This window comes from Psychroflexus maritimus, from assembly GCF_011089875.1.
Lineage (GTDB): Bacteria > Bacteroidota > Bacteroidia > Flavobacteriales > Flavobacteriaceae > Psychroflexus > Psychroflexus maritimus.
Map to the genome: position 1 here is coordinate 1 of NZ_JAANAS010000094.1, position 57,671 is coordinate 57,671.

Consider the following 57,671-nt stretch of genomic DNA (forward strand, 5'->3'; position numbering starts at 1 on the left):
GGAGATATTCCAGCCGCACCTTCCGGTACGGCTACCTTGTTACGACTTAGCCCCAGTTACTAGTTTTACCCTAGGCCGCTCCTTGCGGCTACGGACTTCAGGTACCCCCAGCTTCCATGGCTTGACGGGCGGTGTGTACAAGGCCCGGGAACGTATTCACCGCATCATGGCTGATATGCGATTACTAGCGATTCCAGCTTCATAGAGTCGAGTTGCAGACTCCAATCCGAACTGAGATGCACTTTGTAGATTAGCTCCTCCTCGCGAAGTGGCTGCTCTCTGTATGCACCATTGTAGCACGTGTGTAGCCCAGGACGTAAGGGCCGTGATGATTTGACGTCATCCCCACCTTCCTCTCGGTTTGCACCGGCAGTCTGGCTAGAGTTCCCGACATTACTCGCTGGCAACTAACCACAGGGGTTGCGCTCGTTATAGGACTTAACCTGACACCTCACGGCACGAGCTGACGACAACCATGCAGCACCTTGCAATTTGTCCGAAGAAAAAACTATCTCTAGTCCTGTCAAACTGCATTTAAGCCCTGGTAAGGTTCCTCGCGTATCATCGAATTAAACCACATGCTCCACCGCTTGTGCGGGCCCCCGTCAATTCCTTTGAGTTTCATTCTTGCGAACGTACTCCCCAGGTGGGTTACTTATCACTTTCGCTTAGCCACTCAGACATCAATTTGCCCGAACAGCTAGTAACCATCGTTTACGGCGTAGACTACCAGGGTATCTAATCCTGTTCGCTACCTACGCTTTCGTCCATCAGCGTCAGTTCATTGTTAGTGATCTGCCTTCGCAATCGGTATTCTGAGTAATATCTATGCATTTCACCGCTACACTACTCATTCTAACCACTTCACAATAACTCAAGAAAACCAGTATCAATGGCAATTTTATGGTTGAGCCACAAACTTTCACCACTGACTTAATCTCCCGCCTACGGACCCTTTAAACCCAATGATTCCGGATAACGCTTGGATCCTCCGTATTACCGCGGCTGCTGGCACGGAGTTAGCCGATCCTTATTCGTACAGTACCGTCAATAGTGTACACGTACACTTTTTTCTTCCTGTATAAAAGCAGTTTACAACCCATAGGGCAGTCTTCCTGCACGCGGCATGGCTGGATCAGAATTCCTTCCATTGTCCAATATTCCTCACTGCTGCCTCCCGTAGGAGTCTGGTCCGTGTCTCAGTACCAGTGTGGGGGACCTCCCTCTCAGGACCCCTACCTATCATCGTCTAGGTGAGCCGTTACCTCACCTACTAACTAATAGGACGCATACTCATCTTATACCGTAATCTTTAATTCTTAAATCAGGTGATCTAAAAATACCATAAGGTATTAATCCAAATTTCTTCGGGCTATCCCTTAGTATAAGGTAAATTGTATACGCGTTACGCACCCGTGCGCCGGTCGTCAGCAAGAGCAAGCTCTCCTGTTACCCCTCGACTTGCATGTGTTAGGCCTGCCGCTAGCGTTCATCCTGAGCCAGGATCAAACTCTTCATTGTTATAATCTTTAATATTCTAACAAATAAGAAAGTTGACTTCTCAGGGAACATGCGCTAAATAATCTTAACGCTTTAATTCATAACTTGTTTTACCAAGTTGTGCTGTCAATTCAATATGTCAATGAACTTCGTTTGAAATTCTAAGAAAGATTTCTATTTAAAAAAAACTTCCTGCTTTTCGCTGATTTAAAAACCTCTCAATTCCTAAACCTCGTGTCGCCCTCAAAGCGGGTGCAAAAGTAATACTAATTTTTAATCTAACAAGTCTTTTTTTGAAAAAAATTAAACTAATCTTAAAAGAACTTTTACTCAATTTATTTGCGGGTGCAAAACTACAACCTTTTTAAACCCTAAACAAATTTTGTGAAGATTATTTTTAAGTTAATTTTACGCTATTTCTCAATGAACTTTTACCACTTTCGGGACAGCAAAAATACTACCTTTTTTACACATCTTCCAACTGTTTCTACAAAAAAATATAAACTTATTTTTTAAGCATTGAAAATTAATGGGTTGGGAAGGAAAATTAAATCAAACATAAGTCCATAAAATTTGGTTAACGCCAATATCATACAACTAATTTTACCCCCCCCCATTTGAAAATGGGGGCTATTGAATTTTATTTTTTATAAACTCTAGGATGTATCCGACTCCAGAGGAGTCAAATGTTTATAGATATCCAACACCCATTGAAAAGCGCCCCTGTAGGGGTCGCACATATTATTGGATTCAAATTTCACCCCATTTTGATTATGGAGGCTGTTGAATTATTTTTATTGTCGGCGTAAAATTTCTATGAATTCAATAGAAACAGGATTATCCCGTTTGTAAAATGCAAATTCAAAAACGGGGCTTTAGCCCAAATTATCACAGGGCTGTTTTTAAATTATTTGGGTTAGGCTTATTAGACTCCTACAGAGTTGTTGGAAAAGGTTACATTTTATTTCTATACACATTTGACCCCGATGGGGTCGATTTGAACTCAATGAGGTGATTTTTAGTACACGACAAAAATCACTTAACAAACTAAATATCAGTAAGATAAGTTGAATTTTTATCGGTTTTTATCTGGTTAACTAGCTGTATTTCAGCTTATTAAAGCATTATTGCTTAAGTAATGGCTTTAAAAATTAAAAAACACAGAAGAAGAGCAATATAAGTGTTTAGATATGGTCTTTGATTATTTATCAAGATGCTTGTTATCAGGAACTAACAAATACAATATTAATCTAAATCAATTTTTTGTCGTGTACTTAGCAATAACTGATATTAGGTCTTCTAAATCAACAAATTTAGAACTAAAAAAAGGAGCTATTAGCTCCTTTTTTTATCAACAAGTACTTCTAACTAAAATAGTTACTTATTACTATTCTGTGAGTTTTTTCAACTGTACTCTAAGTTTTTCAGCTTCACTATCATTACCTAATTGATAGTGAATATTCATCATAGTTCTTATAGCATCAACATTTTCAGGTTGTATTTCTATAACTTTTTCTAGATGAGGTCTTGCTTCAATATAATACTGTTTGCGCTTCTCCTTTAATTCTTCATATTTTTTATTATCAGCAGCCGACATTCCTAATTGATTCATTTGATTAACAATTGGCTCTTCTTTTTTTAATATTGAAGCGGCAATATTTAAGTGAGGTTCAATCATATCTTCATCTAATTCAATTGCTTTTTTATAGTATTCAATTGCGCCCTCAACGTCTCCAGCTTGATCAGCTGTTATTCCTAGATTTAAAAAGAGTATAGGATCTTCAGGTCTTAATTTAGTGATTTCTTTCATTATTTCCTGATACTTAGCTAAATTATCTAATTGGTAATACAAATCTGCCTCAGCTTGCATAAGTTGCACATCATCAGGATTAGATTCTTTTGCTCTTTCTATAGCTTTAATCGCTTTTTCTTTCTCCCCTTTTTGAATATAAATTAAGGAAATGTTTTTAGCTATTTCTCCTTTTTTACTTTGTGTTTCTTCATCGGTGGGATTTATATAATCTCCAGATTGTACAGATAAGTCTCTGTAAGTTTTCGTTTCAAAACGCTGTTTTTCCTTAGTTTCTTTATTTACTGCAAAATAAGTTGTAGCCTTACCTGTAAAACCTAAGTCTTGTAGTTCTTTATAATAATCTAAAGAGATATCATATTCTTTAGCTGTAACGGCATTACCTGCGGCATAATAAAGATATAGCGTATCATTTTTATTCAGCTCATAAGATGCTAGCATTTTCTCAGAAGCAAGCATGTGTTTCCCTTCATTTTGGTTTTGAATAGCTTGCTCAACCATTGCACCTTGCGTCTTCTGTAGTCCCTCTATAGCATCATTGTCTTCTTTATCTAATTTTTTTGCACTTTCAAAAGCTTTACCTGAGTTAATCAAATCTTCTAAGCTTGTATTTAAGCCATCATTCTTTCCTCGTAAAGCTTCTCCTTTTGCAATATAAAAGCGAATCTTCCATCTAGTATTTAATTCGTCTAATTGTTGTTCTGCTAATTGAATTTCACTTTTAGCTTCATCAAAATTTTCTTTCTCTATAGCTTTCTCTGCATTTTTAACTTCTTTCTTTTGTGCAAAAATTCCAAAAGAAATAAACATTACAGCTAACAAAAACATTTTCTTATTAATCATTTTGTTTGTTTTAATATTTAGGGTAATAATATAAATTTACTTGTTTTATTATTTATCGTTAACAGAATTTTGTGGTTGATCTGGAGATTCATCATCTTGGGGCTCACTACCATCATTTAATTGGTCTTCATCAATAGCTATTTTAGCTACGGCTGCAATAGAATCACCATCTTTTAGATTAACTAATCTTACACCTTGAGTGTTTCTACCCATGGTTCTAATTTGGTCTAGAGATAAACGAATAGCTACTCCAGATTTCTTAATTATCATTAATTCATCAGTATCATTTACCGCTTTAACAGCTACAAGATTTCCTGTTTTTTCTGTAATTGAAATAGTTTTTACGCCTTTTCCACCACGATTAGTTATTCTGTAAACAGCCTCTTCGGTTTCGGGGTCATCTACATAAGTTCTTTTCCCATATCCATTTTCAGAGACCACTAAAACCGTTTCTTCTTTAGGTTCATTAATAATTACTAAATCTACTACTTCGTCTAAAGGTCCTCCCAAAGTAATTCCTCTAACACCTGAAGCCCCTCTTCCCATTGGTCGAGTTTTGCTTTCTTCAAATCGAATGGCTTTACCAGACTTTAAGGCTAACATGACTTCAGATTCTCCGGTGGTTAATTTAGCGGTAAGCAGCTCGTCTCCTTCTTTAATAGTAATTGCATTAATTCCATTAGACCTAGGTCTTGAATATTGCTCTAGTGAAGTTTTTTTAACTTGGCCTTTTTTAGTTGCCATTAAAACATAATTACTATTAACGTAGTCTTCGTCTTTTAAATCTTGGGTACAAATAACCGCATTAATTTTATCGTCTGGGGCAATACTAATCAAATTCTGAATAGCTCTTCCTTTAGAGGCTTTACTTCCTTCAGGAATTTCATACACCCGCATCCAAAAACATTTTCCATTTTGTGTAAAGAACAACATATATTGGTGGTTAGTTCCTACAAAAAGGTATTCAGAAAAATCTTCATCTCTAGTTGTTGTAGCTTTTTGTCCTACCCCTCCTCTACTTTGGGTTTTGTATTCAGAAAGCGGTGTTCGTTTAATGTAACCTGCATGCGAGATTGTAATTACAACAGCTTCATCTGGAATCATATCTTCCATACTAAGTGTACCGCCAGAATAATCAATTTCACACCTGCGGTCGTCGCCGTATTTTTCTTTAATTTCTAATAATTCATCAGAAATAATTTGCATTCTGCGGTCTTCATTAGATAAGATATCTTTTAAATCGGCAATGGTTTCCATCAATTCTTCATACTCAGATCGAAGCTTATCTTGCTCAAGACCTGTTAATTGACGAAGGCGCATTTCTACAATAGCTTTCGCTTGAATTTCAGTTAACTCAAAACGCTCTATTAATTTAGTTCTTGCTTCATCTGCATTTGAAGAAGCTCTAATAATCTTGATGACTTCATCTATATTATCTGAAGCAATAATTAAACCTTCTAATATATGAGCGCGTTCTTCAGCTTTGCGAAGTAAGTATTTAGTTCTCCTAACTACTACATCATGGCGATGTTCAACAAAGTGAACAATTAAATCTTTAAGGTTCAGCATCTCTGGACGCCCATTCACCAAGGCAATATTATTGATACTGAATGAAGATTGTAATGCGGTGTGCTTATAAAGGGTATTTAAAACCACATTTGGAACAGCATCTTTTTTGAGGAAGTAAACAATTCGCATTCCGTTTCTATCAGATTCATCACGGATAAGTGAAATACCTTCAATTTTCTTATCGTTAATCATGTCGGCCGTTTTCTTAATCATATCGGCTTTATTAACTTGATAAGGAATTTCAGTAACTATGATGCATTCTTTTCCATTCACTTCTTCAAAATTAGCTTTGGCACGCATTACTACACGACCTCTACCTGTTTTGTAAGCTTCACGAACTCCGTCATAACCGTAAATAGTTCCTCCTGTTGGAAAATCTGGCGCCGTAATGTGTTGCATCAACTCCTCTACTTCAATAGCTCGGTTATTGATGTAAGCGGTAATTCCATTCACCACTTCGGTTAAGTTGTGTGGTGCCATATTAGTTGCCATTCCAACGGCAATTCCGCTAGCTCCATTAACTAAAAGATTAGGAACACGAGTAGGAAGAACAGTGGGTTCTTCTAAGGTATCGTCAAAATTAAGCGAGTAATCAACAGTTTCTTTATCTATATCAGAGAGCATTTCCTCGCTTATTTTCTTCATTCTAGCCTCTGTATAACGCATTGCCGCGGGGCTATCACCATCTACCGAACCAAAGTTACCTTGGCCATCTACTAATTGATAACGCATACTCCATTCTTGAGCCATACGCACCATTGTATCATATACAGAAGTATCTCCATGTGGGTGGTATTTACCAAGCACCTCACCTACAATTCTTGCTGATTTTTTATGAGATTTATTTGAAAGAACCCCTAATTCATTCATTCCAAACAAGACCCTCCTATGCACAGGTTTTAAGCCATCACGCACATCAGGAAGTGCTCTTGATACAATTACAGACATTGAATAATCAATGTACGCAGTTTTCATTTCATCCTCAATATTGATAGGAATCAACTGTTCTCCATCTGCCATAAATTAAGTTTTAAATTAATTTTGTTCAAATGGCTAATTTACATTTTTTTTTTAAATTACACTTATAAAAAAACAACTAGTTTTTAACAATAAAAGCCCTTTAGATAACTGCTTTTAACACCAATTATTGAAGGAGTGAAAATCAACCCAATCAATCAAATAAATCAAATTATTTAAGTTTAAAAAATTAAATAGATTTAGCTATATTAGCCCGAAATTTTAAATTTTCTATGGAACAGCCTATCCTCTTTTTAGACAATGCAAAAATCTATCAACGTGATAGTTTAATATTATCCGACGTAAATATCCAAATTAATAAAGGTGAATTCGTTTATTTAATAGGGAAAACGGGGACAGGAAAAAGTAGTTTTATGAAAACTCTTTATGGCGATTTACCGCTTAAAGAAGGCCAAGGAAACATTGTTGAGTTTGATTTAAGAAAATTAAAAAATAAAGAAATTCCTTTTCTAAGAAGAAAGCTTGGGGTGGTTTTTCAAGATTTCAAACTCCTGAATGATAGAAACGTAAAAGAAAACCTCATTTTTGTATTAAAAGCCACCGGCTGGAAGGACAAATCTAAAATGGAAACAAGAGTTGAAGAGGTACTAAACAAGGTTGGAATGAAAACTAAGAATTTTAAATTTCCTTACCAACTCTCGGGTGGGGAACAACAGCGTATAGCTATTGCGCGGGCATTACTAAACGACCCTGAACTTATATTAGCCGATGAACCTACAGGCAACCTTGACCCGCAAACCTCTGTTGAGGTAATGGAAGTGCTGCAACAAATTAACAAAAACGGAAATACCATCTTAATGGCTACTCATGATTATGCGTTATTGCTTAAATACCCTTCCAAAACCTTAAAGTGTGATGGACAAAAAGTTTTTGAAGTAGTTCAAAAGAAATAAGCTTATACTAAGTTTCTGAAAAGAATAAAAGCTACTTTTACCTAAAAAAAAGTTAGGTTTTAACAACTTCAACAAAACAAAAAAACAAATGATTTATCTTTGTGCGTAACACGAAAAAATTAGGTTATATTTTAAATAATAAAAACGATAGCTTGGTTTAAGTGTAATGAAAAACATTGATAAAACAAAATTTATAAATTGGTATTTAATGGACTTACCTAAAGGAAAACAAATTGTATTATTTGATGGAGTATGTAACTTTTGTAACGACTCGGTAAGGTTTATCATAAAAAGAGACCAGAACGATTTATTTAGGTTTGCCTCATTACAATCTAATCTGGGAAAAAAGCTAACGCAAGAAAGAAATATTGATACCAGCAAAATCGATTCTATTGTTCTTATTGATCCAGGGAAAGCTTATTATTTAAAATCGACTGCAGCTTTAGAAATTTCTAAAAAATTATCTGGAATTTGGCCTGTTCTTGGAATCTTTCTTCACCTCCCTGAAGGACTTAGAAACTGGATTTATGACATTATTGCTAAAAATAGGTACCAATGGTTTGGGAAAATGGAAGCTTGCCCAATGCCAACCACTGAAGAGCGTGAAAAGTTTTTAGCCACTTAAAGCTAGAACTTTCTATATAAAGCTTTTAATAAACTGATTCTGAAGCTTTTTACTTGACCCTTGATTTGGTAACAAAGTAGTTGTTGCAGAAAACAAAAAAGGCCATCAATGCAGACGACCTTTTAAGTTTTAGGGTGGATGATGGGATTCGAACCCACGACCCCCGGAACCACAATCCGGTGCTCTAACCAACTGAGCTACAACCACCGTTTAAGCATTACTAAATGCGAGTGCAAATTTAACCTTTATTTTCTTATTGCAAAATAATTTTTCAACTAAATTAAATCAAAAATTGAATCCACTGCAGGGTAGCGTTCAACAGTAAAACCTTCAGCAAAATCTACGTTGATAAGTCGCCCCAAATTCCTTGCTCTATAAGTGACACTATCTAAGAAGTTTGCGCTAGAAATAGGGGTCTTAGGTGCATTGCTTTTAGGTGAATAGAATTGCGATTCATAAGCTTTTACACTAGCTAATTTTTTTTCCATATATCCAGAAACATCTACCACCACATCTGGTTCTATTTCTTTCCATTGTATGTAGTGATAAACCAACTTAGGCCGCCAAGCTTCCTGCGTTTGATTTTCAAAGCTAGTTTCAAGCTTTCTTAAGCCACTTAAAAAGCAGGCATCACTCACCAATTGACTTGCTTTAGCATGATCTATATGCCGATCTTCAATAGCATTACAAAATACAATTTCGGGTTGAAATCGTCTAATCTGTTCAATAATTCTTAGTTGATGTGGTTCATCATTTTGAACAAAAGCATCTCTAAACTGAAGGTTTACGCGAGTTTCTGCACCTAAAATTTCTGCTGCTTTAAGGGCTTCTTGCTTTCTTATTTGTTTACTTCCTCGCGTACCCATTTCTCCTTGCGTTAAATCTACTAAAGCAATTTTTTTTCCTTTACTTACTTCTTTAGCAAGCACGCCAGAACAACTCAATTCAATGTCGTCTGGATGGGCACCAAAAGCCAAAATATCAACTTTCATTTATTTTTTTTTTAGCAATTTTAGAAAGGCTTTAAAGTTATTTACGAGATTTAAAGCTTATTCTTTTTATTGCGAATTCTTACTAGTTTAAAAACCTTACAAATAAAAACTATCTTTAAAAACAAGCAAAACCTGTTTTGAATAGCTTATGATTTAACTTGCTGAGCTAACCTCTTTATTTTTATCCCAAAAGCGGCAAAAATCAAAGTCATAAATGGCGAAACATAATTAAAAATAGCATAGAAAAAGAATTCTCCAACACCTACTCCTAGTACTCCACTATGATAAGCTCCGCAAGTATTCCAAGGAATAAGCACAGAAGTAACGGTTCCCGCATCTTCTAGTGTTCGGCTTAAGTTTTCTGGAGCTAATCCTTTTTCTTCATAGGCTTTAGCAAACATTTTACCAGGAACAACAATAGCTAAATACTGATCTGAAGCCGATATGTTAAGCGCTAAACAACTGGCAACAGTACTCGCAAATAAGCCAAAAACAGAAGAAAAGAGCTTTAAGAGGGCATCGCTAATTTTGGTTAATGCGCCAATAGCATCCATCACACCACCAAAAACCATTGCACAAATAATTAGCCAAATTGTACCCAACATACCTGCCATTCCTGATGAAGAAAATAGCTTTTCTAAACTTGTAAGTTCGGTTGGAATTACTACATCGGTAGTTATAGAATTAATTATTCCTTTATACATGCTATTTATATCCTTTTCTCCGCCACCTGCCAAACTAACTAAATCCGGTTGAAAAATTAAAGCAAAAACAGCAGCAAAAAGAGTTCCTAAGAGTAGAGCTATGAGTGGTGGTGTTTTTTTTACAATTAAAAAAATTACTAAAGCGGGAATCAAAAAAAGAATTGGACTAATGTAAAATTTACTTTCAATGGCCTTAAGTATGGTAGCTGGATTAGTTTGTCCTTCGGTTGTTTGCGTAAAACCAATAATTGTAAAAACAATTAGCGCAACCAAAATACTTGGTATTGTTGTCCAAGTCATATACCTAATATGCGTAAATAAATCGGTACCTGCCATAGCTGGAGCCAAGTTAGTTGTGTCGCTTAATGGCGAAAGTTTATCACCAAAGTAAGCTCCAGAAAGAATAGCTCCAGCTGTCATACCTAAAGAAATATCCAAAGCTTGTGCTATACCAATTAACGCAATTCCTACCGTTGCTGTAGTTGTCCAGCTAGAACCAATAGAAACCGAAAGCAAAGCACAAATAATAACACAAGCTACTAAGAAAATACTTGGATTTAAAATTTGTAAGCCGTAGTAAATCATAGTAGGAATAACCCCACTTATTAACCAAGTACCAGATAAAGCTCCTACCATTAATAAGATAAGTAATGCTGTGGAAGTCGATTTTATATTTTGCGAAACTTCCGCCACCATAGTTTTATAAGGTACTTTGTGAAAAAAACCAACAACTACTGCTACTGCAGCCCCCATTAAAAGGATAAACTGATTGGATCCATCAAGCGCTTCATCACCAAATACAAACACATTGTAAGCCAACATGCCTACCAATAAAATTACAGGAAGAATAGCATAAAAAATACTTAGCTTGGGATTATTTATAATGTCTTGATTTTTTTCATCGGAAGTTTGACTATCCATAGGTATTATTGTTCTGTTCTATTCTCTTACAAATCTACATTATTTTTGCAAATACAAAATTTTGTAAACAGCAAATTCTTTTTATAAATAAAAAAGCCTGAAGTTAGTTCTTCAGGCTTTTTTGTTAGTGACAAAAAAAACTGTTATTTCTTAGCCATAACTTTTTCAACCTTTTGTAAAATTGATTTAGCATTTAAGCCATATTTTTCCATTAACTCAGCTGGGGTACCACTTTCACCAAAAGTATCTTGCGTAGCCACAAACTCTTGAGGAGTTGGGTGGTGTTGAGCTAATGTCCTTGCTACACTTTCGCCTAAACCACCTAAGTAATTATGTTCTTCAGCAGTTACTACACAGCCTGTTTTTTTAGCTGAATTAATAATTGCTTCTTCATCTAAAGGTTTAATGGTATGAATATTAATTACTTCAGCAGAAATTCCTTTTTCATGAAGTGATTTGGCTGCTTCTAAAGCTTCCCAAACCAAATGGCCTGTAGCAATTATTGAAACATCTGTTCCATCCTGTAAATGAACTGCTTTTCCTATTTCAAAAGTTTGATTTTCTGGCGTAAAATTAGCTACTTTTGGTCTTCCAAAACGCAAGTAAACTGGTCCGTTATGTTCGGCTATTGCCAATGTTGCTGCTTTTGTTTGATTAAAATCACAAGTATTAATTACGGTCATACCTGGCAACATTTTCATCAAACCTAAATCTTCTAAAATTTGGTGAGTAGCTCCATCTTCGCCTAGCGTAATTCCTGCATGCGATGCACAAATTTTTACATTTTTCCCTGAATACGCTACACTTTGTCTAATTTGGTCATAAACGCGACCGGTAGAAAAATTAGCAAAAGTTCCTGTAAATGGAATCTTCCCACCAATAGTCATTCCTGCTGCTAATCCAATCATATTGGCTTCTGCAATTCCTACTTGAAAAAATCGTTCTGGATGATTGGCTTTAAATTCATCCATTTTAAGTGACCCTGTTAAATCGGCACATAGGGCAACAACATCAGGATTAGTTTTACCTAACTCTGTTAACCCTGCTCCAAAACCACTTCTTGTATCTTTACTTCCTGTATTTTCGTATGTTTTCATCTTTTTTACTGAGTTTTTAAAACTGATGTAAGACTAATAATCATTCTAATTGTTTAGAGAAATCATTTCTATGTATTGCATCAGTTTAAATTTCTGGGGTGAATAATTAATAGTCGCCTAAAGTTTCAGGATTTTGCGCTAATGCAATTTCTAACTGCTCATCGTTCGGGGCTTTACCATGCCAAGCATGAGTATTCATCATAAAATCAACACCATTTCCCATTTCGGTATGCATCAAAATAACAATAGGTTTATTTTTTCCTGTTTTGGATTTCGCTTCTTTAAAAGCAAGCCTCAAGGCGTCAATATCATTCCCTTTTTCAACTTCTAGAACTTCCCAATCAAAAGCTTCAAACTTCTTGCGTAAATTTCCTAAAGGAAGAACATCATCGGTTGCTCCATCAATTTGCTTTTTGTTGTAATCAACGGTAGCAATCAAGTTATCAACACCGTGTGAACCTGCGTACATAATAGCTTCCCAGTTTTGTCCTTCTTGTAATTCTCCATCTCCGTGAAGAGAATAAATCAAATGCTCATCTCCATTTAACTTTTTAGTTAAAGCGGCACCTAAAGCAACCGACATCCCTTGTCCTAGAGAACCTGAAGCAATTCTAATTCCTGGTAAACCTTCATGAGTTGTGGGGTGACCTTGCAAACGCGTATTAATTTTCCTAAAGGTTTTTAACTCCTCTACTGGAAAATAACCCGATCTAGCTAAAACGCTGTAAAATACTGGTGAAATATGACCATTAGACAAAAAGAATAAATCTTCTTCCTTTCCATCCATTGTAAAATTTGCAGAGGCTTTCATTACCTCTTGATAAAGCACGCTAAAAAATTCAGCACAGCCTAAAGAACCTCCGGGGTGTCCTGAGTTAACTGCATGTACTTGTCTTAAAATGTCACGCCTAACTTGCGAAACAAAATCGTTTAATTGTTGTGTTGAAGACATTTAAATTGTATTTAATTTGCGCAAAAATAACCTTTTTAAATACAAAAGCCATATAGATTTTAAACTTATCTTAGGCTTATTCTACTTAAAAGTTTAATTCCCAAGTAATTCCACTAACATCGGTTAATCGTATTTTGTCTGTCGCTTGAATTATCTTTTTTGGAAGTGGCCATTGAATGACTGCTTTACCTCCTAAAGGAATAACCAAAGCCTGACTTTCAGGTCTGATTTTTGAAATGTAATGATTATCGATTTTTAGTAAATTAGCGCTTTTAAACTCCTCATTTTTAATTGTACTTAACTCTTGATTATTTTGATCTAATGCTTGTATTTTAATTAAAAATGAACCATAAACATCTACCCCTTCTACTCTAAATAATTCAAAGCTTAAGGCGTTTTTTTCTTTGTTAGGCTGACTTAATTCTAATTTAGGTTTTACAGATTTATTATGTAAATCACCCCAAACTCCGCCGTGAAAATATTGATTGGTAAACAAAGATAAACCTAAAACAAAAACTGCTAAACCTACACTAATCTTCCTTATTTTATTGGGATTTAAGGCTAAAACACCCGAAGAAATCCAATTGAAAAACGAGTTTTTATTTAATCGATTGGCAAAGAAATAATGATCTAAGGAAACCTTGCCTCCACCCGACCAAAAAAGGCTTAATCCGCCTGCTAATCCTAAAATTCCTATTTGCCATTCATCCAAACAAGTAGTTCCAATCCAACCGGCCGAAAGTAAAATTCCTAAGGCTAAATTAATAACCACAAAACTACTTAGCCTTGTAAATAGGCCAAGCATTAAAAATAGGCCAAAAACTCCTTCCACAATAGTAAATACAAACATTACCCACCAAAGAATTTCTGGATTAAACAGTAAATATTCTATAAACCATTGAATCCCTAATGCGTTGGGTAAAAAATGATTGAATTTATGTCCTACGTAACCAGCTAACTCAGGGTCTAATTTATCGGCTAGAATCATTCTGCGCCATAAGGCTGAAAAATAAGTCCATCCTATAACTAATCGAAAACTTAGCGTGAATAAAGCCGAAGTATCAATATCTGATTTTTTTATATAAGGTAATTGCATAATTGTAAATTTTAAAAGTTTGATTGATAAATAATAAAACAACTAAGCTTGTTTGTGCTTGTTGTCAGCTGAAAATCAAATCAATTATGCGGGAATTTTAAGTCGTTGGTAACAAATATAAAAAGGAGGTGAATTAATTTTTATTGAACCTTTGTTAAATAGGCGGATAAAATTTTCTTCTAAAAATTGGTGAGCTATAAAATTTAAGGTGTTTTGCTGAAATTTTTCTTCTACATCTTTATCAGACTGAACCTCAACAACTTCCTGAAAAGGAAAAGTTTTAGAAATTTCTGAACATGAAGAGTAAGCTAGGCTAGCTTTTGAAACATTTAGTGTCTTTTGAAAAGGAATCTCCCAAAATGCATCTAATGCCTTTCTTGTTGGGCAAGAAGAAAGTAAAATTATGCCAGCCCAAAATACGGCGAAGAATATTTTTTTGAATGATTTATTGTAATGAATCATAAGTTTAAATGCCATGAATTGCGAACTTAAATTAACCTGAACAAAAGCAAACTGTGTTTAACAAAACAATAAATTCAAAACTCAGATAAATCGTATAAATTTATTTTCTTACGTGCTAAAAACAAAAAATAAAATTGATAAACATTACATCAAGCTATGCACGCATAATAATAAGTCAAACCTGCTATATTTTACTTCTATTTTCATAAATTGCTCGAAACTAAAAAAACACATATCATGAATTATACAGACAAGATGCTAAGAGATGATGCCTTAAGAACAAAAAAAATAATTGTTACTGGAGGTGGAAGTGGTTTAGGAAAATCGATGACAAAATACTTTCTAGAACTAGGTGCCGAAGTTGTCATTACTTCAAGAAATTTAGAAAAACTAGAAAAAACAGCTCAAGAACTTACTGAAGCAACAGGTAGTAAATGCTTTGCTGTACCATGTGATGTTAGAAATTATGAGGAAGTAGAGAAGATGATTAAAGAATCTCATAAACATTTAGGAGAGGTAGATATTCTTTTAAATAATGCCGCTGGTAATTTCATCTCACCCACAGAGCGCTTATCATCAAACGCGTTTGATACCATCATAGATATTGTTTTAAAGGGGAGCAAAAACTGCACCTTAGCTCTTGGTAAATATTGGATCAACGAAAAACAAAAAAACAAAACTGTTTTAAATATTGTAACTACCTATGCTTGGACAGGCTCTGCCTACGTTGTTCCTAGCGCAACAGCTAAGGCTGGTGTATTAGCGATGACTAGGTCCTTAGCCGTAGAGTGGGCTAAATATGGTATCCGCTTCAATGCCATTGCTCCCGGTCCTTTTCCAACTAAAGGGGCTTGGGACAGACTGCTTCCAGGCGATTTAAAAGACAAATTTGATTTAGCTAAAAAAGTACCTTTAAAACGTGTAGGAGATCACCAGGAACTTGCTAATCTAGCCGCTTATTTAATCTCCGATTTTGCCCATTATTTAAATGGGGAGGTGGTTACCATAGACGGTGGCGAATGGCTAAAAGGAGCTGGTCAATTTAATCTTTTAGAAATGGTAACTCCCGAAATGTGGGATATGTTAGAAGCTATGATTAAATCAAAAAAATCCTAAATAACTCAATTTATGAGTTTGAAATTAAATGAAATTTAAGTATTTTGGTTTCCAAATTAAAAATTTCAAAAATGAAAAAATATTTGTGTACACTTAGTTTATTAAGTATCCTCTTTTTAGCTGGCTGTAGTAGCGATGATGATGAGGCTAATCAAAATCCTGATCCCGACCCAAATCCTGTTGCATCAAGTCTTATGATAACAGGTTCTGCCGAAGAAATTGAGGTAGGACAAGACATTACTTTTACCGTTATAGATGACTTAGATGAAGATAGAACAAATGAAGCTACGATAAATGTAAACGATGCTCCTATTGAAACTAATCTTTTTACATCAAACGAAACCGGAAACTATACTGCCACCGCTTCGTTAGAAGATTTAACTAGCAATTCTTTCAACTTTACAGTAACAGAACCTACTGATTTTAGAACACATAATTTTGATCAAACATTAGTCGTTTATCAAGGCTATTTAAATGAAGACGATGAGGAAATAAGCATTGATGGTTATGTGTATATAATTCTAGCTTACGATGGCCAAAGTATTCTTGAAAATCAAAATGCACCAGAACAATCTGAAGACTTGCTTGGTTTCATTATAGTTACCCAAGAAGATGAAAATGGTATTCCCTACTTACCTGGAGAGTCTATTGAAACGGAAGAGCTGGTAAATTCATTTTTATTGAAAGAAAACGGTGGAGAAGAAACTGATTATACAAACCATTTTGAACAAGGTAATTACAACATTAATTACGAAGAAGTCCTAATCACCTCAGAAATGGAAGGAAGTGCAAGTTATGAGTTAGCACTTGTCTTTAATGAAACTGAAAGTTATACAGGCACTTTTGATGGTGATTTTGTGTTTATAGACTTAAGCGACATGGGAGGTGGTGATCCAGAAGAGCGTTTAATAATGAATGAAACTGAATTAAATCAATACACTTTAGACAAGTTAAAAGCTTGCTTTAAAAAATAGTTTCATACAAATGGCAAAAAACCGATGTATCTAGGCAAGTGCTTAAATTAGATACATCGGTTTTATTATTTAATAAAGAAAGCTCTTCAAACAAATTAAGGAAGAAATGCATAGCACTTAATTTATTACTTAGTACTTTTGAGAAATGAATTCAAATATAGCTATGATTAAACAACTATTATTCATCACTTTTATTTTAATCGGTTTAGCCTCTTGTGAAAATTCTGAAAACCTGAATGTTAACTCTATTATAGATGAAGCCATTTTTCAATCAGGCACTCATCATTTTGCCAACGCTAGAGTAAAATTCGATTTTAGAGGTATTACCTATACAAGTCATGGAAAGTGTGGGAAGTTTGTGTTTAAAAGAGAATTTTCAAAAGACAGTGCGTTTATTGAGGATGAATTTAATCAAAAGAGATTACGTAGAAAAGTAAACCATCAGCAAGTTACTTTGGTAGATAGTTTAGCTAATTTATATGCAGAGTCGATCAACTCTGTTTTTTATTTTGTTCAACTTCCCTACCGATTAAATGATAAAGCCACCCAAAAAAAACTAATAGGTACAGAAAACATTAAAGGAAAAGACTACCATAAAATTAAAGTTAGTTTTGAAGAAGAAGGAGGCGGAGAAGATTTTGAAGACACTTACATCTACTGGATTAATAAAACAAGTTTTAAAGTCGATTATCTAGCCTATTCTTTTTTAATAAATGGAGGTGGCGTAAGGTTTAGAGAAGCTGTAAACTTTAAGGAAGTAAATCATATTCAATTTGCTGATTATAGAAATTACAAGCCTAATAAAAATGAAAAAGTTAAGGTAGAAAACCTAGGAAAACTTTATGAAAATGAAAAATTAAAACTAGTTTCTACAATAAAGAAAACCAAGATTGAGGTAGAACTTTTAGAAAATGGTTGTGAATAAAAAAAAATAGAGTAAATGCCTACAAGACTGTTTTTAAATACAACTGAAAAGAGAAGTAAAGTCTTAGGTATTTATAAAAATTTTTAGCCGTCTTTTTAAATTGAAATTATTAGTGCATTCCAATTATTATAAATTCACTACGACGATTTTCTTGATGCTCTTCTTCTGAGCAAGGCACGTCATCTTGACAATGATTTATTAATTGATACTCGCCATAACCTTTAGCGGTGATTCGTTCAGGATTAATGCCCTGATTGACAATCCACTGGCGTGTAGATTGAGCTCTATTTTCAGAAAGTGTTTCATTATACGCTTTAGAAGCCCGTGAATCGGTATGTGAGCCAATTTCAATTTTAATATCTGGGTATTTATTCATTATATCAACTACTTTTTGAAGCTCAATCTCAGCATCTGGACGAATATCCCACTGGTCTAAATCGAAATATATTTCTTTAATTTTTAGAATTTTAGCTAAATCTTCACCCTCCTTAATATTTTTCTTTCGTTGGTCTAATGGCATTCGTAATGTTTCTAAACCAGATTCATTTTTTAGAGCTATTGATTGTTCTTTAACTTCATAATCAGGATGAATAGCACGAACATAAAATTGGTCTCCACAAGAAGCTGTTTCTAAGAAATATTCACCTTTTGAATTGGTTTTACCTACCTCAAGTTGTTTTTTATTCGCATCAAAAACTAAAACTCTTGTGTTAGGTAGAATTTCTTCAGTTTGGCGGTCAACTACTTTTACTCTCAGGTTTTTTCTACACCCAAATTGAATTTTCTCTCTTAGTTTAATTCGGTATATATTATCGCTTTTATATTTTCCTTTAGCACGATTTGATGTAAAAAAACCTGTGCGATTCTCATCTAAAATTAAGGCAAAATCATCTAGTTGACTATTTAGTGGCTTTCCTAAATTCATTAGCTGAAAGATTCCTTGTTCAGATTTTTTAGCGGCAAACAAATCTAATCCACCAAGACCAGGATGACCATCTGAAGAAAAATATAAGATTTCATCAAATGCTATAAAAGGAAAACTTTCTCTTCCTTCGGTATTAATTTCTGGACCTAAATTTTCTGGTTCTCCTAAATTTCCATCTTCTAAAATTTCGACCTTATATAAATCAGATTTTCCAAAACCACCAGGCCGATTCGATGCAAAATACAAGAATTTTTCATTTGGAGAAAGTGCTGGGTGAGCGGTGCTAAATTCGTCTGAATTGATAGTAAGTTCTTCTATATTTGCCCATTGATTATTAATTAATTCAGCTTTAAAAACTTTCAACAAAACAACACCTTCTTTATTTCTTCCCACCAACTTATTGTGGTAATTGTTTCTTGTGAAATACATAGTTTTTCCGTCTTTAGTAAAGGCTGGAGTAGATTCATGATAAGAAGACACTAATTCTTCAGCAAAAAGACGCGGATTTTTAAGACGTTTATTTCGGCCTTCTATATCGGCTACATAAAACTTGGTAAAAGGCCGATTATTCCACTTATGAATTCGTTTTTTATACCAACCCGTATCTCTAGCTGAAGTAAAAACAACCTGGTCTTTATAATAAGCCGGTCCATAATCTGACTCCGTTGAATTTACCCTTACAAAGCCTACCTCAAATAAACCGGAATTAGCTTCTATAATTTGTTGATAATCTTTTTGTTCTATGGCTCGTATGCCTCGTGAATCAGATTGATCTAAAAGGTGAAATTCGTTGAGTAATTTTTCTGCTTCGGTATAGCGTTTTACAGATTTTAAGGTATGCGCGTACCTAAAATAATCTTCTTTGGTTAATTCTATCTTATCTTTACGTCTAAAAACCCTTCGGTAATAAGGAAATGCTTTTTTGTATTCGGCTTGCTTATAATAAGCTTCTGCATTTGTTTTGAGCCAATTTAATGGTACTTTTCCTTTGTGGATTAGCTTTTCAAAAACTTCAGTAGCATCTGCAAATTCAAGTGCTTCATAATGGTCAAAAGCCTTTTTCTCCATTACTTTCTGCGCTTTAACTTGTACAGAAAAAAGAAGTAAAATTAAGACCAATATGTTGAAACTTTTTTTCATTTAAAAAAACCGGGGTGATATAATTTTTCCTTCTTTATTTAATAATTCAAATCTAATAAAAAGTTCATGACTTCCTGAGTTATACTTTTTTAATGGCGTAGTTTCGATGTCGTAAGCATAACCAACAAAAAAACGATCATTAATCTGCCAGCCAGCTAAAGCTGAAAAAGCAGCACTCCAACGGTAGGCGGTTCCTAGAACAAACTCATCAAACAATCTAAAATTAGCTGAAACATCTACTTGTATTGGCGCTCCTTCTTGAATTTTTGTCATTATAGCAGGTTTAAAATCTAGCGCAGGAGACAACTCAAAAACATAACCTCCAATGGCGTAGAAAGTCATTCGTTCTGGCCGCACAGCTAGCGATTCGTCATTGCTTAAAAGTTGACGGTCAAAAAACATAGGAACCGATAGACCAATGTAAGCTTTTTCTGAATGCAAATATAAACCTGCACCAAGATTAGCACTAAACTCACTATTTACAGGCTGCAATAATGGATCGGCAGGGATTTCAGGATTTAACCTACCGGGACTTAAGCTGAATAATTGAGCGGTAGTCTTTACCCCCATAGAAAGCTGATAATCTTGGTTTAACTGAAGTGAATATGACAAATCTACTGAAATTAAATTTTCATCTATAGGGCCAATTCTATCATTTACTACACTCAACCCAAGACCTAATTTTGACTCCTTTAAAGGTGTATGAATTGCAAAATTATTAGTTACCGGAGCATTACTCATTCCCACCCATTGATTTCGATGTAAAGCAAAAGCACTTAACATTCCACGAGAACCAGCATAAGCTGGATTTATACTCATGGTATTGTACATGTATTGCGTATATTGTGGCTGTTGTTGTGCCGATAACTTTAAATTGAAACCAAACAACAGTAAAACTAAACACAAAATTTGTGTTGATTTAAAATTCTTTATATACGGTATAACTTCAATCAATTTCCTGTGTTAATGTACAAGTCGCCTTGTTTTTTTTGTTTTGCACCTTCTCTATCCAAATATTCTAAAATATAAAAATAAACTCCTGAAGGTAACCTAGAGTCCTTTCCAATAGTTGCTCGCCCGGTTGATTTTCCATCAAAAACTACCTGTTGATTATCGTAGTTTTTTTCATCATAAATCTTCACTCCATAACGGTTAAAAATCTGCAATCTATTTTCTGGAAAACACTCAATTCCTTGTATTTTAAAAACATCGTTTATTCCATCATTATTAGGAGTAATGGCGTTAAACACTTCTAAATTACACTCAGAAAACTCAACGCGTGTGGGTCGGTCATCAAAAAAATTATCAAAATCCGAAGCATCGCTTACTTGAATATCTAGGGGTGAAAAAGCAAAAATTTGTGCTTGATTAATTACTTCACCACGGTCTAGGTCAATTTGTTGAATGGGGTAATTAGCAAAAAAAGAAGCGGTATCAGTTTGCCCAACTTGAAGAAAATCAATTTCACCATAAATTTCAATAAAGTCTAATTCATCGTTTAATTCTAAGTCGTATAAATCTACATTTCCAGTGTTTTTCACCTCAAAATCATAAACTAAAACTTCATTTAGTTCAGGAGCATAGGGAATATCAGGATTAACTCGAGCCGATTTTATAAGAGATATGGCTGGATTTTGGGGTAAAATAACAGCCGTACATTCGGGGCAACTTTGCAAATAAAACGGATTATTCTGTGGAATTGGCGTGGGATCAACTGAAAGCACATTTAAGCTTTGAGAAGATTCTGTAATTGCAGTGGCTTCAGCTTGATTATAAACAACTCCAGTATTAATATCTTCTTGAGTGATGGCATAAAAAGCTTCAACCGTAAGCGATTCGCCAGACAACAAGCTAGTATTTTCAAGAGGTGGTATTTGTAATTCTTCAGGAAAGCTAAAATCATCAATTTCAATAGAAGTAAGAAGCTGTTCTCCTAAATTACTCAAAACAAATTCAAATTTAAGTAAATCACCTGGAGTTAGGTATTCTTCATTTTGCATTTCAAAGATTTCACCATCTTTTGAAAAACTTAAATCAGCTTCCCCAAAGTCGGTAATTAAAGGGTCAAAGATAACACCAGAATCATACGCGGCATCAGCTACATCGGCAATGGCTATTTTAATAGTATAAGTTTCTCCAAACTGAAGACCTGAAATTTGCGATTCTATAATTTCAGTAATTCCATTGTATTCTGCATGAACAGGAAATGGTCCAGGTTGCGGATTGGTATTTGAGGAGCCATCATTTACATGGCCATTATTGATGTACAGGTTGGTTTGCGACAAATCTGCTGGAGAGCCATCGCTATTTGAACCTAAAACACCACCGTTCACAAAATTGACTGCCGTAGGATTACCCGAAGTTGGAATGGTAGCTACATTTGTTGCATCCTCAAAACCAGGGCCAGAAACAAAAATTGCAAAGACGTCATTAAATTGACTTCCTACCCAATTGGGATATTCTTCTGAACCAAATTGGTAGCGAAATTTAATCTGATTAACTGTTGGACTTTGAATTTCAACATCAAATTGATAAATTACCACATCAAAAACAGCTAACGAATCAATGTTTCTTAAATCGTCATCTAAGTAAGGTGTATGTATATTGCTTGTAACTGCTTGCGAATTATTATTACTAAGATCAAATTCAATATTCCCTGTAGAAAAAGCAATTCCTTGATCAATTGAAAGGTTGGCACCATTTACTCCATCGCTAATTAGAGCTAACTGTTCATCGCGGTTTCCACTAATTAAAACAGAGTTAGAAATTTGTATTCCTTCAGTTTGAAAAAAATTATCAATTGCTTCATTTGTTGGGCCTAATTCAAAAGTTGATTGAGCCTGCAGCTCTAGAGCAAGACAAAGAAGTGTTATGAAAAAGAAAGTAATTTTATTCATACTATTCAAAATTCAATACAAACATAATTAAATCACAAAAGTATTTCGGTAAAAGCTTGATGTTTTTTTAAGTATAATAATTAAATCTTGAGAAAATACGAAAAAAGCAATAGGTTTTGTTAAGTTTTCTTAAAGGATTTCAATAAAATAAATAATAGCTTGGTTTTCAATATTTAAACTGTAGTTTTGCAAGGAATTTCAGTAATAACTGAATATTTTAAACATTGAAAAATTAATTTATGAGTCAAGTTAAAGAAAAAGACACAGTTAAAGTACATTACACGGGAAAACTTTCAGACGGGCAAGTTTTTGATAGTTCACTTGAGCGTGAGCCATTAGAATTTACCTTAGGTGAAGGAATGTTAATTCCAGGCTTTGAAAAAGCGGTTATCGACATGAAAGTTAGCGAAAAAAAGACGGTAAGCATTCCTAAAGATGAAGCTTATGGAGAAAAATTAGATGATTTATTTCAAAAAGTTGATAAAGCTCAATTACCTGAAGAAATTAAGCCGGAAGTTGGAATGGGCTTAGTTTCTAAAAACCCTGATGGTTCTGAAAGACAATTGAGAGTGGCAGCAGTAAACGATGACCATATTATTGTTGATGCCAATCACCCATTAGCAGGACATGATTTAGTATTTGATTTAGAATTAGTTGAAATCAAGTAATTTTAATTACAAATCAATATAAAAAAATCCCGAGTAATAATTAGTTACTCGGGATTTTTTAATTCAATAAAACAAATTACTAAGGTAATAAGACCGTGTCTATAACATGTATAACACCATTAGTTGCGTTTAAGTTGGCAGCTACTACAGTAGCCACATTTCCTTTTGCATCTGCTATCTTAACTAAATCTCCTTCTAAGGAAAAATTTAAAGATTCTCCACCAACAGTTTCAACAGAAGCAGAACCGCCCCCATCTTTAATGGCTTTAACAACATCTTTAGCATTTAGTTTTCCAGCAATAACATGGAAATTTAAAACCATTTGAAGCTTATATTTGTTATCGGGCTTTAAAAGGTAATCAACTGTACCCGCTGGTAAAGCTTCAAAAGCAGCATTTGTTGGAGCAAATACCGTAAAAGGCCCTTCAGCTTGAAGTGTTTCAACTAAATCACCAGCTTTTACAGCGGTAACTAAAGTAGTATGGTCTTCAGAAGCCATTACTGTTTCAACAATATTTTTGTTTTGGCTGAAACCAAAACTAACTACTAATACAATTAGCAAACTTGATAGTACATTTTTAATCATCATAACTTTTTTATTTTCAAACAAAGATTGGACTATTTCTCAAAGACACTAAGTGAATTGATAAAGAATTAACTATTTTAACCTAGAGTAAATAATTGTTTTACTTAAAATCTACAATTTCACAAAAGTAAGTTTGAATAAAAAGCATTAATTAAAGCTCCTAGGTCCCATAAAATTAGCTGTAGTTGTTTCAATTAATTCATCTCTATTATATATTCCTATTTTAAGCTTTGTTTTATTTCCCTCTAACTCATGAGGGTGAACATTAATAAACAAACTACCTTCGCTCATGCCCTGCTCTGGAACACTTTCATAATCATTTTTAACTAATTTCACTTCTCCAGTATGAGAAATTAATCGAAAATTTAAAGAGTCTATTTGACGTGTTGTTTTATTAACCAATTTATAGGTATATACATTCCTTAACGCGCCGTCATTCATAGTTTCGTATAAATTACCAGGAAGTCTTAAAATTCTAGCTTCAACATCACTTCTAATGAACAACAAGCCCACCAATATCCCTGTTAAGATAGTTAATACAGCAGCATAAGCCTTCATTCTTGCGGTTAGCTGGAACTTTTTACCCTTACTAATGTTATCTTCAGAAGCATACCTAATTAAGCCTTTAGGTTTATTGATACTTTCCATTATGTGGTCACATTCATCAATACAAGCAGTGCAATTTACACATTCTAATTGTGTTCCATTACGAATATCAATACCCGTTGGACAAACATGAACACATTGAAAACAATCAATACAATCTCCATGGCCTAAGGCTTCACGGTCTTCATTTTTTCTAAATTTCTTTCTTCCATTTTCTGCTTCACCCCTAACGTGGTCATAAGCTACAACAACCGATTTTTCGTCAAGTAAAACACTTTGCATTCTTCCGTAAGGACAAGCTATAATACAAACTTGCTCTCTAAACCAAGCAAAAACAAAATAAAAAACACCTGTGAAAATTACCAGCGGAATAAACGTACCTAAATTCTCTGAAGGCTTGGAAGTAATGTTTTCTATAAGTCGATCACTACCAATTAAGTAAGCTAAAAAAACATTTGAAATAATAAATGAAATTAAAGCAAAAATAAACCACTTAATACTTCTTTTAGTGATTTTTTCTTTATTCCATTCCATTTTATCCAACTTGCGTTGTTTATTTCTATCCCCTTCAATAGCATATTCAATTCTTCTAAATACCATTTCCATAAAGATAGTTTGCGGACAAATCCATCCACAAAATATCCTTCCAAAAGCAACTGTAAAAAGAGCTATAAAAACCACTAAGATAATCATGGAAATAACAAACAAGTAAAAGTCTTGTGGCCAAAATGGAAATCCAAATATATTGAACCTACGCTCTAAGACGTTGAACATCAAAAACTGATTTCCATTAATTTTAATAAATGGCGATAAGAGTAAGAAAGTTAATAAAAAATAGCTAACCCATTTCCTATAATCATAGAATTTACCAGAAGGTTTTTTAGGGTAAACCCAAGCGCGTTTACCATCGTCATCCATGGTTCCTATGCGGTCTCTAAAATTATCTTGATCTTGTTGCATGATTGTTATTATTGAAAAGGCTATGACTAAGAGCAAATCTCATTCCGTCACAGCCTTTATTTATTGAATCATTTATTTTTCTTCTTCCCAAACATCACCCTGAGGAGCTTTTCCATCGGTAGGTTCATTTTCTTGCAGAGTAAGTGCGTAAGAAGCTACTTGTTGCATTTCTTTTGCAGATAAATCAGATTTCCAAGCTACCATTCCTTTGCCAGGTCTTCCTCCTTCACTAATGGTTTTAAAAACATTTTTAATGCCACCGCCTAAAATCCAATACTCATCAGTAAGGTTAGGCCCTATTCCTCCACCACCGTCAGCTCTGTGACATGCTACACAGTTAGCGGTATAGATTTTTTCTCCTTTTTTTAAATCGGAAGCCTCTTCTAAAAATGTTACATTATCTACATTAATAATATCTTCAGCGGTTGCTAAGTAAGCTTCAATTTCTTCTTGAGCCGAAGCTACTTCACGTTCGTATTCTTCAGCTTGAGTGTAATCTCCAACAACATGGAATCTTACTAAATAAATTATTCCAAATACAATGGTAGCGTAAAATCCATATAGCCACCAGGGCGGAAGTCTATTATCTAATTCTTTAATTCCATCGTAATCATGGTCTAAAATAATTTCATGTTCTTCTTCAATTTCTTTAGACTTAGTCATACTTTGCATCAGGCTGTTCCAACGTTTCTCTAGGTTTGAAACTCGGTTTGTTTCAGCCTGGTGATAACGCTTTTTGCCATCCTCTGAAAGAGATTGATAAAGAACATTTTTTAAGGAGGCAATAGAAGCTTCAACAGCTATGGCAAAAATTAATACAATACCAACAAACACTCCTGCAAAAGGATATTCTAAAACAGCCCATTGCCCAGGTTCTGTTTCCATTAAGTATTCTGTACCTGCTAGAGCAATTGCCACAAGAACTATAACTCTTAAATATGATGAAAATGTTTTCATTGTTCTTTGTTGTTTAAAGGTTCTTCATCGGTTAAAGGTATCTCACTTACCTGTTCTATGTATTCTTTTTTTGCGGTTAAAACCCACCAAAACAGAATAACAAAAAAGCTAAAGAAGATGAGCAAGGAGAAGATGGGATATATTTCAATCCCTTCTATTCCTTCTAAATATTGTTTTGCAAATTTCATTGTGCTTTGATTTTAGTTAGAAGCTTGACTTGCTTCCGGTTCAACTATTTTAATATCTGTACCTAATCGTTGAAGGTAAGCAATAAGTGCTGTGATTTCGCGATTTTTCATTTCTACAAACTCAAGTCCGTTTTCTTCTGCGTATTTCTTATCTGCTTCATAAGACTTCACAAAATCTGGGTCATTGTACAAGTTTTGTTCAATTTGAGTTCCTTGTTCAAGCATGTTTTTCTGAACGTTTTCAATATCTTCATCAGAATAAGGAACGCCTAACTTAACCATTGTTTTTAATTTATCTTCGGTATTAGACTTATCTAATTCATTAGCAATAAGCCATTGATAAGCAGGCATAATAGAACCAGAACTCGTACTTTGCGGATCATACATATGGTTAAAGTGCCAGTTATCTGAGTACTTTCCGCCTATTCTTAATAAATCTGGACCTGTTCGTTTACTTCCCCACAAGAAAGGACGGTCATATACATATTCACCACCTTTAGCATATTCACCATAACGTTCAACTTCAGAACGAAATGGTCTAATCATTTGTGAATGGCATCCCACACATCCTTCTCTAATGTAAATATCTCTTCCTTCTAACTCTAAGGGAGTATAAGGCTTGACACTTGAAATTGTAGGAACATTAGATTTCACAAGTAAGGTGGGTATAATCTGGACAATTCCACCAATTAAAATAGCGATGGTTGCCAAAATTGTTAGTTGAACAGGTTTTCTTTCTAACCAAGAATGAAAAGCTTCGCCAGCAATTCTTCCGCTTTTAATTCTTTTTAGTGGAGCTGCTTCTGCCAGTTCGTCTTCAACGCTAGATCCTGCTTTAATGGTCATAACTACGTTGTACAGCAACATAAACATTCCGAAGATATACAATGAACCACCAATAGCTCTCATCCAATACATGGGCATAATTTCTGAAACGGTTTCTAAAAAGTTACCGTAAACCAAAGTTCCATCAGGATTAAAATCTTTCCACATTAAAGCCTGAACAAACCCAGCTACATACATAGGAAGTGCATAAAGAACGATACCTAAAGTACCTATCCAGAAGTGAGCGTTAGCCAATGAAACTGAATGAAGTTTGGTTTTAAACAACTTTGGAATTAAGAAGTAAATCATACCAAAGGTTAAGAACCCATTCCAAGCTAAAGCACCAACGTGGACGTGCGCTATAATCCAATCAGTAAAATGCGCAATAGCATTTACATTTTTAAGCGAAAGCATTGGTCCTTCAAAAGTAGCCATACCATAGCCGGTAATAGCAACAACCATAAATTTAAGTACGGGACTAGTTCTTACTTTATCCCAGGCTCCACGAAGTGTTAGGAGTCCGTTAATCATTCCACCCCAAGAAGGCATTATTAGCATAACTGAGAATGTTACCCCTAAATTCTGTGCCCAATCTGGTAAAGCAGAATAGAGTAAATGGTGAGGACCTGCCCAGATGTAAATAAAAATTAAAGACCAAAAGTGAATAATTGATAGTTTATAAGAGTAAACTGGCCGATTGGCTGCTTTTGGAACAAAATAATACATTAAACCTAAAAACGGAGTAGTTAAGAAAAAGGCTACTGCATTATGACCATACCACCATTGTACTAAAGCGTCTTGAACTCCTGCGTATGCAGAATACGATTTTAAAGCGGTAACAGGTAATGCCAACGAATTAAAAATATGTAACACTGCTACCGTAACAAAAGTGGCTAAATAAAACCAAATAGCTACATATAAGTGGCGTTGTCTTCGTTTAAGGATTGTTCCTATTAAGTTCCAACCAAATGCTACCCAAACTACAGCAATAGCAATATCAATAGGCCATTCTAGCTCAGCGTATTCTTTAGAACTTGTAAACCCTAAAGGTAAGGTAATTGCAGCAGCAACAATAATTAACTGCCATCCCCAAAAGTTTAAGTTACTTAGTGCATCGCTAAACATTCTTGCTTTAAGTAAACGCTGCGAGGAGTAGTAAACTCCAGCAAAAATGGCATTTCCTACAAAGGCAAAAATAACCGCGTTAGTATGCAAGGGCCTTAAGCGTCCAAAGCTTAACCAAGAAATCCCATCAGTTACCTGTGGGAAAATAAACATAAAGGCTAAAAGCAGCCCGACAGACATTCCAACAACCCCCCAAAATATAGTGGCGTAGAGGAATTTTTTTACGATTTTATTGTCGTAATGAAATTGTTGTACTTCCATAGAAATTACTTGTTTTGATCGTTTGTTTTTGAATTTTCTGAATCCGATTTCACCAACTCATCATCAAAAAGCATTCTCACTGAAGGTGTATAACTATCATCATACTGCCCATTTCTTACAGATACTATAAATACCACCAAAAAAATTAGCGCTACAATAATACTTATTGCTAAAAGTCCGTAAATCACATTCATGAATTCTATTTTGAACAAATGTAAATGAGAAGGAAAGTTTAAAAAATGACCTAAATCATATTTGTGAATATATGTTAAAATAAAAGTTTAAATTTCATAATTGGTAATTAAACACTTACTTGCATTTGTTTAACTATTGAAACAATAATTATATTTACTTTTTATGAAACCTCTTGTAATCCTAAGTCTTTTACTCAGCTTTTCACTTCAAGCCCAATTACTCAAAGACAATTCAAATTTCAAAGAAAAAGACAGCTTAAGAGGTGGGTTACGGTTTGAAAGAACTTGCTTTGACGTTTTGCATTACAACTTAGACATCAAAATTGATCCAGACCAAAAATATATTTCAGGAAGTAATACCATTACTTTTAAAGTGATTAAACCTACTGCTAAAATTCAATTGGACCTTTACAAAAATATGCGCATAGATTCAATTGTTTACCAATCTAAAAAATTGAAGTACAAAAGACGATTTAATGCGGTTTTTGTTGAATTTCAGAAAGAATTCAACAAAGCCGACACGGCTAAAGTTGAAGTTTTTTACCAAGGACATCCTACAGAAGCCAAGCGCGCCCCTTGGGATGGGGGATTTGACTTCAGTAAAGATGAAGAAGGAAATCATTTTATTGGTGTAGCCGTTCAAGGTGATGGTGCTAGTTTATGGTATCCTAATAAAGACCATTTAAGCGATGAACCTGACTTGGGCGCAGCTATTAAAGTTAGTGTTCCTAACGGATTAATGAATGTTTCTAATGGAAGACTGATTGAAGAAATTCCTTTAGAAAATAACTATACAAAATGGCACTGGGAAGTTACAAAACCTATTAACAACTACAATATTACCATAAACATTGGAAAATATGTTAATTTTAAAGACCAATACAAAAACTTGGATTTAGATTATTATGTATTAGAAAATCATCTTGAAGTTGCCAAAATACATTTTGAACAAGTACACGAAATGATGGATTGCTTTTATGAAAAATTTGGCGATTATCCTTTTATTGAAGACAGCTTCAAACTTGTTGAAACTCCTTATTTAGGCATGGAGCACCAGAGTTGTGTAGCTTATGGAAATCAGTATAATTTTGGCTATATGGGGAATGATTTATCAGGAACAGGTAAAGGATTAGACTGGGATTTTATTATTATTCACGAATCTGCTCATGAATGGTTTGGGAATAGCGTTTCTGTAGCAGATATTGCCGATTTATGGGTGCATGAAGGTTTTACTACTTATGCTGAAGGTGTTTTTATTGAATGTAAAAACGGTTACGATGATGCTATGGAATACCTTTATGGAATCCGAAGAAATATAGAAAACAAACGCCCCTTAATTGGAGCCTACGGGGTAAATCATTCGGGACCTGGAGACGTTTATTATAAAGGAGCTAATATGATTAATACACTTCGTTCAATTGTTAACGATGATAAATTATGGTGGAAAACACTTAAAAATTTCGCTGAAAGTTTTAAACACCAAATCACTAACACTAATGAAGTAATTGACTTTTTTAATCGTGAATTGAAACAGGATTATTCTTCATTTTTTGACCAATACCTAAATTATAATGACATTCCTGTTTTACAAATTAGGAGAAAAGGAAAAAACAAAGTTCAAATGAAATGGAAAGCCCATGCCAAACAATTTGAAATGCCCATATTTGTAAGCTTTATTGAAGACAAAGAAGTTTATCAAATTAACTTAGATAGAAACTGGACAACTACACAATTAAAAATGAAAGATTTACAGAACTTGAGAATTGACAATTACACAAGTTATTTTACTATAGAGTACATCGATGAACAATAAAACATTTAAGCTAGCTCTTGAATACCAAACTTCTGCAAATCTCTCCAAAAGTTAGGATAAGACTTTTCTACAACTTCAGGTGCTTCTATTTTAACTGAAGTTTTAAATGCTACCAAAGCAAAGGCCATAGCCATTCTATGGTCCTGATAAGTCCTAATAAGTTGATTAGGTTGTAAGCTTGTAGGGCTTGTAAATTTTAAAGTATCAACTGTTGTTTTTACTTGAGCTCCTAGTTTTTCCATTTCAGACTTTAAAGCTTCAATGCGATCAGTTTCTTTAATTTTTAAAGTAGATAATCCTTTAATATCCATCTTTATTCCAAGTACTAAACCAAGCACTGCAAAGGTTTGAGCTAAATCTGGTGTTTGAATTAAATCAAGTTGTAGATGTTTAGGGAAGGCTACATTTTCTTTCTCAAGAATCAATTCATTTTCATAATATGAAGTAATGATGCCAAATTGTTTAAAAAATTTGACTACATAAGCATCACCTTGTTTTGAGTTTTGAAAGTACAAACTTAGCCTAAGTTTTTGCATTGAGCTCAATAAAAATGCGACATAAATATAAGAAGCCGAAGTCCAATCAGATTCAATGGTAATTTGTTTTGATGATACTGATTTAGATGAAAAAACACGAATCACTTGATTGTTGAATTTTACATCAAAACCAGCTTGCTTCATAAGTTGGCTAGTCATTGTTAGATAAGGAAATGATGTGATTTTACCAATTAAATTGATTTTTAATCCATTGTTTAATTTTGGAGCAATTAGCATTAAAGCTGTGATGTATTGACTGCTAACGGAAGCTTTCAAGTAAACTTCACCTTTAGTTATAACTGAAGGTTCAATCTTCAATGGAGGATAACCTTGGTTGTTTAAATAAGTTATTTTTGCACCAAGACTTTGCAGCGCATCTACTAAAACTTCAATAGGTCTTTGGTGCATTCTATTACTTCCTTGAAGTATAACCGGTGTTTTTGTGTTTAGGGCAAGATAAGCAGTTAAGAAGCGCATTGCTGTTCCCGCATGCCCTACATCTATTATTCTTTCTTTGCTTAAAAGCACCTCTTGTAAAACTAAAGTATCTCTAGAATTTGATAAATTCTGAAGACTTATTTCAGGGTATAAGCTTTGCAAAATAAGAAGTCGATTACTTTCACTTTTTGAACCAGAGATTTTAAGTGAATCTGAAGATTTTATTCGACTAGGAGCAAAACTTAATTGTATCATTTATTTTGTTTAATCTTCGATCTAAATTTAAAGAAAGTAACAATAAAGCCATAAACAAATCCACTTCCTATATTAGCCACAAAAAAACGCAACAAATTACTCCTTTGAAATCTCTTTTCGGCATATAAGCTTAGGTCAAAACTATACCCCATGCCAACATCAACAAGGTTGTAAATAACAATAAAAGCCAATGCTAAATAAAAAACTGATTTCCAAAATCCGGATGTATTTACAATTTTTGAAAACATTTATTTTAATTTTGGGTTATTTTGATGCCTGTTATGATCGCGTTTAGTTTTTAAGTCCAATTTTTTATTGAATGCTTCTTGAAGGTCAACCCCTGTTTGATTAGCTAAGCAAAGACAAACAAAAACAACATCGGCTAACTCTTCACCTAAATCTTTATTTTTATCAGATTCCTTTTCAGATTGTTCTCCGTATCTTCTGGCTATTATTCTTGCTACTTCGCCTACTTCTTCAGTAAGTTGAGCCATGTTAGTAAGTTCGTTAAAATACCTAACGCCATGATTTTTTATCCATTCATCAACGGCTTTCTGAGCATTTTCTATCTGCATAATTACAATTTTAAGTTACAAAGATAAGTTTAGTGAATAAAAATATAAGTTAATCGTCAAAAAAACCACTAACCACATTCTTGATTCCAAGAAAAATAAGCCAAATAGTAAAGAAAATTAAAATGAGTGCTACTATTAATACAGGAACAAATAGAGGTTTATCTTGGTTGTTAAAAGCACTAAACAGAATAGCAGGCGCAATAAAGATTAGCGGTAGAGAACCAGCTAAAATTCGTACACCTTTCATTAGTTTCTCTTTGTTTGTATGCTTTCTACCCATGTCCTAAAACATTTCGAACACTCTTGTGTGTGCGGAGTAAATTCGCTGCCTCCTCGTTAGAAATATTCTTTTCCTTTTGAATCATTTTAACGCCTCTTTGAAAAAGTTTTTCGTTATTTAATTGCATATCAACCATCTTATTTCCTTTTACTTTGCCTAACTGAATCATAAGCGTTGTTGAAATCTTATTCAAAATCATTTTCTGAGCTGTTCCTGCTTTCATTCTCGAACTTCCTGTTAAGAACTCTGGTCCTACAACAACCTCCACAGGATATTGAGCAGCTATAGCTAATGGGCTTTGAGGGTTACAAGTGATAGCGCCTGTTGTTATGTTATTTCTTCTAGCTTCATTAATTCCACCAAGAACATAAGGTGTTGTACCAGAAGCAGCAATTCCAATCAAACAATCATTTTCACCAATATTGTAAGTGCTTAAATCTTTCCAAGCTTGAGTGGTTGAATCTTCAGCATTTTCTACAGCATCTCTCAAAGCTACATCTCCTCCGGCTATTAGCCCTAAAACTTTATTTTTATCTACACCAAATGTTGGTGGACATTCGCTGGCATCAAGTACTCCTAGCCTTCCACTAGTACCCGCTCCAATATAGAAAAGCCTACCTCCCAATTTCATCTTGGGTAAGATAGCGTTTATTAATTGATTAATGCTTGGTAAAACTTGTTGAACAGCATTAGCTACCTTTTGGTCTTCTTGATTAATAGCGTATGTACATTTTTCAACACTCATTTTTTCTAAATCAGTGTAATTGGAATCACTTTCGGTAATTTTATTAAAATCAGTCATTTTCTGGTTCTATAGTTATACTAACTTCATCGTATTCAGAAATACTAAAATAGCCAAAAACAAAATCATCTGGATTAGATTCATTAATAATATTTCCACGAACTGTAGATGGCTGCGCTTGAAAAGGACCACCAGCAGCTCCTACTTGCGCCAACAAACGTTGTAAATAATTATAATAGCCTTCAGATATTTTGTGTAATTGGATGAGGACTGTTTCTCCTTCAACTAAGTCCTCATCACTAAAAGTCACCGAATTTGTATTCCCACTTATAAATTCGTCATCAAGTACGGTAAAGTTTGGAAAGGCTAAAAAATCAGTCAAAAATTTGAACAAATAAAAGTTATTTCCAGTTCCATCATCGGTAAAAAAAGCCCTTACTTGAAACTCATCATTACTAAATCCAGAACCAAATGATTGTTCTACTTCGTCAATTTCTATTCCCTCTTCAAGCCGCTCTTGTGCAGAAAAAAACTGATTATCAATTTCAATTTCAAGGAAATAATTAGTTTGTTGCTCAAGAAAAAGATTGAAACAAACGTACTCACCAGGATTTTCAATTTCTGTAAATTCAAACTCCTGTCCTTGTTCGTTAATAACTCTAACACTTGCACCTTCTAAAGGTTGGGGTTCATCTTCAAAAAAATCACGAGTTCTTGAAATAGTTATGGTTTGGTTTTGAACACCTTGGTCTATAGGCTGAACTAAAGTTGCATCAATAACTATTCTTGGAGTAGCTTCTTCTAAGTCAACTTCAACAGGATCTAAACATGAATTTAGACTTAAAATTAATAGGAGTATAAAAAATACATTTGTTTTCATAACTAAAATTTTATGTTATAAGATAAAGCAGGAACAATTCCAAAAATAGCCAATCTTACAGCTTCATTTTGACCCGACTGTTGGTCTTGTCTAAAGATAATTGAATTTGCATTCATTCGGTTATAAGCATTGTAAATACTAAAGTTCCAATAAGCTTTCCAACTTTTATCCTTATATTTTCTCGGGTAATGATTAACTCCGAAGTCTAGCCTGTGAAAAGTTGGTAATCTATTTAAGTTTCTTCCTTCAAAAACAGGAATAGTTAAATCTTGAAATTGATATTGTCCTACTGGAAAGTTAACCGGTTGTCCTGTTTGTGCAATGAAATTAAGGTTAAACTCCCACCTATCATCTAATTCATAACTGGCCACTACAGAAACATCGTGGGTTTTGTCGAAATTATTTAAATACCATTTGCCATTATTAATTCCTGGTTCGTCTGGAGTTCTACCAGGCGTTCTTTGTTCTGACCTTGACAAGGTATAGGCAATCCAACCTGTGAGTTTTCCAGTGTTCTTTTTAAAAAGAAATTCCCAGCCGTAAGCTCTTCCTTCACCCATTAAAATATCACGCTCTATAAATTCGTTAGCTATTAAATTCGCTCCATCTATAAAGTCTATTGTATTATCAATTTTTCGATAAAACAATTCTGTTTCAACAGAAAATTTATCCTCCTTAAGATTTGAAAAATAGCCAACAGCAATTTGATCTAAAATTTGAGGATCTATAAATTGTCCGCTTGGCGTCCACACATCTAGGGGGGTTGGTGAGGAAGAATTTGTAATTAAATGGAGGTTTTGAACCATTCTATTGTAACCTAACTTAACCGAATGATTATCATTAAAAGCATAAGCCAATGAAACTCTAGGCTCAAAATTAATAAATGAGTTTAAGACTTCACTTCTTGAAGCACTGATAACATCAATGGGGTCGGCTTGTTCATAAATACCAAAGTTAGAATTATAAAGAACAGGTAGATCATTTTCATAGACATTTATTTTTCTTTGCCCTTGTCTTAAAAAAGCGCTTAATCTAAATCCATACCTCATGGATAAGCGATTGGTAAGTTCTTGATCTACATCAAAAAAAACGGCATTTTCGTTAGCGTAATTTTTTGTGAGTTGTCTTGATAGTATTCCTGAAGTTGCTGCATTAGGCCTTATATTACCAGGATTAAATTCATGTAAAAAACTTTCTATACCAAAATCAAAACTAACTTCGTTATTCAGCAAATAATTAAATGCATATTTATAATTTAAATTTCTAACTCCACTATCAAATTCGAAGCCTACTGAATCAAGATTTAAATTGTAAAAATAATCATTGACAATAAACGACATATTAGAAAATAGATTTTCATTAAAGGTGTGAGACCACCGCGCACTAACAAAAGTGGTTCCAAATGTATTTTCAAAGTTCTCATTAATACTAATTACATCTCTTCCGTAGTATGCCGATAAACTTAGGTTGTTATTTTTATCTATTCGATGATTAAGCTTGGCATTTAAGTCATAAAAATAAGCAGAATTTGGATTATCTGCTAACTGAAGAAACAAATGAGCATAAGAACTACGTCCTGAAACTAAATAAGTGGTTTTTCCTTTATTTATTGGACCTTCAAGTAGTAGCTTACTAGATACTACTCCTATGCTCCCCTCGCCAGAAAATTTATTCGAATTACCTGAACGTTGTTGAATATCTAAAACCGAAGAAACTCTGCCTCCATAATTAGCAGGAATCCCACCCTTGTACAGAGTAAGATTTTTGATAGCATCAGGATTAAAAATTGAAAATAAGCCAAACAAATGTGAAGAATTAAAAATTGTAGCCTCATCAACTAGAATCAAATTTTGGTCGGCACCTCCCCCTCTTACATTAAATCCACTAGCGCCTTCTCCTGCACTTGATACGCCAGGCAACTGAATGAGCGAGCGAATTACATCAGGTTCTCCTAAAACAACTGGAACTTTTTTAATGGTTTCAGAAGTAAGACTATTGGCAGACATTTGGGTACTCCTTACGTCGGTTTTTTCTATTTTTGTTCGAACAATTACATCTTCTAATTGCTCTTGGCTGTCGGCTAATTGAACAGTGATAGATCTATTTTCGTTCAAATTTATATTGATTTCTTTAGTTTCAAAAGATAGACTTTGAAACCTAAGAATATATTGACCTTTTTCTAATTTGATTTCAAAATTGCCTTCAAAATCAGTAACCGTGCCAATATTAGTTCCTTTGATTGTTATGTTTACATCAGGAAGCTCAAAACCTGATTGATCAGAAACCGTTCCACTAAGCCTAAACTCTTGAGCAAAAATGAAGAAGTGAAAAAAAAGTAAAATGAGGGTTATAGGTATTTTCAATGGTTTGTTTTTATTTTTTGCCAAAAATACAATAGCAAATCTAAATAAGCCTACAAAATAATATTAATAAAATCCTTAAAAACAAAACAAAATAGATTGTTTAACCTACTAATGGTGGGAAGATAATTTTACAGTTATTTGAATTTTAAATTGCTTTCACTTAATTTTATCATCTATATAAAACTACTTTTATACTTTTGGAAATCGAAAAATAGGTGAATGAAACTATCTAAAGAAGAAATTTTAAAGCGATGTAACGCCGTTGTACCTAATACGCTTATGGAAACACTAGCAATTAAGTACATTGATGTAGGTAATGATTTTCTAACTGCCGAAATGCCTGTTAACTCAAGTGTTCATCAACCTGATGGTGTATTGCACGGCGGCGCAATGGTAGCACTAGCAGAAAGTGTAGGTAGTGCTGCATGTTTTATTTTTTTGGATGCTGAAAATTACATAATTAGAGGACTTGAAATTTCTGCTAATCACATTAAAAGTATCACTAAAGGTAAAGTATTTGCCAAAGCAACTTTTATTCATAAAGGAAAAACAACTCAGGTTTGGAATATCACCCTCACCGATGAAGGAAATAACCTAATTTCAGCTTGTAAACTTACTACTATTTGCTTACCTAAAAAAAAGTAGAATGAATTTTCAAGAACTTAAAAACAAGCTTGTAAATCAGCTAAAAAAGAATTTACCATTTGTTGTTTATCACAAGCCAAACTCACCAAATATCGTGGCTTTATTAGAAAACTCGACACAAATTTATCCTGTAGAATATTCCGAGCAGGGGTTTGCTATGATAGGTTTTAACAACCCAAAATTAGCTCATTTTATTCGTCTTTCTCAAGCAAAAAAAATAAACTCACCTTACCTTCCTAATCAGTTAGACTTTCAATCTAAAAATCAACCGATTAAAGAAAAATCTATTGCAAAGTCTAGCTACGAAAATAAAATTAAGCAAAGCATAAATTTTATTGAAAATACTAAAGTAGAAAAGGTGGTTTTTTCAAGAAAAATTGAAGTTGAAAGTCAACAAAACTTAGTTCAAGCCTTTGAAAACTTACTTTGTTTGTATGAGGATGCGTTCACCTATTTGTGGCATCACCCTAAATTAGGTACCTGGCTTGGAGCTACTCCAGAAACTTTAGTAAGTTTAAATCGAAATCGTTTAACAACCATGGCACTTGCTGGCACAAAATTAGCTTCTAATAAAGCTGCTGAAAATTGGGGTAGCAAGGAAAAAGAGGAACAAAATTACGTTACAAAGGCCATTGTAAATGAGCTTAAAAAATATAGTGAAAAAATTAATATTGGTACTACCTCCTCCAAAAAAGCAGGGAAGTTATTGCATCTACATACTCCAATTACTGCACAAATAAACCCTTCTGATTTGGCTGAAATTCTTAAATACCTCCATCCTACCCCTGCCGTTGCTGGATTCCCCAAAAAAGAAGCCGTAGATTATATTCTAGCCAACGAAGCATACGAAAGAAAATATTACACTGGCTTTTTAGGTGAGGTTAATTTCCCACAAGAAGTAAACAAGAGAAAACATAGAAAAAATCAGGAATTTACAGCTGTACAACCAAGGATACCACTAACCGAATTATACGTTAATTTGCGATGTATGGAATATGATAATCAGCGATATACCTTATATGTTGGTGGTGGAATTACAAAAGAAAGTAAACCAAGTGACGAATGGGAAGAGACAAAAAACAAATCGCAAACCATGTTAAATGTGCTATAATTCTAGGCTATTGAAGTTTAACGTCTAATAGAAATAGCTAATTTTGTAGTATGAATCAAGTTATTTCGTCAATTCCGCTAGCACAGACCATTGTTGAAGCTTGTGCTTATTTTGGAGTACATCATGTGGTTATTTCACCAGGTTCGAGAAATGCGCCTTTAACGCTAAGTTTTTCTAATCATCCACAAATAAAAACATACGCTGTTGTAGATGAGCGAGCAGCCGGTTTTTTTGCATTAGGTATTGCTCAACAAACGCGTAAACCTGTAGCCGTAATTTGCACTTCAGGCTCTGCTCTTCTTAACTATTATCCTGCCGTTTCAGAAGCATTTTATTCTGATGTTCCCTTAATGGTAATCTCTGCAGATCGCCCTAAACATCTTATTGACATTGGAGATGGGCAAACCATAAGACAAGAAAAAGCTATCGACCCACATGTTACTTATTCGGCTTGTCTGAAGGAAGATGTAAGAAATGGAGATAATACAAGCGTTCAAAAATACAACGAAATTGAATTAGCTAAGGCTTTTCAACAGTGTTTGAAACGGCAAAGCCCCGTGCACATTAATGTGCCCTTTGATGAACCACTTTATCAGCAAACTAATCATACAAGTATTAATTTAGCGATTTTCAAACAATTGGAAATTAATATTCCTTCAGCAATCAATAAAGATTTAGCTAGTGCGTTTATTAAAGATTGGAATTCTTCAAAAAGTAAATTAATTCTTGTAGGTACTCATTTACCAAATACTATTAGCAAAGAAATTATTGAATTATGGGCTAATGATCCGTCGGTTCTTGTTTTAAAGGAAACAACCTCTAATCTTGAGCATGCTAATTTTATTGATAGCATAGATGGTATTGTAGCCCCCATTGAAAAGCGAACCGATGCATCTTCTTTATTTGAAAAGCTTCAGCCAGGTATGCTTATTAGCTTTGGTGGAATGATTGTTTCCAAAAAAATAAAGGTTTTTTTACGAAAATTTCAACCCAAGCAACATTACCACATAAACCCGCAAAAGGCTTATGCTACATTTTATAAGAAGCCTATTCATCTTAAAACCAATGCCAATCATTTTTTTAAATATGTGTTTTCAAATCTCAAGCAAGTAGATAGTGATTATTTTGAATTTTGGAATAGGGTAAACAAACTTCAATGCAAGAAAATAGAACAGTATGTAAAAGAAATTCCTTTTTCAGATTTTAGCGTGTTTTACAAAATTTTAAAAACCATGCCTAGTCGTGAACACCTTCAACTGGCTAATAGTTCAAGTATCAGGTATGCTAACTTAATGCAACTTCCGCAAGAAACTGAAGTTTTTTGTAACCGCGGTACAAGTGGAATTGACGGCAGCACTTCTACAGCTATTGGTGCGGCTATTATTCAAAATAAACCAACGACTTTAATTACGGGCGACTTAAGTTTTTTGTACGATAGCAACGGACTCTGGAACAATTACATTCCTTCAAATTTCAAAATAATTGTAGTTAATAATTCGGGGGGAGGTATTTTTAGAATTTTACCTGGTGAAAAACATAAAAATTACTACGAAACTTACTTTGAAACTTCGCATCAGTTAGATGCTAGTTATTTGGCTAAAATGTTTGGATTTGATTATTTTACAGCGGGTACAAAAAACGAATTAAAAAATGAACTGAAACACTTTTTTAAACCTCAGCAAAAGCCTAAAATTTTAGAAGTTTTTACCCCAAGAGAAGTCAACGATCAAGTTTTATTAAATTACTTCAAAGTTTAGTTTTATAAAAAAATTGATTTAATCCATAGCACTAAGTTACTCTGCTCAATCGTTTAGCAATTATAACTTCCAATTTTTTATATTCCATTATTTCCTTTAAAAGTTCTTGCACATTTTCAACTTTTCCGTCTTTCAAATTCGTTGTATAACTATCTACCTTTTCGTGAATTAAGAGGCGTCTTAAGTTTAAGATACTCTGAACAACTTCAGCAGGGTCTAATTTTGTTTTATCGGTAACAATTATATTCATATCTTCCCAACGGTGAAGTTTATACTTTTCGTCTTCCATTAAAATATTGGTTACTACCTCAGCTTCTTCAGGGCTTAATTGTTGTATAAACCCTTTAGGTTCAATTTTTCCAGCGGAAGCTAACTCTACCTCTAATTTTTCTTTCAATGACTTAAAAACAGGGTTAGAGAAATCGGTTTCGTCATCCTGTAAATCTTTGAATATTTTTTCATAAACCTTAGCTTCAATTTTAATTTCATTTAAAACAATTTCATGTTCTTCATTAAGGTCAATTTCAACATCTAAAAACAAACTATCTTCATGACCATGTTTCACCAATAAACTAATAATTTTCTGTTCTAAAACTTCCTTAGGGTTAACTTTTGGAAACTCATTAGTTGACGCATCCTCTTTTTTATGTATTTCAAATGCTTTTTGGTTTCTTTTTTTCTGTTGATTAGAATCGCGTTGATTTTTAGCATTGATTTGTGCCAGAGAAGAAAAAAGCACTTCTTCAGAGACTTGCATGATAGAAGAACACTCTTTAATATAAATTTCTTGCTGAATAGGGTTGGGTATTTTAGCAATGCTCACTACCATATCTCTTGTTAATTCAGCTTTTTTAACGGGGTCGTTTTTAGCTTCGGCCACCAAAAGTGAAGCCTTAAACTGAATAAAATCTTGTGCATTTTCTTCAAGATAGGCTTTTATTTCAATAGGATTATTGGCTCTTGCGAAGCTATCGGGGTCTTCGCCTTGAGGAAAAGTACAAACTTTTACATTCATTCCTTGTTCCAAAATTAAATCAATTCCTCGAAGTGAGGCGCGTAATCCAGCATCATCTCCATCAAATAAAACGGTAATGTTTTTGGTTAATCGATTAATCAATCTTATTTGGTCTGGAGTTAACGCCGTACCTGATGAAGAAACCACATTTTCTATCCCTTTTTGAGCCATCTGAATAACATCTGTATAACCTTCAACCAAATAGCAATTATCTTCTTTAGCTATACTTTGTTTAGCGTAGTAAAGTCCGTAGAGTATTTTACTTTTATTGTAAATTTCACTTTCTGGTGAATTTAAATACTTAGCTGCCTTTTTATCGGTTTTTAAAATTCTGCCTCCAAAGCCTAAAACACGACCAGAAATAGAATGTATTGGAAACATAACTCGCCCTTTAAACCGATCAAACTTTTTATCTTGTTTTACAATACTAAGTCCTGTTTTTTCTAAAAAGCTAAGTTGATATGTTTTTTGCAAAGCAGCTTTAGTAAAGTTTTCCCATTCGTCTTGAGCATAACCGAGTTCAAATTTCTTAATCGTTTCATCGGTAAAACCACGTTCTTTAAAATAGCTGAGACCTATGGCTTTTCCTGTTGAAGTTTCTAATAATTGTTGCTGAAAATAATCTCTTGCAAATTCACTTACTAAAAACAAACTTTCGCGTTCACTTGCCTTTTGTTTTTCTTCTGAAGATTGCTCAGTTTCTTCAATTTCAATACCATATTTTTTGGCTAAGTATTTAATGGCTTCAGGATAAGTAAGGTGTTCGTGCTCCATCACAAAAGAAACTACATTACCTCCTTTTCCACTAGAAAAATCTTTCCAAATTTGTTTAACAGGAGAAACCATAAAACTTGGTGAACGTTCGTCTGTAAATGGACTCAAGCCTTTAAAATTAGCTCCCGATTTTTTTAACTGTACAAAATCGCCAATCACTTCTTCAACTCGTGCGGTGTCAAAAACTTTCTCTATGGTATTTTTACTGATCAAAAACTTTTTTATTGCAAATATAAGTTTGTTTTTTAATTCTATTAGATGAATTAAGAATAAGCATTTGCATCCAATTAATATATGTAACTTTGCTGGCTAAATTAATAGAATAAATGCGCTTACATAGAAATTTAGTTTTTGCCGTTATTGACACCTTAGATCAAGTATTTAACCAAGGCAAATACGCTGATAAAGAAATCTCTAAGACCTTAAAAAAAGATGCCCGATGGGGAAGCAGAGATCGAGGATTCATTGCTGAAACCACCTACGATATTGTTAGGTGGAAAAGGCTTTATGAAGAAATTGCTGAAGTTAAAGCTCCGTATTCTAGAGCTAACTTATTTAGACTTTTTACGGTTTGGGCTACATTAAAAGGAATAGAAATACCCGATTGGAAACAATTTGAAGACACCCCAACCCGAAGAATAAAAGGAAAATTTGACGAATATTCTAAAATTAGAAAATTAAAAAATTCTATTCCAGATTGGTTAGACCATTTAGGTAAAGAAGAATTAGGTGAAAAATGGGATGCTGAAATTGAAGCTTTAAACGAAGAAGCGCCTGTAATTTTAAGGGTAAATACACTCCAAACAGATAAAAAAACTTTACAAAGCAAGTTAGAACGTGAAGACGAAATAGCTACTAAGTTTTTAGATGACTATCCAGACGCGCTTCAATTACTTAATCGCGCTGATGTTTTTAAAACAAAAAGCTTTAAAGAAGGATTTTTTGAAGTGCAAGATGCCTCATCTCAAAAAGTGGCTAAAGCTACTAAAGTAAAACCAGGTATGCGCGCCATTGATACCTGTGCTGGAGCTGGTGGAAAAACACTACACTTAGCGGCAATGATGGAAAACAAAGGACAAATCATTGCTTTAGACATATATTCTAACAAATTAAAAGAACTAAAGCGAAGAGCAAAACGAGCTGGTGCACACAATATTGAAACAAGGACAATTGATAGCACAAAAGTAATTAAGAAATTACACGATAACGCAGACGTTGTTATGATTGATGCTCCTTGCTCTGGTTTGGGGGTGCTGAGAAGAAATCCAGATGCAAAATGGAAACTGCAACCAGAATTTTTAGACGAAATAAGAAAAATACAAAAAGAAATTTTACACTCCTATTCTAAAATGGTGAAAAAAGGCGGGATTTTAGTTTACGCTACCTGTTCTATTTTGCCTTCTGAAAACGAAAAGCAAGTAGAAAAGTTTCTAGCTTCTGATGAAGGAAAAGATTTTGAACTTCAAAAAGAAGAATCTATTTTAGTCAGTGAAACAGGGCATGATGGGTTTTATTTGGCAAGAATGAAGAGACTTAGTTAGTCTTTTAGTTATTAGTAATAACTAAAAATGAATTAAACTTTCTTTTGATCAGACCAAAGTTTCTTGAGTATAGATAAAAGGAGTCCGCCAGAAAGCATACCTAAAACATAAACAATAACAATAAGAACAGATTGCGTTATTCTTAGTTCCCAAGTAATAAATCTGATATTGATGCTGTTCAAATTTTGAAAAATGAATACAGCAATACATGCTATAATTAAGAAAAATAAAATTTTTTTGATAACACTCATTGTAATAGTATTTCAGGTTGGAATAACAAATATAAAAAAACCGCCTTTAAAAGACGGTTTTAAAATTTGTAAAAAACTACTTAATTATTGCTGAAACTTTTGCATTAATTTTTGTTGCATTTCAGGATCTGATTGTACTTTTTGATTGATCATTTGAAATTCTTCAACGCTCATTCCATATTCTTTGATTTTGGCATCCATCATTTGCTGGATTTCGTCATTCATAGCTTCCACTTTTTGTAAAGCGGATTTGTGCTTTTTCTTGTCTTCATCAGAAGCTTCTACTTCTGCATCTGGGTTTAATGAAGCTTGATGAATTTCATTAAATTTTTCAACACTTAAACCTTCATCTTCAATTACACTAACCATTTTTTGTTGAGCTTTCATGTTCTCTTGCTGTACAGCTTGAAAAGCATTGGCGAACTTGTCAAATTGTTCGTCTGTTACTTCTTGAGCCTGAGCACCAAAAGTGGTTAAAACTGCAATTGATAGAATACTTAAAATTTTCGATATACGATTCATAAATTTATATTTTGTACAATACTAAGAAAAATCTAGGTTTTTAATGTTGGATTAAGATTATTTTATAAAACCACCGAAGAAACAAAGTGTATTATACCAATTTAACCATCAAATGACGCTATTTAGCTCATTCATTTTTTTTATCGTATTTCTTGGCCTTTTCCCAATATTCATCTAATTCTGTAAGATTCATTGTTTGCATGTCTTTCTTGTCTTTAGCTACTGCGGCTTCAATATACTTAAAACGCTTGATAAATTTTTTATTGGTTTTTTCTAAGGCATTTTCTGGATTTACATTAAGAAATCGTGCGTAATTAATTAAAGAGAACAAAATATCACCAAACTCTGCTTCTATTTGTGCTTGGTTATTTTGTAAAACTTCATCGTGTAGTTCTTCTAACTCTTCCCTAACCTTTTCAAATACTTGGTCTTTTTTCTCCCAATCAAAACCAACAGCGGCTACTTTATCTTGAATTCTGCTGGCTTTAACCACAGCAGGTAAAGATTTTGGCACGCCAGAAAGAACGCTTTTATTCCCTTCTTTAAGTTTCAGCTTTTCCCAATTTTCTTTGACTTCTTCCTCATTCTGCACTTCAACGTCACCATAAATATGCGGGTGACGGTCTATTAGTTTTTCTGAGATACTATGGGCCACATCGGCTATGTCAAATGCTTTTTGCTCGGCACCAATTTTTGAATAGAAAACAATATGTAAAAGCAAATCACCTAGCTCTTTTTTAATTTCAATCAGGTTGTTATCTAATATGGCATCGGCTAATTCGTATGTTTCTTCAATAGTTAATTGCCTTAAACTTGCTAAAGTTTGCTTTCTATCCCAAGGACATTTTTCTCTTAACTCGTCCATGATGTCAAGCAAACGTTCAAAGGCTTTTAATTGTTCTTTTCTAGTGTGCATTAAATATAAGTTTTATTTTTTAGCTTTATAATCATTGAAGCTACCTCTAAAGATTTCGTATTTAAGTAACCGTGATTCAATTTTTCCATTAAATAATTTAATTCGCTTGGAAGGTTTCAGTCCTATATGTTTAATATTTTCGCCAAAAGCTGTAATCATCCAAGCTTCAGATTGTGGATAATTATTTTTAAGTATATCACCAAGTTTTTCGTAAAAGGCATCAGCATCAAGTTCTAGTCGTTCACCATAAGGAGGATTAAAAGCCATAAAAAGCGGGCCTCTATTTTCTTTTTCACTTTTAAAAAAGTCTTTTATTTCTACTTGAATAAACTCACTTAAGTCGGCATTTTTAATGTTATCTATACTTTTCATCACGGCAGAAGGGGCTTTATCAAAGCCTTTAATTTTAAAATTAAAATCGCTTATTTTCTTAAGTGAAGATTGGTAGATTAATTGAAACAATTCTTCGTCATAATTTTTCCATTTACTAAAACCAAATTCTTTTCGGTTCAAGTTAGGAGGAATATTACATGCCATCATTGCAGCTTCAATTAAAAAAGTACCGCTTCCACACATGGGGTCTAAAAAATCTGATTGCCCATTCCATCCTGCTAGTTTTAAAATTCCAGCGGCTAAAACTTCATTAATTGGTGCTATATTAGTTGCACTTCTATAGGCTCTTTTAAACAGAGGTTGACCTGAAGAATCTAAAGACAGAGTACATTCGTCTTTAAATAAATGTACATTAATTTTTAAGTCAGGGTCTTTGGTATCTATATCTGGTCGTTTCCCTTTTAACTTTCGCAAACGGTCTGCAATAGCATCCTTTACCCGGAATAAAACAAATTGCGAGTTATTAAAAACTTGCGAGTTAACCGTAGATTGAATGGCAAAAGTTTCATCCTCACCAATCCAATCTTCCCATGGAAAATTATAAACCGAATGGTACAAATCGGCTTCATTGTTAACTGTAAATTTTTTAACAGGTAATAAGATTGAAAGCGCAGTCCTGAGGTTTAAATTAGCTTTATACAGAAAACCTAAATCTCCTACAAAACTTACGTTTCTTACTCCTTTTTTTATATCTCTTGCTCCCAATTTTAATAATTCATTTTCTAAGACTTCTTCTAGTCCGTAGAAAGTTTTGGCCAGCATATTATAATTATTTCCCATTAAAATTTAGGTTTTAGATGACAAAAATAGATTAATTTTGCGGTTTATGATGAAATCTAAAGAAAACTGGTTTAAATCGTGGTTTGATTCTCCTTATTATCACCTTCTCTATAAACATAGAAATGAAGAGGAGGCTTTGTTTTTTATAACACACTTAATCAAGCTCTTTCCTTCAAGCAAGCAATCTTTGCTAGATATGGCTTGTGGGAGAGGTCGTCATTCTAGGATGTTTCATAAAATGGGGCTAGAGGTTACAGGTGTTGATTTATCCAAAAACAATATTGCATTTGCGCGCAAGTTTGAAGCTAAGGGCTTAAAGTTTATGCAAAAAGACATGCTTATTCCTATGCCTTCAAAATTTGATTTAGTGACTAATCTCTTTACTAGCATGGGTTATTTCCCAAATGCTTCCGACAATTGGAAAGTTATACAAAGCATGAAAACTAACTTGAAAGTTGGAGGTTATGGGGTGATTGATTTTTTAAATGTGAATTATGCTGAAAAGTTATTCCCTTCAAAAGAAACTAAAGAAATAGATGGAGTTCAATTTTCTATCACTAAGACGGCAGATGATTCTTTTTTTTATAAGCATATTGAAGTTGATGACCAAGGTAAAAAATTTGAATTTATAGAGAAACTAAAAAAAATAAATCGAAGTGAATTTGAAGATTGTATTAAAAAAGAAGGGCTTGAATTAATTCATATTTTTGGTAATCACGATTTATCTGAATTTAAAAAAAACACCTCTAAGAGGTTAATTCTTATTTTTAAAAAATGACCTATATTTTACCATTATTAGCTGTTTTACTGGGCTACCTTATTGCCTTAGCCATAAAAAAAACCACTTCGGGTATTAATTTACTTTTGGCCTTTAGTGGTGCTTTTTTACTGTCGATTACAGTTTTTGAATTTATTCCTCATGTGTATCATTCTGAAGCCAGTAATATTGGTGTTTTTGTAATGCTAGGAATTTTAATTCAATTGATGCTTGAATTTCTTTCTGGCGGTGCCGAACATGGTCATACGCATTACGACATTGAAAAATCTCACTTTCCTTGGGCACTTTTTTTTAGCTTATGTATTCATTCATTGTTAGAAGGATTCCCTATTGGACAATCGGATACTTTATTGGTGGCTGTGGTCATTCACAAAATGCCAGTGGCTATCATTATAAGTTCTTTTCTATTAAAAACGCAACTAAAAAAATGGCAAGTTCTTGTTTTCGTTTTACTATTTGGGCTAATGACTCCTTTAGGGCATTTATTAAGTGATTTATTAAATCAATTTAAAACCTATTTGACTTACGTTGATGCGGTAGTAGTTGGGATTTTCCTTCATATTTCAACAACAATATTATTTGAATCACAAAAAAACCATCGATTTAACGCTTCAAAATTTATTGTGATTGTAATTGGAATTGTGGCTGCTTACTTTCTAGGTCATGCACACTAAACTAAGCATTTGAAAGCTTTTTAGAAACGTCTTTTAATAGGTCCTGTAATATCTTCTAAGTCGTCTTTTACCTTCTTGGTTTCTTCTTCAATTTGTTTAGTTACATCAACCTTGTTAAACTCGTCTTTAAAAGGCTTGGTATGCGTTTCTGTAGATTTGGTAATTTCTGATTTTATTTCATCGGTAGCATTTCTTACCGACTTCATCGTTTGTCCTAAAGTACGAGCTATGTCTGGAATTTTGTCTGCGCCAAAAACCATTACAACAATTAATAAAATAACTGCTATTTCTGCTCCACTAATAAAATATAAGGTAAAAATCATACTGCAAAGATAAGGTATTTCCTAGAATTTTATGCTTAAATTTTCTGAATACTAAAATTGAAAAAAACTTGTTTTTATTAGTAAACCAAGCAAAAATTAAACATAGTTTGTAAAAATTGATGTCGCTTGATTATAGCTTGATTCAAACCTGGCCATACCAACGCCATGGTCTATTTTATGCTGATTAAAATAAGAAATCATTTTTTCAGTGGGCATATTTCCGGTGAGTTGATCTTTAGCCATTGGGCATCCTCCAAATCCTTGAATAGCTCCATCAAATCTCCTGCATCCAGCGGTAAAAGCAGCATTTACTTTTTCATACCAAGTGGTTGGCGTAGTGTGTAAATGAGCTCCAAATTCAATTTTAGGAAATTGGGGGATTAGGTTTTTAAAAAGGTAGTCGATGGTTTTTGCATCTGATGTTCCAACAGTATCTGATAGAGACAAAATTTGCACTCCCATTTGAGCAAGCTTTTCGGTCCATTCTGCAACTACCTCAACGCTCCAAGGATCACCATAAGGATTTCCGAAACCCATAGATAAATAGGCTACAACTTCTTTATTATGGGTTGAGGCCAAGTCAAGAATTTTCTTCAATAACTCTACCGATTCATTTATTGTTTTGTGTGTATTTCTCATTTGAAAATTTTCAGAAATAGAAAAAGGATAACCTAAGTAGTTAATCTCAGGATGTTTACAAGCCTCTTCTGCACCGCGGTAATTAGCCACTATAGCTAGTAATTTTGAATTTGTTCTAGATAAATCTAAGCGACTTAAGACTTCGGCGGAGTCTTTCATTTGAGGAATAGCTTTTGGTGAAACAAAACTTCCAAAATCTAAGGTGTCAAACCCACATTCTAACAATAGTTGGAGGTATTGCACCTTTAAATCGGTAGGAATAAAGTTTTTTATTCCTTGCATGGCATCTCTTGGACACTCAATTAATTTCAATTTATCCATAGTTCAAAGATACGATTTTATAAAATTCGTAAAAAAACTATTTTTAAACATTTAATCTATAAAAAAAGCGCAAAAGCAATCAAAACGAAAACAGCAATTTGAACCCATTTAACTATTTTTAAAACTCGTTTATTTTGTTGAATGTAGTTGGCTATTTTTCCAGCTGAAAAAGCCACAAGGGAAAAAATAAGTAAAGCTTGTAACATAAATACTAAACCCAAAACATACAATTGAATCTCGACATAAGCCGATGTATTCCAAACAAAATTTGGAAAAAAAGCAAGAAAAAAGATACTTACTTTTGGGTTAAGAACATTCATCAAAAAGCCTCGTTTCAGAAGTTTTTTTGACGATTCGGTTGTGGTTTTTTCGTTCAAGCTTAAACTATTCTCAGAACGATAGATAGAGTAAGCAAGATAAAGCAAGTAACCTGCTCCTAAAAGCTGAACTAAAGAAAAAAGAAATTCAGATTGATTAATTAGGGCTGCCACACCAAAGGCTACTAAAGTAGTGTGCACTAATACACCTGAAACCAAACCTAAGCTAAGCATTATACCAGCTTTCTTTCCTTTGGACATACTCTTCACTAATACATAAATGATATCTGGCCCCGGTGACAAGGTTAAAATCACGGAAGCTATTAAAAAGGAAATTAAGTGGGGAATCATAAAATCAATTTGTTATTTTCTCTAGAACAATTAATCGATTGCTTTCAAAACTTACTTGAAAACCAAAATTTTGGGCAATATATTTAAAACTATCAAAGGTGTAAATAAACACATGTGTTGGGTCTTTGATGTAGTACCAATCCTTAAAATTAGACTTTTGCTCTTCAAAAAGTTGAGTCATAACATATAATTTTCCACCTTCAAATAACAACTGATTTAATTTTGTGAATTCTTCATTGGGGTGATGAAAATGTTCAGCAACTTCACAGCAAGCAATATAATTGTATTTTTTTTTCAAATTTTCTGCAATGGGCTGAAAAAATGGGTCATAAAGTAAAACCTGATAATTATTTTCTTTGAGCACTTTGGCAATAACTGGACCTGTTCCACATCCATAATCTAAACCTAAATGATGTGGCTTAAAATCCTGAAGAATACGATGAGTTATGGGCGAAGTAAAATCTCTATACCGCGGATCAAAAACATCATTATTATGAGTAAGATAACGCTCTTCTTCAAGATTGGCTTCCAAAAAAGTAGAATTTTCTTTGACATAAGACAAGCAATTGGTGCATTGGTAGAAATGGGACGTCACTTTTACGGTTAGCAAAGTATTGCATAAACTACAATTCATAGCGTGTTTTTGAGTTCAAATTTAAGGAATAATTTTATGTGAAATTTATGAGATAAAAAAAACCGCTTCGGTGAGAAGCGGTTTTTACAGTAACTATGTTTAGAAAATTACTTTCCTTCCATTTTATCTTTTAGAGCTTGAAGCTCTGCGTTAGCATCACCAAGAGTAGTTTTCTGACTTTCGTCTTTTGCTTTCTTAGCCGCTGTCTTCACTATTTTTTGCTCTTCTTCTTTGAACATTACAGTGTGTGAAGCAACTACACGTTTAAATTCCTTATTGAACTCAATGATTTGGAATTCTGCTTCTTCTCCTTTTTTCAACTTAGAGCCATCTTCTTTTTCTAAATGTCTTCCAGGAATAAATGCAGTAACATCTTCATTAAATTCAATAGTAGCTCCTTTATCAACCATTTCTGTTATTGCAGCAGTATGCTTAGTACCTACAGCAAATTCAGTTGCATAATCATCCCAAGGGTTTTTCTCAGTTTGTTTATGACCAAGGCTTAATTTACGACCGTTAACGTCTAATTCAAGAACAACAACGTCTAATTTATCACCTACTTTACAGAATTCTGATGGGTGCTTGATTTTCTTAGTCCAAGATAAATCAGAAATGTAAATTAATCCATCAATTCCTTCTTCTAATTCTACAAAAACACCAAAATTAGTAAAGTTTCTAACTTCACCTGTATGTTTAGAACCTACAGGGTACTTTTCAGTAATATCAGTCCAAGGATCTGGAGTTAATTGTTTAATTCCGAGTGACATTTTGCGATCTTCTCTATCTAGAGTAAGAACTTTAGCTTTTACTTTATCACCCACTGTCACAAAGTCTTGAGCTGATCTTAAGTGTGTGCTCCAAGACATTTCAGAAACGTGTATTAATCCTTCAACGCCTTCTTCAACTTCAATAAATGCACCGTAATCTGCAATTACAGTAACCACGCCTTCTACTTCATCTCCTTCTTTTAATTCAGGATTTAAGGCTTCCCAAGGGTGTTTGCTCAATTGTTTTAATCCAAGTTGAATTCTTGTTTTGTCTTCATCAAAGTCTAAAATTACCACATTAAGTGTTTGATCTAACTCAACAACTTCGTTAGGGTGGTTAATTCTTGACCATGAAAGGTCTGTAATATGAACTAATCCGTCAACTCCTCCAAGGTCAACAAATACACCGTAAGAAGTGATGTTTTTCACCACACCTTCTAGTACTTGACCTTTTTCTAATTGACCAATAATTTCTTTTTTCTGCTCTTCAATATCAGCTTCAATAAGTGCTTTGTGCGAAACAACAACATTTTTAAATTCGTGATTAATTTTCACTACTTTAAATTCCATTGTTTTGCCAACGTAAGCATCGTAATCGCGGATTGGCTTCACATCAATTTGAGAACCAGGTAAGAAAGCTTCAATACCAAACACATCTACAATCATACCACCTTTAGTTCTGCACTTCACAAAACCTTTTACAATAGTACCATCTTCTTGTGCATTGTTCACTCTTTCCCAAGCTTTAATTACTCGAGCTTTTCTGTGCGAAAGAATTAATTGTCCTTCAGCATCTTCTCTTACATCAATAAGTACATCTACGGTATCGCCTACTTTTAAGTCGGGATTATACCTAAACTCATTTAATGAAATAACACCTTCACTTTTTGCATTGATGTCAATGATAGCGTCTTGATCGGTAAGATTTACCACAGTGCCTTCAACCACCTCATTGTTAAGTGTTTCTACGAAGTTTTCAGCGACTAATTTTTCAAATTCATTTAACTTTTCATCCTCTACTTCCTCAATTCCTTCTTTGTAGCGATGCCAATCAAATTCTTTTAAAAATTGTTCTGGATTTTGTTGCTGCGCAGAGGCTTGCAACTTATTTTGGTTAGTTTGTTCTTGAGCTACGTCTTGCGTTTGCTCTTCTTTTTTTACTTCTTCAGCCATTGAAGATTAAATTTGTATTCTGTACGTTCAAGGAAATTTAAGCAGAAACACACAGAAGTTGTTTTACATTAGATTACTGAAGCTCAAGCATTTCCTCTTAGCGCTTAAGCGAGTGCAAAAGTAATAATTTTTTTTTATCAAAAAACAAAAAAGCCTAACAATTAACTGTTAGGCTTTTTTAGTAACTTAACTACTTATGTTAGTAGGCTGATTTAATACTTTTTTTATCAATTGTTACTGCAGGACGATCTGCACCTCCATCTTCTTCAGTCTGATCTATAAAGTCGAAAACATCATCGTGTGTTGCTTCAAAACTAACATTGTTAGGTAATGTAGCGGAAATTGTGTAAGTTGTCAATCCTGTTTCAAAATCCATACTACTTAAATCGAAGTTCAAATCTTCTGGTTGTTCGTCAGGGGTATCTTGGGTATCTTGAGTGGCATCAAAAAGAGCTTGTCCTTCATTTTCAACAAGAACCAAGATAGATCCAAAAATAGTCGAAAATTCATTTAAGGAGTTTCCTGGCTCAGTGATAAAGTTAAGCTGAGAAAGACTTACTAATTCATCATTTTCATCAACATTAGCAGTTACCACTGCCCATTGTCCAACCATTTGCCCCTCTAAATCGAAATCTCCTAGATAAACAAATTGAGAAATACCATTTTCAATAAGCAAAGAATTTTCTTCTTCCTCTTCTTCTTCCTCTTCTTCTTCTGTTTCATTTACAACAAAACCAACCGAGTTAGATGTCAATTCATCTAAGACCGCAGTAGCTTCAAAGTTCCCTACTTCTTCGGCTACAAATGTGTTGCTTTCTAAAACATTTCCGTCAACATCTATACTTGCCATTGCAGTAACGTCCTCGCCTTCGTCTGCAATTACGGTAAAAGTGATTGATTCACCTATTTCAATTTCATTTGCCGAAGCTTCTAAACTAATTTCTGTAAATCCATCCTCACCTCCATTGTCAGGATTATCTGACCCATTATCATCATCACTACTACAAGCAGCAAAAAATAGGAAACTGAACATACTTAATAAATAAAATACTTTTTTCATTGTTAATTATTTTAATTTTTGACGAAACTATCAAAGGAAAACTAAAGAAAAAAACCTGTGTTAAATTAAGGTTAACAGGATTTATTCAATTTAAATTATTATTTATCAAAATCTAAAATGAATTATTTTTTTTTAGGTTTATCTGATAAATCTAAAAAATTATGCAATTAAACTTAGTAACACTACTAATTTAATAATTATTTTTACTGCACAATAAGATTAATTAGTGATTTGGTTTTTGACATTGGTTAAAGGTAGAATTCTAAAAATTAACAACTTGTAAATTAAAAAGCAAGCTTTATTATAAAGTTTTGAAATTATGAAAACCATTACTCTTTTAAAAGTTAACTTAGCTTAACAAAAAAAACTACTTCTAATGAAGCAGTTTTTTTTTGTAGTTTTTTTTAAAAAGTAATGAAAACTAGCTAACGCGAGTAATTTTAGCACCAATAGCTTGAAGTCTTTCATCAATATTTTCGTAACCTCGGTCAATTTGTTCAATATTATGAATAGTAGAAATTCCTTTTGCTGAAAGAGCAGCAATTAGCAAAGAAATTCCCGCTCTAATATCTGGGCTTGTCATTGTAGTAGCTTTTAACTGCGATTGAAAATCGTGGCCAATTACAGTTGCTCTATGGGGGTCACATAAAATAATTTTTGCTCCCATATCAATTAGTTTATCTACAAAAAACAACCTCGATTCAAACATTTTTTGATGTATAAGCACGCTTCCTCTAGCTTGTGTGGCTACTACCAACATTATGCTTAGCAAATCTGGGGTAAAACCAGGCCAAGGCGCGTCGCTAATATTCATAATTGAACCATCTATAAAACTTGCTACTTCGTAGCCATCTTTGTGAGCGGGTATATAAATATCATCTCCTTTTCTTTCTAATTGAACACCTAGTTTTCTGAAAGTATTTGGAATTACGCCTAAATCGTCCCAACTTACGTCTTTAATGGTAAGTTCGCTTTTAGTCATGGCTGCTAAGCCTATCCAAGAGCCAATTTCGACCATGTCTGGCAAAACTCTATGCGTGCATCCTCCAAGTGATTTTACACCTACAATTTTGAGTAAATTAGAGCCAATTCCTTGAATATCTGCTCCCATGCTAACCAACATCTTACACAATTGTTGCAAGTAAGGCTCACAGGCTGCATTGTAAATTGTTGTTTCTCCTTCAGCAAGAACAGCGGCCATCAATATATTAGCTGTACCAGTAACCGAGGCTTCTTCTAGCAACATGTATTTCCCTTTTAACCCATTAGGAGCTTCAACGCCATAAAAACGTTCTTCTTTATTGTACCTAAACTTAGCTCCTAAGTTAATAAAACCTTCAAAGTGAGTATCCAGTCGGCGTCTTCCAATTTTATCTCCTCCTGGTTTTGGGATATAACCTTTACCAAACCTACCTAACAAAGGGCCAACAATCATAATTGATCCTCTTAAGCTAGCGCCTTCTTCTTTGAATTTTTCAGATTGAAGATAATCTAGATGTAAGTCGTCTGATTTAAAAGAAAAAGATCCTTTACCTAACTTTTGAATTTTAACGCCTAAATTTCCAAGTATTTCAATGAGTTTATTAACATCTCTAATATCTGGAATATTATCAATTTTCACTTCTTCGTTAGTTAGCAATACAGCACATAAAATTTGTAGTGCTTCATTTTTTGCTCCTTGTGGGGTAATATTACCCTTTAAAGCCTGTCCTCCTTCAATTTTAAATGTTCCCATTTAATTTATCTACGTTTACGGTTTCGGTTATTTTTATTACTCTTAGGGTGTTTTTTATGGTTGTTTTGGTGCTTTGCCTTTTTAGTTACCAAATCTGAAGCTGCTCTAAGCTCTTTAGCATTTGAATCGATATCAATAGCTCCTCCACTTAATTCTTTAAGGTGTTTAAAAATCACATCATCCTTAACCGCGTCTCGATTCCAATTCAAGAAACATTTTTTCATGTGATTAGCTATGGCCGTTATTAGGCCATTTTTCTTATCGCCGTCTTCCATCTTTACAGCTTCATCAATCATACGTTTGATGTTATTCCCGTAGAATCTGTATTTCGGGTAATTTTGCGGATATTCTAGTGGTTCTGGTCTTGAAAAAATAGCTTCTCTAGTAGGAATTGGATAAGGAGAATCAACTTCAAGTTGAAAATCACTTATAATAAATAATTGATCCCATAGTTTATGCTGAAAATCCACCACGTCTCTAAGGTGTGGTGCTATATTCCCCATAACATCTATAATTAATTCGGCTATATGATTTCTTTTTTCTCGATTTTCAACAGTAAGTGCATATTCAACCATTTTTTGAACATTTCTTCCATATTCAGGAATATGCAGTTGGTTTCTATTAGAATTGTATTGTAAATAATCTATCAAAATATATGTGAATTTGAAGTTGCTCGCAAAATATAAAAAAATCTTTTAATAATATGCATTCTTACCTAAAATGAGGAATTTATGTTTGATTAAAGTTTAATTAAAAAAAATAAGCTCCTTAAGTTCTAAAGTACTAGAAAAAGAAAAAGTTATAGAGAAACTACACCCGCTATATTTTCTCCTACATCTTTGTATTTTTGAATGACTTCATCAGGGTTTTTAAGCTTTACATGAATAGAAATGCTGGTATATTTTCCTTTAGAAGATTCTTTTGTTTTGATTACCGCTCCTAAGTTGTCAAATAATTCAACTAGCTTTTTTATCTTTGAAGCTTCAGAAGGAAGAATAAACTTAAAAAGGTAAGGCGCAGGCCAATCTGAAGTAACTTTGAGTTTTTGACGTAAGCTGGCGTAAAATTCATCAGGGTCTTTATGCATTCTTTTTTTAGGCAAATATAAATGAAATTAAGGAATTGAAAACAATCAACAGAAGAATGAATGAAAGTCGATTAAATTTGTTAATTGGTGGACCTGGCACGGGTAAATCCTCAACACTTGAGGAATTAAAAAAAAGAGGTTACCCTTGTTTTGATGAAATCTCTAGAGAGGTTACTCTTCAAGCACAAAAAGAAGGCATTGACCAACTTTTTTTAAAGAAGCCTTTACTGTTTAGTCAGAAGCTTTTAGAAGGCAGGATTTTTCAACATCAAAAAGCAAAATCACTTAATAAAACCTGTTACATTGATAGAGGTATTCCAGATATTACAGCATATATGGATTTTTTTAATGAATCATACCCTAAAGAATTTACTATAGCCAACCAAAAACACATTTACGATCAAGTATTTTATTTTCCTATTTGGGAGCATATTTATCAACAAGACAACGAGCGTTATGAAGATCTTGAACAAGCCAAAAAAATTGACCAACAACTTCTTAAGACTTACACAGGCTTAGGGTATAGCATTATTGAAGTTCCTAAAACAAGTATCAATGAACGCATAAAATTTATCACACAACATAATTAATGTCTCCAAAAGAAGTAGTAAAAAAATATTGGGGTTATGAAGACTTTAGGCACCCGCAAGACCTTGTTATAGACTCCGTCTTAAAAGGTCGGGATGTGTGTGCCTTTATTCCAACTGGCGGAGGAAAATCACTTTGTTTTCAAGTTCCAGCTCTCTGTTTAAAAGGAGTTTGCATAGTTGTAAGTCCGTTAATTGCACTTATGCAAGACCAAGCTAATGTATTAAAAACTAAAAACATTAAAGCAGAAGTACTTCAAGGTGGGATGAGCAATAGAGAAGTAGAGATTATTTTAGATAATTGTACTTATGGTCAAGTGAAATTCCTATACTTATCGCCTGAGCGGCTTCAACAGGAGTTAGTGAGAGAGCGAATTAAACAAATGAACGTAAGCCTCTTAGCTATTGATGAAGCCCACTGCGTATCACAATGGGGGCATGATTTTAGACCGGCATTTAAAAAAATTTCGGAAATTAGAGATTTATTTACATCACCTGTAAATTGTATTGCGCTAACTGCTACAGCTACACCACTTGTTCAAAAGGAAATTATTGAATTGTTAGAACTTAGAAGTCCACAAGTAATTAAAGTAAGTGTAGCTAGGAAAAATATAGCGATTAAAGTTTCAGAAACATCAGATAAACGGAAAGAACTACTAACTTTTCTTGAAAATTTTAATGGAGCAGGCATCGTTTATGTTAGAAACCGAAAATCAACCAAAGACTTAGCTCAGTTTTTAAGCTCGCATGCTATTATAAGTGAGGCTTACCATGGCGGAATGCCTTCAC

The 57,671-nt window shown here is 33.8% G+C and carries 53 protein-coding genes, 1 tRNA gene and 1 rRNA gene (1 of these 55 running past the window's edge); 15 read left to right on the forward strand and 40 right to left on the reverse strand.

The window, feature by feature from the left end; all coding sequences use genetic code 11:
- The 3 genes from G7034_RS10350 to gyrA all read right to left on the reverse strand — a co-directional run bounded on the left by G7034_RS10350 (position 1) and on the right by gyrA (position 6,742).
- A 16S ribosomal RNA gene (locus G7034_RS10350) occupies positions 1 to 1,521 on the reverse strand.
- Positions 1,522 to 2,887: 1,366 nt separating this feature from the next.
- A complete protein-coding gene (locus tag G7034_RS10355) occupies positions 2,888 to 4,153 on the reverse strand; it encodes a tetratricopeptide repeat protein (protein WP_246166825.1) in 1,266 nt (421 codons plus the stop codon).
- A 48-nt stretch (positions 4,154 to 4,201) separates the two neighbouring features.
- On the reverse strand, positions 4,202 to 6,742 hold the full coding sequence (gene gyrA / locus G7034_RS10360) for a DNA gyrase subunit A (RefSeq protein ID WP_166400887.1): 2,541 nt from the start codon (positions 6,740 to 6,742) through the stop codon (positions 4,202 to 4,204).
- Between the two features lie 230 nt (positions 6,743 to 6,972).
- On the opposite strand from gyrA, the gene G7034_RS10365 reads away from it, so the two are divergent.
- Both G7034_RS10365 and G7034_RS10370 read left to right on the forward strand, forming a co-directional pair.
- The gene (locus G7034_RS10365) at positions 6,973 to 7,653 is read left to right on the forward strand and encodes a cell division ATP-binding protein FtsE (RefSeq protein ID WP_166400888.1); all 681 of its coding nucleotides are present in this window, start codon (positions 6,973 to 6,975) and stop codon (positions 7,651 to 7,653) included.
- Between the two features lie 208 nt (positions 7,654 to 7,861).
- Complete coding sequence (locus G7034_RS10370; protein ID WP_166400889.1) at positions 7,862 to 8,278, forward strand: thiol-disulfide oxidoreductase DCC family protein; 417 nt, start codon at positions 7,862 to 7,864, stop codon at positions 8,276 to 8,278.
- 133 nt (positions 8,279 to 8,411) lie between these two features.
- Here G7034_RS10370 and G7034_RS10375 read toward each other — a convergent pair.
- The 7 genes from G7034_RS10375 to G7034_RS10405 form a co-directional block, all read right to left on the reverse strand.
- Positions 8,412 to 8,485, reverse strand: a tRNA-His gene (locus tag G7034_RS10375).
- 68 nt (positions 8,486 to 8,553) lie between these two features.
- Positions 8,554 to 9,270, reverse strand: coding sequence for a bacillithiol biosynthesis deacetylase BshB1 (gene bshB1, locus G7034_RS10380; RefSeq protein ID WP_166400890.1), 717 nt, complete (start codon positions 9,268 to 9,270; stop codon positions 8,554 to 8,556).
- 146 nt (positions 9,271 to 9,416) lie between these two features.
- Positions 9,417 to 10,895 (reverse strand): Na+/H+ antiporter NhaC, encoded by a 1,479-nt coding sequence (nhaC, locus tag G7034_RS10385; protein ID WP_166400891.1) that lies wholly within the window; start codon positions 10,893 to 10,895, stop codon positions 9,417 to 9,419.
- Positions 10,896 to 11,038: 143 nt separating this feature from the next.
- On the reverse strand, positions 11,039 to 11,992 hold the full coding sequence (locus G7034_RS10390; RefSeq protein WP_166400892.1) for a transketolase family protein: 954 nt from the start codon (positions 11,990 to 11,992) through the stop codon (positions 11,039 to 11,041).
- A 106-nt stretch (positions 11,993 to 12,098) separates the two neighbouring features.
- The gene (locus G7034_RS10395; RefSeq protein ID WP_166400893.1) at positions 12,099 to 12,944 is read right to left on the reverse strand and encodes a transketolase; all 846 of its coding nucleotides are present in this window, start codon (positions 12,942 to 12,944) and stop codon (positions 12,099 to 12,101) included.
- Positions 12,945 to 13,029: 85 nt separating this feature from the next.
- On the reverse strand, positions 13,030 to 14,040 hold the full coding sequence (locus G7034_RS10400; RefSeq protein WP_166400894.1) for a TQO small subunit DoxD: 1,011 nt from the start codon (positions 14,038 to 14,040) through the stop codon (positions 13,030 to 13,032).
- An 84-nt stretch (positions 14,041 to 14,124) separates the two neighbouring features.
- Complete coding sequence (locus G7034_RS10405) at positions 14,125 to 14,517, reverse strand: hypothetical protein (RefSeq protein ID WP_166400895.1); 393 nt, start codon at positions 14,515 to 14,517, stop codon at positions 14,125 to 14,127.
- 222 nt (positions 14,518 to 14,739) lie between these two features.
- On the opposite strand from G7034_RS10405, the gene G7034_RS10410 reads away from it, so the two are divergent.
- The 3 genes from G7034_RS10410 (at position 14,740) to G7034_RS10420 (ending at position 17,517) form a co-directional block, all read left to right on the forward strand.
- Positions 14,740 to 15,618 (forward strand): SDR family oxidoreductase, encoded by an 879-nt coding sequence (locus G7034_RS10410; protein ID WP_166400896.1) that lies wholly within the window; start codon positions 14,740 to 14,742, stop codon positions 15,616 to 15,618.
- A 71-nt stretch (positions 15,619 to 15,689) separates the two neighbouring features.
- On the forward strand, positions 15,690 to 16,592 hold the full coding sequence (locus tag G7034_RS10415) for a hypothetical protein (RefSeq protein ID WP_166400897.1): 903 nt from the start codon (positions 15,690 to 15,692) through the stop codon (positions 16,590 to 16,592).
- A gap of 163 nt (positions 16,593 to 16,755) precedes the next feature.
- Entirely contained in the window at positions 16,756 to 17,517 is a 762-nt protein-coding gene (locus G7034_RS10420) for a DUF6503 family protein (RefSeq protein WP_223177621.1), read from the forward strand.
- Between the two features lie 109 nt (positions 17,518 to 17,626).
- Here the strand turns inward: G7034_RS10420 and G7034_RS10425 are convergent, their stop codons facing one another.
- The 3 genes from G7034_RS10425 to G7034_RS10435 all read right to left on the reverse strand — a co-directional run bounded on the left by G7034_RS10425 (position 17,627) and on the right by G7034_RS10435 (position 22,479).
- Positions 17,627 to 19,510, reverse strand: a complete 1,884-nt coding sequence (locus G7034_RS10425; RefSeq protein ID WP_166400899.1) for an OmpA family protein — start codon at positions 19,508 to 19,510, stop codon at positions 17,627 to 17,629.
- A gap of 72 nt (positions 19,511 to 19,582) precedes the next feature.
- Complete coding sequence (locus G7034_RS10430) at positions 19,583 to 20,491, reverse strand: PorP/SprF family type IX secretion system membrane protein (RefSeq protein WP_166400980.1); 909 nt, start codon at positions 20,489 to 20,491, stop codon at positions 19,583 to 19,585.
- Between the two features lie 41 nt (positions 20,492 to 20,532).
- Positions 20,533 to 22,479: a choice-of-anchor L domain-containing protein gene (locus G7034_RS10435; RefSeq protein ID WP_166400900.1), complete on the reverse strand. Its 1,947-nt coding sequence runs from the start codon at positions 22,477 to 22,479 to the stop codon at positions 20,533 to 20,535.
- A 239-nt stretch (positions 22,480 to 22,718) separates the two neighbouring features.
- Here G7034_RS10435 and G7034_RS10440 point away from each other — a divergent pair, with 239 nt between their 5' ends.
- Positions 22,719 to 23,147, forward strand: coding sequence for an FKBP-type peptidyl-prolyl cis-trans isomerase (locus G7034_RS10440; RefSeq protein WP_166400901.1), 429 nt, complete (start codon positions 22,719 to 22,721; stop codon positions 23,145 to 23,147).
- A gap of 79 nt (positions 23,148 to 23,226) precedes the next feature.
- On the opposite strand, the gene G7034_RS10445 is transcribed toward G7034_RS10440, so the two are convergent.
- The 6 genes from G7034_RS10445 to ccoS form a co-directional block, all read right to left on the reverse strand.
- The gene (locus G7034_RS10445) at positions 23,227 to 23,736 is read right to left on the reverse strand and encodes a fasciclin domain-containing protein (RefSeq protein WP_166400902.1); all 510 of its coding nucleotides are present in this window, start codon (positions 23,734 to 23,736) and stop codon (positions 23,227 to 23,229) included.
- Between the two features lie 144 nt (positions 23,737 to 23,880).
- Positions 23,881 to 25,299 (reverse strand): cytochrome c oxidase accessory protein CcoG, encoded by a 1,419-nt coding sequence (ccoG, locus tag G7034_RS10450; RefSeq protein ID WP_166400903.1) that lies wholly within the window; start codon positions 25,297 to 25,299, stop codon positions 23,881 to 23,883.
- A 72-nt stretch (positions 25,300 to 25,371) separates the two neighbouring features.
- Positions 25,372 to 26,256 (reverse strand): cbb3-type cytochrome c oxidase N-terminal domain-containing protein, encoded by an 885-nt coding sequence (locus G7034_RS10455; RefSeq protein WP_166400904.1) that lies wholly within the window; start codon positions 26,254 to 26,256, stop codon positions 25,372 to 25,374.
- The gene (locus G7034_RS10460; RefSeq protein ID WP_166400905.1) at positions 26,253 to 26,444 is read right to left on the reverse strand and encodes a CcoQ/FixQ family Cbb3-type cytochrome c oxidase assembly chaperone; all 192 of its coding nucleotides are present in this window, start codon (positions 26,442 to 26,444) and stop codon (positions 26,253 to 26,255) included. Before G7034_RS10460 ends, G7034_RS10455 begins: the two co-directional genes overlap by 4 nt.
- 12 nt (positions 26,445 to 26,456) lie before the next feature.
- Positions 26,457 to 28,655: a cytochrome-c oxidase, cbb3-type subunit I gene (ccoN, locus tag G7034_RS10465; protein WP_166400906.1), complete on the reverse strand. Its 2,199-nt coding sequence runs from the start codon at positions 28,653 to 28,655 to the stop codon at positions 26,457 to 26,459.
- A gap of 5 nt (positions 28,656 to 28,660) precedes the next feature.
- Complete coding sequence (gene ccoS, locus G7034_RS10470) at positions 28,661 to 28,849, reverse strand: cbb3-type cytochrome oxidase assembly protein CcoS (RefSeq protein WP_166400907.1); 189 nt, start codon at positions 28,847 to 28,849, stop codon at positions 28,661 to 28,663.
- Between the two features lie 163 nt (positions 28,850 to 29,012).
- On the opposite strand from ccoS, the gene G7034_RS10475 reads away from it, so the two are divergent.
- Positions 29,013 to 30,662 (forward strand): M1 family metallopeptidase, encoded by a 1,650-nt coding sequence (locus tag G7034_RS10475; protein WP_166400908.1) that lies wholly within the window; start codon positions 29,013 to 29,015, stop codon positions 30,660 to 30,662.
- A gap of 5 nt (positions 30,663 to 30,667) precedes the next feature.
- Here the strand turns inward: G7034_RS10475 and G7034_RS10480 are convergent, their stop codons facing one another.
- From G7034_RS10480 to G7034_RS10510, 7 genes are read right to left on the reverse strand one after another with little or no spacing between them, the layout of a single operon-like run.
- Positions 30,668 to 31,891 carry a 3-phosphoshikimate 1-carboxyvinyltransferase gene (locus tag G7034_RS10480; RefSeq protein WP_166400909.1) on the reverse strand — a complete coding sequence of 408 codons (1,224 nt, stop codon included), beginning with the start codon at positions 31,889 to 31,891 and terminating at the stop codon, positions 30,668 to 30,670.
- Entirely contained in the window at positions 31,888 to 32,139 is a 252-nt protein-coding gene (locus G7034_RS10485) for a hypothetical protein (RefSeq protein ID WP_166400910.1), read from the reverse strand. The genes G7034_RS10480 and G7034_RS10485 overlap by 4 nt, the downstream gene beginning before the upstream one ends.
- Positions 32,140 to 32,466, reverse strand: a complete 327-nt coding sequence (locus G7034_RS10490; protein ID WP_166400911.1) for a nucleotide pyrophosphohydrolase — start codon at positions 32,464 to 32,466, stop codon at positions 32,140 to 32,142. It lies immediately after the preceding gene.
- Between the two features lie 49 nt (positions 32,467 to 32,515).
- Positions 32,516 to 32,746, reverse strand: a complete 231-nt coding sequence (locus G7034_RS10495; protein ID WP_166400912.1) for a DUF6095 family protein — start codon at positions 32,744 to 32,746, stop codon at positions 32,516 to 32,518.
- The gene (murQ, locus tag G7034_RS10500) at positions 32,739 to 33,548 is read right to left on the reverse strand and encodes an N-acetylmuramic acid 6-phosphate etherase (RefSeq protein WP_166400913.1); all 810 of its coding nucleotides are present in this window, start codon (positions 33,546 to 33,548) and stop codon (positions 32,739 to 32,741) included. Before murQ ends, G7034_RS10495 begins: the two co-directional genes overlap by 8 nt.
- The gene (locus G7034_RS10505; protein ID WP_166400914.1) at positions 33,541 to 34,368 is read right to left on the reverse strand and encodes a DUF4249 domain-containing protein; all 828 of its coding nucleotides are present in this window, start codon (positions 34,366 to 34,368) and stop codon (positions 33,541 to 33,543) included. Before G7034_RS10505 ends, murQ begins: the two co-directional genes overlap by 8 nt.
- 2 nt (positions 34,369 to 34,370) lie before the next feature.
- Entirely contained in the window at positions 34,371 to 36,731 is a 2,361-nt protein-coding gene (locus G7034_RS10510) for a TonB-dependent receptor (protein WP_166400915.1), read from the reverse strand.
- A gap of 219 nt (positions 36,732 to 36,950) precedes the next feature.
- On the opposite strand from G7034_RS10510, the gene G7034_RS10515 reads away from it, so the two are divergent.
- Genes G7034_RS10515 through menD form a run of 3 tightly spaced genes read left to right on the forward strand, consistent with a single transcriptional unit; the run spans position 36,951 to position 40,244 of the window.
- Positions 36,951 to 37,376, forward strand: coding sequence for a PaaI family thioesterase (locus tag G7034_RS10515; RefSeq protein ID WP_166400916.1), 426 nt, complete (start codon positions 36,951 to 36,953; stop codon positions 37,374 to 37,376).
- A 1-nt stretch (position 37,377) separates the two neighbouring features.
- The gene (locus G7034_RS10520) at positions 37,378 to 38,487 is read left to right on the forward strand and encodes a chorismate-binding protein (RefSeq protein WP_166400917.1); all 1,110 of its coding nucleotides are present in this window, start codon (positions 37,378 to 37,380) and stop codon (positions 38,485 to 38,487) included.
- Between the two features lie 50 nt (positions 38,488 to 38,537).
- Entirely contained in the window at positions 38,538 to 40,244 is a 1,707-nt protein-coding gene (menD, locus tag G7034_RS10525) for a 2-succinyl-5-enolpyruvyl-6-hydroxy-3-cyclohexene-1-carboxylic-acid synthase (RefSeq protein ID WP_166400918.1), read from the forward strand.
- 31 nt (positions 40,245 to 40,275) lie between these two features.
- Here the strand turns inward: menD and dnaG are convergent, their stop codons facing one another.
- A complete protein-coding gene (gene dnaG, locus G7034_RS10530; RefSeq protein WP_166400919.1) occupies positions 40,276 to 42,246 on the reverse strand; it encodes a DNA primase in 1,971 nt (656 codons plus the stop codon).
- A 113-nt stretch (positions 42,247 to 42,359) separates the two neighbouring features.
- Between dnaG and G7034_RS10535 the strand changes: the two genes are divergently transcribed.
- Positions 42,360 to 43,574: an RsmB/NOP family class I SAM-dependent RNA methyltransferase gene (locus G7034_RS10535; protein ID WP_166400920.1), complete on the forward strand. Its 1,215-nt coding sequence runs from the start codon at positions 42,360 to 42,362 to the stop codon at positions 43,572 to 43,574.
- Between the two features lie 32 nt (positions 43,575 to 43,606).
- Here G7034_RS10535 and G7034_RS10540 read toward each other — a convergent pair whose 3' ends face one another.
- The 4 genes from G7034_RS10540 to G7034_RS10555 form a co-directional block, all read right to left on the reverse strand.
- Positions 43,607 to 43,825 carry a hypothetical protein gene (locus tag G7034_RS10540; protein ID WP_166400921.1) on the reverse strand — a complete coding sequence of 73 codons (219 nt, stop codon included), beginning with the start codon at positions 43,823 to 43,825 and terminating at the stop codon, positions 43,607 to 43,609.
- Positions 43,826 to 43,909: 84 nt separating this feature from the next.
- Positions 43,910 to 44,347, reverse strand: a complete 438-nt coding sequence (locus G7034_RS10545; RefSeq protein ID WP_166400922.1) for a DUF4168 domain-containing protein — start codon at positions 44,345 to 44,347, stop codon at positions 43,910 to 43,912.
- Positions 44,348 to 44,474: 127 nt separating this feature from the next.
- A complete protein-coding gene (gene mazG / locus G7034_RS10550; RefSeq protein ID WP_166400923.1) occupies positions 44,475 to 45,263 on the reverse strand; it encodes a nucleoside triphosphate pyrophosphohydrolase in 789 nt (262 codons plus the stop codon).
- 12 nt (positions 45,264 to 45,275) lie between these two features.
- Positions 45,276 to 46,436: a THUMP domain-containing class I SAM-dependent RNA methyltransferase gene (locus tag G7034_RS10555; RefSeq protein WP_166400924.1), complete on the reverse strand. Its 1,161-nt coding sequence runs from the start codon at positions 46,434 to 46,436 to the stop codon at positions 45,276 to 45,278.
- Positions 46,437 to 46,482: 46 nt separating this feature from the next.
- On the opposite strand from G7034_RS10555, the gene G7034_RS10560 reads away from it, so the two are divergent.
- Complete coding sequence (locus G7034_RS10560; protein ID WP_166400925.1) at positions 46,483 to 47,214, forward strand: class I SAM-dependent methyltransferase; 732 nt, start codon at positions 46,483 to 46,485, stop codon at positions 47,212 to 47,214.
- Complete coding sequence (locus tag G7034_RS10565) at positions 47,211 to 47,888, forward strand: ZIP family metal transporter (RefSeq protein ID WP_166400926.1); 678 nt, start codon at positions 47,211 to 47,213, stop codon at positions 47,886 to 47,888. The genes G7034_RS10560 and G7034_RS10565 overlap by 4 nt, the downstream gene beginning before the upstream one ends.
- 20 nt (positions 47,889 to 47,908) lie before the next feature.
- Here the strand turns inward: G7034_RS10565 and G7034_RS10570 are convergent, their stop codons facing one another.
- The 9 genes from G7034_RS10570 to G7034_RS10610 all read right to left on the reverse strand — a co-directional run bounded on the left by G7034_RS10570 (position 47,909) and on the right by G7034_RS10610 (position 56,295).
- Positions 47,909 to 48,211, reverse strand: coding sequence for a Sec-independent protein translocase subunit TatA/TatB (locus tag G7034_RS10570; RefSeq protein ID WP_166400927.1), 303 nt, complete (start codon positions 48,209 to 48,211; stop codon positions 47,909 to 47,911).
- Between the two features lie 96 nt (positions 48,212 to 48,307).
- On the reverse strand, positions 48,308 to 49,171 hold the full coding sequence (locus G7034_RS10575) for a hydroxymethylglutaryl-CoA lyase (RefSeq protein WP_166400928.1): 864 nt from the start codon (positions 49,169 to 49,171) through the stop codon (positions 48,308 to 48,310).
- Between the two features lie 56 nt (positions 49,172 to 49,227).
- The gene (locus G7034_RS10580; RefSeq protein WP_166400929.1) at positions 49,228 to 49,839 is read right to left on the reverse strand and encodes a LysE family translocator; all 612 of its coding nucleotides are present in this window, start codon (positions 49,837 to 49,839) and stop codon (positions 49,228 to 49,230) included.
- Positions 49,840 to 49,843: 4 nt separating this feature from the next.
- Positions 49,844 to 50,473 carry a class I SAM-dependent methyltransferase gene (locus tag G7034_RS10585; RefSeq protein WP_166400930.1) on the reverse strand — a complete coding sequence of 210 codons (630 nt, stop codon included), beginning with the start codon at positions 50,471 to 50,473 and terminating at the stop codon, positions 49,844 to 49,846.
- A 107-nt stretch (positions 50,474 to 50,580) separates the two neighbouring features.
- Positions 50,581 to 52,413 (reverse strand): 30S ribosomal protein S1, encoded by a 1,833-nt coding sequence (rpsA, locus tag G7034_RS10590; protein ID WP_166400931.1) that lies wholly within the window; start codon positions 52,411 to 52,413, stop codon positions 50,581 to 50,583.
- Between the two features lie 199 nt (positions 52,414 to 52,612).
- Entirely contained in the window at positions 52,613 to 53,473 is an 861-nt protein-coding gene (locus G7034_RS10595; RefSeq protein ID WP_166400932.1) for a hypothetical protein, read from the reverse strand.
- Positions 53,474 to 53,894: 421 nt separating this feature from the next.
- Positions 53,895 to 55,208, reverse strand: coding sequence for a UDP-N-acetylglucosamine 1-carboxyvinyltransferase (murA, locus tag G7034_RS10600; RefSeq protein ID WP_166400933.1), 1,314 nt, complete (start codon positions 55,206 to 55,208; stop codon positions 53,895 to 53,897).
- A 5-nt stretch (positions 55,209 to 55,213) separates the two neighbouring features.
- The gene (locus G7034_RS10605; protein WP_166400934.1) at positions 55,214 to 55,858 is read right to left on the reverse strand and encodes a DUF4290 domain-containing protein; all 645 of its coding nucleotides are present in this window, start codon (positions 55,856 to 55,858) and stop codon (positions 55,214 to 55,216) included.
- A gap of 149 nt (positions 55,859 to 56,007) precedes the next feature.
- Positions 56,008 to 56,295 (reverse strand): DUF493 family protein, encoded by a 288-nt coding sequence (locus G7034_RS10610; protein WP_166400935.1) that lies wholly within the window; start codon positions 56,293 to 56,295, stop codon positions 56,008 to 56,010.
- 56 nt (positions 56,296 to 56,351) lie between these two features.
- Here G7034_RS10610 and G7034_RS10615 point away from each other — a divergent pair, with 56 nt between their 5' ends.
- Positions 56,352 to 56,885, forward strand: a complete 534-nt coding sequence (locus G7034_RS10615; protein ID WP_166400981.1) for an AAA family ATPase — start codon at positions 56,352 to 56,354, stop codon at positions 56,883 to 56,885.
- Positions 56,885 to 57,671, forward strand: partial view of a RecQ family ATP-dependent DNA helicase gene (locus tag G7034_RS10620; protein WP_166400936.1) — the beginning only. It continues 1,109 nt past the right edge of the window; only the first 787 of its 1,896 coding nucleotides appear in the window; the start codon lies at positions 56,885 to 56,887; its stop codon lies beyond the right edge, outside the window. The genes G7034_RS10615 and G7034_RS10620 overlap by 1 nt, the downstream gene beginning before the upstream one ends.

What these genes read in the sequence shown, in the direction of transcription:
- G7034_RS10480 (WP_166400909.1), bottom strand. Translation starts at nt 31,891, where the DNA reads ATGATACAATTAAGTTTTGCTCCTAGTCGAATAAAATCTTCAGATTCA.
- murA (WP_166400933.1), bottom strand. Translation starts at nt 55,208, where the DNA reads ATGGGAACATTTAAAATTGAAGGAGGACAGGCTTTAAAGGGTAATATT.
- G7034_RS10445 (WP_166400902.1), bottom strand. Translation starts at nt 23,736, where the DNA reads ATGATGATTAAAAATGTACTATCAAGTTTGCTAATTGTATTAGTAGTT.
- rpsA (WP_166400931.1), bottom strand. Translation starts at nt 52,413, where the DNA reads ATGGCTGAAGAAGTAAAAAAAGAAGAGCAAACGCAAGACGTAGCTCAA.
- bshB1 (WP_166400890.1), bottom strand. Translation starts at nt 9,270, where the DNA reads ATGAAAGTTGATATTTTGGCTTTTGGTGCCCATCCAGACGACATTGAA.
- G7034_RS10405 (WP_166400895.1), bottom strand. Translation starts at nt 14,517, where the DNA reads ATGGCATTTAAACTTATGATTCATTACAATAAATCATTCAAAAAAATA.
- ccoG (WP_166400903.1), bottom strand. Translation starts at nt 25,299, where the DNA reads ATGCAACAAGATCAAGATAATTTTAGAGACCGCATAGGAACCATGGAT.
- G7034_RS10595 (WP_166400932.1), bottom strand. Translation starts at nt 53,473, where the DNA reads ATGAAAAAAGTATTTTATTTATTAAGTATGTTCAGTTTCCTATTTTTT.
- G7034_RS10585 (WP_166400930.1), bottom strand. Translation starts at nt 50,473, where the DNA reads ATGAATTGTAGTTTATGCAATACTTTGCTAACCGTAAAAGTGACGTCC.
- G7034_RS10555 (WP_166400924.1), bottom strand. Translation starts at nt 46,436, where the DNA reads ATGGGAAATAATTATAATATGCTGGCCAAAACTTTCTACGGACTAGAA.
- G7034_RS10390 (WP_166400892.1), bottom strand. Translation starts at nt 11,992, where the DNA reads ATGAAAACATACGAAAATACAGGAAGTAAAGATACAAGAAGTGGTTTT.
- G7034_RS10495 (WP_166400912.1), bottom strand. Translation starts at nt 32,746, where the DNA reads ATGGGTAGAAAGCATACAAACAAAGAGAAACTAATGAAAGGTGTACGA.
- G7034_RS10485 (WP_166400910.1), bottom strand. Translation starts at nt 32,139, where the DNA reads ATGTTTTCAAAAATTGTAAATACATCCGGATTTTGGAAATCAGTTTTT.
- ccoS (WP_166400907.1), bottom strand. Translation starts at nt 28,849, where the DNA reads ATGAATGTGATTTACGGACTTTTAGCAATAAGTATTATTGTAGCGCTA.
- G7034_RS10490 (WP_166400911.1), bottom strand. Translation starts at nt 32,466, where the DNA reads ATGCAGATAGAAAATGCTCAGAAAGCCGTTGATGAATGGATAAAAAAT.
- G7034_RS10355 (WP_246166825.1), bottom strand. Translation starts at nt 4,153, where the DNA reads ATGATTAATAAGAAAATGTTTTTGTTAGCTGTAATGTTTATTTCTTTT.
- murQ (WP_166400913.1), bottom strand. Translation starts at nt 33,548, where the DNA reads ATGACTGATTTTAATAAAATTACCGAAAGTGATTCCAATTACACTGAT.
- G7034_RS10395 (WP_166400893.1), bottom strand. Translation starts at nt 12,944, where the DNA reads ATGTCTTCAACACAACAATTAAACGATTTTGTTTCGCAAGTTAGGCGT.
- ccoN (WP_166400906.1), bottom strand. Translation starts at nt 28,655, where the DNA reads ATGGAAGTACAACAATTTCATTACGACAATAAAATCGTAAAAAAATTC.
- G7034_RS10565 (WP_166400926.1), top strand. Translation starts at nt 47,211, where the DNA reads ATGACCTATATTTTACCATTATTAGCTGTTTTACTGGGCTACCTTATT.
- G7034_RS10365 (WP_166400888.1), top strand. Translation starts at nt 6,973, where the DNA reads ATGGAACAGCCTATCCTCTTTTTAGACAATGCAAAAATCTATCAACGT.
- G7034_RS10400 (WP_166400894.1), bottom strand. Translation starts at nt 14,040, where the DNA reads ATGCAATTACCTTATATAAAAAAATCAGATATTGATACTTCGGCTTTA.
- G7034_RS10420 (WP_223177621.1), top strand. Translation starts at nt 16,756, where the DNA reads ATGATTAAACAACTATTATTCATCACTTTTATTTTAATCGGTTTAGCC.
- G7034_RS10515 (WP_166400916.1), top strand. Translation starts at nt 36,951, where the DNA reads ATGAAACTATCTAAAGAAGAAATTTTAAAGCGATGTAACGCCGTTGTA.
- G7034_RS10570 (WP_166400927.1), bottom strand. Translation starts at nt 48,211, where the DNA reads ATGATTTTTACCTTATATTTTATTAGTGGAGCAGAAATAGCAGTTATT.
- G7034_RS10410 (WP_166400896.1), top strand. Translation starts at nt 14,740, where the DNA reads ATGAATTATACAGACAAGATGCTAAGAGATGATGCCTTAAGAACAAAA.
- gyrA (WP_166400887.1), bottom strand. Translation starts at nt 6,742, where the DNA reads ATGGCAGATGGAGAACAGTTGATTCCTATCAATATTGAGGATGAAATG.
- G7034_RS10545 (WP_166400922.1), bottom strand. Translation starts at nt 44,347, where the DNA reads ATGAATCGTATATCGAAAATTTTAAGTATTCTATCAATTGCAGTTTTA.
- G7034_RS10540 (WP_166400921.1), bottom strand. Translation starts at nt 43,825, where the DNA reads ATGAGTGTTATCAAAAAAATTTTATTTTTCTTAATTATAGCATGTATT.
- G7034_RS10610 (WP_166400935.1), bottom strand. Translation starts at nt 56,295, where the DNA reads ATGCATAAAGACCCTGATGAATTTTACGCCAGCTTACGTCAAAAACTC.
- menD (WP_166400918.1), top strand. Translation starts at nt 38,538, where the DNA reads ATGAATCAAGTTATTTCGTCAATTCCGCTAGCACAGACCATTGTTGAA.
- G7034_RS10560 (WP_166400925.1), top strand. Translation starts at nt 46,483, where the DNA reads ATGATGAAATCTAAAGAAAACTGGTTTAAATCGTGGTTTGATTCTCCT.
- G7034_RS10575 (WP_166400928.1), bottom strand. Translation starts at nt 49,171, where the DNA reads ATGGATAAATTGAAATTAATTGAGTGTCCAAGAGATGCCATGCAAGGA.
- G7034_RS10425 (WP_166400899.1), bottom strand. Translation starts at nt 19,510, where the DNA reads ATGGAGAAAAAGGCTTTTGACCATTATGAAGCACTTGAATTTGCAGAT.
- G7034_RS10475 (WP_166400908.1), top strand. Translation starts at nt 29,013, where the DNA reads ATGAAACCTCTTGTAATCCTAAGTCTTTTACTCAGCTTTTCACTTCAA.
- G7034_RS10535 (WP_166400920.1), top strand. Translation starts at nt 42,360, where the DNA reads ATGCGCTTACATAGAAATTTAGTTTTTGCCGTTATTGACACCTTAGAT.
- G7034_RS10460 (WP_166400905.1), bottom strand. Translation starts at nt 26,444, where the DNA reads ATGAAATTTGCAAAACAATATTTAGAAGGAATAGAAGGGATTGAAATA.
- G7034_RS10455 (WP_166400904.1), bottom strand. Translation starts at nt 26,256, where the DNA reads ATGAAAACATTTTCATCATATTTAAGAGTTATAGTTCTTGTGGCAATT.
- G7034_RS10435 (WP_166400900.1), bottom strand. Translation starts at nt 22,479, where the DNA reads ATGAATAAAATTACTTTCTTTTTCATAACACTTCTTTGTCTTGCTCTA.
- mazG (WP_166400923.1), bottom strand. Translation starts at nt 45,263, where the DNA reads ATGCACACTAGAAAAGAACAATTAAAAGCCTTTGAACGTTTGCTTGAC.
- G7034_RS10370 (WP_166400889.1), top strand. Translation starts at nt 7,862, where the DNA reads ATGGACTTACCTAAAGGAAAACAAATTGTATTATTTGATGGAGTATGT.
- G7034_RS10580 (WP_166400929.1), bottom strand. Translation starts at nt 49,839, where the DNA reads ATGATTCCCCACTTAATTTCCTTTTTAATAGCTTCCGTGATTTTAACC.
- G7034_RS10505 (WP_166400914.1), bottom strand. Translation starts at nt 34,368, where the DNA reads ATGAAAACAAATGTATTTTTTATACTCCTATTAATTTTAAGTCTAAAT.
- G7034_RS10440 (WP_166400901.1), top strand. Translation starts at nt 22,719, where the DNA reads ATGAGTCAAGTTAAAGAAAAAGACACAGTTAAAGTACATTACACGGGA.
- G7034_RS10615 (WP_166400981.1), top strand. Translation starts at nt 56,352, where the DNA reads ATGAATGAAAGTCGATTAAATTTGTTAATTGGTGGACCTGGCACGGGT.
- G7034_RS10520 (WP_166400917.1), top strand. Translation starts at nt 37,378, where the DNA reads ATGAATTTTCAAGAACTTAAAAACAAGCTTGTAAATCAGCTAAAAAAG.
- nhaC (WP_166400891.1), bottom strand. Translation starts at nt 10,895, where the DNA reads ATGGATAGTCAAACTTCCGATGAAAAAAATCAAGACATTATAAATAAT.
- G7034_RS10415 (WP_166400897.1), top strand. Translation starts at nt 15,690, where the DNA reads ATGAAAAAATATTTGTGTACACTTAGTTTATTAAGTATCCTCTTTTTA.